This is a genomic window from Enterobacter sp. 118C5 (assembly GCF_034107645.1).
In the GTDB taxonomy this organism is placed as follows: domain Bacteria; phylum Pseudomonadota; class Gammaproteobacteria; order Enterobacterales; family Enterobacteriaceae; genus Enterobacter; species Enterobacter nematophilus.
In genome coordinates, this window is record NZ_JAWNEU010000001.1 from 686,887 (window position 1) to 744,557 (window position 57,671).

Below are 57,671 nucleotides of genomic sequence, written 5' to 3' on the forward strand. Positions count from 1 at the left end.
GCTTGGCGGCGCGGGGCTGTTCGGCGCGTTCCCGCTGGCCTACGCGGTGATCATTGATGCGCTCACTATCCCCCTCACCGCGATGCTGATCGGCCTCATCTTTCGCGGTGTCGCCTTTGAGTTTCGCTTTAAAGCGACGCCTTCGCACCGCAAGTTCTGGGACTACTCCTTCGCCGGCGGCTCTCTGCTCGCCACCTTCAGCCAGGGGATCGTCGTGGGGGCGGTGATCAACGGCTTTGAGGTTGAGGGCAGACGCTTTGTGGGCTCGCCGCTTGACTGGCTGACGCCCTTTAACCTTTTCTGCGGTATCGGGCTGGTGGTCGCCTACACGCTGCTGGGCACCACCTGGCTTATCATGAAAAGTGAAGGCGCGTTGCAGCACCGCATGCGCGAACTGACCCGCCACGTGCTGCTGGCCCTGGTGGTGGTGATCGCGGTCGTCAGCGTCTGGACGCCGCTCGGCTGGCAGTACGTGGCCGACCGCTGGTTTACCCTGCCCAACTTCTTCTGGTTCCTGCCGGTTCCCCTGCTGGTAGGCTTGTTTAGCGTGCTGATCTGGCGGCTGACCCGCAACCCTGCCAGCCACTCGCGCCCCTTCCTGCTGACGCTGGGGCTGATCTTCCTCGGATTTAGCGGCCTGGGTATCAGCCTGTGGCCAAACATCATTCCGCCGCGCATCACCCTGTGGGAAGCCGCGGCGCCCCCCGCCAGCCAGCTGTTTATGCTGGTCGGGACCCTGCTGATTATTCCGGTGATTCTGGTGTACACCGCCTGGAGCTACTACGTCTTCCGGGGAAAAGTTTCGGATACTGAAGGCTATCACTGAGGAACGCTATGACGGACTGGCATACACGGGCCATTATTTACCAGATTGATACCGCGCTTTTTTATGATATGAACAGCGATGGCTGCGGGGACATCGCCGGAATAGCGGCCAAGCTGCGCTATATTCGCCGCATGGGGGCAACGGTTATCTGGATCACCCCGTTTTACCTCACGCCCTTTCTCGATGAGGGCTACGACGTTAGCGACCATCTGCAGGTGGACCCCCGCTTCGGAAAACTGGCCGATATTATCGCCTTTATCGAACAGGCCCGTGAACTGGGCATGCAAGTCATTATTGAGCTGCTTATCCAGCACACCTCGGAAGCCCATCCCTGGTTCCAGCAGGCCCGCCGCAGCCCCGTCTCGCCCTACCGCGACTACTATATCTGGTCGGATAACGACGACGACGACACGCCCCCCATGTTCCCCGGCGTGGAAAAAAGCGTCTGGAGCTGGGACGACGAGGCGGGACAGTATTACCGGCACATGTTCTACCGCCACGAGCCGGACCTGAACCTGACCTCGCCCGCCGTGCTTAAAGAGATTGAGAATATTATCCTCTTCTGGCTCAAGCTGGGGGTATCGGGATTTCGGCTGGATGCCGCATCACACCTCACGAAGCAGGCGGGCAACGGTGACGAGAAAAAGGGCCTGTGGATCCTGGAGCACATGCGCCGTCTTATCGAACAGCGTAATCCGGACGCGGTCCTGCTTGGTGAAGTGGACGTGGACGTTGAGGTTTATAAAGACTATTTCGGCAATAACGACCGCCTGCATCTGGTGCTCAACTTCTGGCTCAACAAGTATTTCTACGTCAGCCTGGCCAGAAAAAGCGCCCGCCCGCTGCGCAACGCGGTGAAGAAGATGATCGTCCCGCCCGATTCATGCTGTTTTGCCAACTGGCTGCGCAACCACGACGAGCTGGATCTCGAAGGGATTAGCAAAAAAGACAAACAGTTTGTCCTCGACACCTTCGCCCCTGACGAGGAGATGAACGTCTACCAGCGCGGGATCCGCCGACGTCTGGCACCGATGCTGAATGGCGACCCAAAGCGGCTGGCGTTCTGCCACGCGGTGCTCTTTTCCCTGCCGGGCGTCCCGGTGATGCGCTACGGCGACGAGATCGGCATGGGTGACGACCTGGAGCTGGAGGAACGCTACGCCGTTCGCACCCCGATGCAGTGGGCGGGCTCACGGGGCGGCGGTTTTTCGGCGGCCGATCCTGAAAAATTTATCGCGCCGATTATCGACCACGGCCCTTACCGCTATCAGAAAATCAACGTCGCCGATTCGCTGCTTCACCGCAACTCGCTCCTGCACCGGATCATTGATATTGCCAATACCCGCTCTGAGTTCCCCGAAATTGCCGTGGCGCCCTTTCGCCTCATCACCCTCGATCATGACGCGGTGCTGGGGATCTATTACGAGACCGACGAGCGCAGCATCCTCACCTTCGTTAACTTCAGCGACCAGCCGGTGCAGTTCACCGCAAAGGGGATCCGCAACGCCACCTGGACCGCCTGCCTCGCGGACAAACGCTACGACGACGCGCTGGTTTGCGGCAAAACCGTCGAACTCAGTATTGGCGGCTACGGCTACCGCTGGTTCTGGACGCACCGCAGCGCGCTGCGCTGATTAGCGTTTCCGGCGGGTTATCAGGCGCGTCAGCATAATCCCCGCCACCGCGAGCGCCCCCAGCGCCACCTTGCCCGGCATACCGGAGGTGACGGACGGGGCGCGGTTCTTCGCTTCGTCGGTAAAACGACCGTGGATTTTGTGCAGGTCGTTAACCGGCTGGTCGAGATAGTCCCGACGATCCGCGGCGTTCAGATCGTCGGTCATCTGGCCTTCCCAGGCTTTTTTCACCATCAGACGGTCAAGGTAGCCCGGAAAGAAGAATTGCCCGACGATGGACTGGATGGTGCTGCTGCCCACCCACAGCTCGCGCACCGGTTTCTGCGCAACCTTAAAGATGGCCCTGGCGGCGACTTCAGGCTCAAAGACCGGCGGCACCGGGCGCATCGCCCATGCGAACTTATTCCTCGCCCATTCGAACTGCGGCGTATTGAGCCCCGGCATCTGAACCATCGACAGCTGGACCCGGCTGTTCTCGTGCATCAGCTCGGTCCGCACCGCATCGGTGAACCCGCGGATCGCCGCTTTCGCCCCGCAGTAGGCCGACTGCAAAGGGATGGAACGGTAGGCCAGCGCGGACCCCACCTGGATAATCACGCCCCTGTCGCGGGGCACCATCAGCTCCAGCGCGGCGCGGGTGCCGTTAACAAACCCAAGATAGGTAACGTCAGTCACGCGGCGAAACTCATCCGGCGTCAGGGTACGAAACGGCGCCAGCACGGCCCCCATCGCATTGTTGACCCAGACATCGATTGCCCCGAGGCGATACTCGATCTCGTTAGCCGCATCCACCACCGCCTGGCTGTCGGCGACGTCCGCCTGCACCGCGTGGGCATTAACGCCAAAGCGGCGCAGCTCTTCCTGGGTTGAGTGCAGGCTGGCTTCATCGCGGGCGATAAGCCCCACATCGTAGCCTGCCTTTGCAAAGTGCAGCGCCGTGGCTTTTCCCACGCCCGCCGTCCCGCCGGTAATCACTATGACCGCCATAGAACCTCCGCGTGAATTTAGCCGTTATTGCCGTCCGATAATTTTGTCACCAGTTCAGCGAGCGAATACTGCACCGCTTTTTCCACCACGTCCTGGCAGTCGCCGGAGAAAAGGACGGTACGGGTTGTCGTCTCACCGCAGATATTCCAGGCAAAACAGACCGTTCCCGCCGCCGTGCCGTCATCGCCCCCTTCCGGGCCCGCGTAGCCGCTGATGGCGATGCTAATATCCGCCTGGGCAATGTCGCGGATGCTGGCGGCCATCTCGGTCACCGTCTGTTCACTGACGGCGGTATAGCGCGCCAGCGTTTCAGGGCGCACGCCGAGGATCCGCGATTTGGCTTCATCGCTGAACACAACCAGCCCGACGTCATAAAAATCGGCCGTGTTTTCCTCTGCACACAGCGCCACCGAGAGCTTTCCTCCCGTGCAGGATTCCGCGGTGGTTAAGCGCAGCCCGGCATCGGTTAATTTACTCGCCAGCTTTTTGGTGAGTTCACTCACGGTATAATGACTGTCGTGTAAAAGATTGCTCATTTTGCCGCCTCTTATTTTTCAACAGGAATGATTGAAATATGTCCATTGCGCTCAAGTATGGCATATTTAATTTCGCTCATTTCTGTAATGCCATTATTTTGACGCGCTGACACCAGAATATCATCACAAGATACGTCGACTTTTTTAAGCTTATCCGCTATGGGTACGCCATTCTCAACCAGAATCACAGGAGTTCCATCCAGGATATTCTCCACCGGGGAAAAATATTTCTTCATCAGGCCAAATATAATGTCAACGACCACCAGCGTGGTAATGGTAATCATTGCGCCGGTAACGGAGAAATCCTGCCCCAAAAGCGCCTGCTGCGTCGCCTCACTAATAATTAAGAGAAGGATGAGATCAAAGCTGGTCATCTGCAGCAGCGCGCGTCGCCCTGCCACTTTAAATACCACCACGAGAAACAGATAAATCGCCAGCGCGCGAAAGACCATATCCATATCAGCCTCCTAGGGGTAAATAAATTGCCAGAGGTTGATCTCCGGCTCGTTGTTAACGCGGATGACGGTGTTCCATTTACCGGCTCTGGAAGGTGTCGTGAAGTATAAAACAGAGAAATTGTCTGATTTTTGCAGGTCGTCATAGACAAAATAGAGGGTTTTTCCGTGGCTAAACATTTTATCTGGCTGCGGCCAGACGCTGCCGGGTTCGTACACGTCGCTGCTATCGGTGGTCAGGCTGAGGGTATATCTGCCCTCCGTTTTCACCGGGAAGGTGACCTGCATTCTTGACTCCGTCTCCCGCCGGCCGAAGCGTTCATAGTTTATGCTCAACGAGTTAGCGGAATTGGTTTTGGCCGTATCGCTCACCGTTCCGCTGGAAAACAGACCGGCAACCGCTGCGATGATAATAGCCAGCAGTACCACAAAACCCACCTGGCGAAATGTATATTCGAACCTCAACAAGCGATAACTCTCATCTATCCCGGGTAACTTTTCATTTTCACGCTTCATGGTCGTCGTCACCGTTTCGCTTATTTCATGATAGTTTTGATTTCCAAAGAGAATGTTTTTAAGACTTATCACATTTGCCACATAAAGGAATAGCAACAATACTTAATATGTCAAGACACTCAAAAATGAAGGATATCAGATGAAATTATCACTTATTTCCGCTTTTTTGATATTTCTGGTTCCAGCTGCATGGGCAGATAATAACGGCGGGTTACAAAAAGGTGAAGCACCGCCGCCACCCCACGCGCTGGATAGCGGATATCGTGGAACCGACGACGCGCGTATTATGACCATCGATCAGGCAAAACAAATGCACGATGGCGCGACAATTTCATTGCGCGGTAATCTTATTGACGGTAGCGGCGATAAGTTTGTATTCCAGGATAAAACCGGAAAAATCGACGTTATTATTCCCCAGGCAGTCTTCGACGGTAGAACGGTAAAACCCGATCAGATGATCAGTATCAACGGTTCGCTTGATAAAAAATCATCGCCTGCCGTCGTTCGTGTTGATCGTTTGCAGAAATAATTCAGCGAAGCGTTAACGCTGCAACTATCCATCAAATCTCACCCCTTGGCTTAAGGAGTCAGCTATGAGTGATACTACACAACGTACGAACGCTTACCCGCAACCCCCTTTCCCGGAACAGCCGCAAACGCCGCCGGGACTGGCGTCTGAAATGCAGCCTGTACCCGACCACGGGGAAACAAGCTATAAAGGGCATGGCCGCCTTGCCGGCAAAAAAGCGCTGATCACCGGTGGTGACTCCGGCATTGGTCGCGCGGTGGCTATCGCCTACGCCCGTGAAGGGGCAGACGTTGCCATCAACTACCTGCCTGAAGAAGAGAAAGATGCCGCCGAGGTCATCGACCTGATCAAAGCGGAAGGTCGTAAGGCCATCGCGCTGCCCGGAGACGTCCGGGATGAAACCTTCTGCCAGAATCTGGTCGAAGAGGCCGTCTCGAAGCTGGGCGGGCTGGATATTCTGATCAACAACGCAGGCCGTCAGCAGTACCGGGAATCCCTTGAAGAGCTGACCACCGAAGATTTTGACGCGACGTTCAAAACCAACGTTTACGCCCCCTTCTGGATCACCAAGGCGGCCCTGCGCCACCTGAAAGCGTCGTCCGTGATCATTAACACCTCCTCCGTTCAGGCGGTGAAGCCGAGCCCCGTGCTGCTGGACTACGCCCAGACGAAGGCCTGTCTGGCGGTGTTTACCAAATCCTTAGCCAAACAGCTGGGCCCGAAAGGCATTCGCGTTAATGCGGTCGCCCCCGGCCCGTACTGGACGGTACTGCAGTCCAGCGGCGGCCAGCCGATGGAAAAAGTGAAGGAGTTCGGCGGCGATACCCCGCTGGGTCGTCCGGGGCAGCCCGTCGAGATTGCCCCGCTGTACGTCACGCTGGCCTCGGATGAATGTTCCTTTACCTCCGGTCAGGTATGGTGTTCTGACGGCGGCGACGGCGTGATTTAAAACCCGTTACGCTTTTTTCCCTTCCACGCAGTGAGCAATAAATGAACAAGGACGTTCATCACCCGCCTCGCCTGAAAAACATGTTGTAACTCAAACAGATCAAATGTTAAAAATATTTTGCTATCAGGTTATCAAAATTAAACAACTTAACTTGTCACCCGCATCGCTCTGTTTTTAACATCGCCTATGGAAAAAAATGGTCTGTTCAGTCAGCGCATACGCTTGCGCCATTTGCATACATTTGTGGCCGTCGCTCAACAGGGAACGCTGGGGCGCGCGGCTGAAACTCTTAACCTGAGCCAGCCTGCGCTCTCGAAAACCCTCAACGAGCTGGAACAGCTGACCGGCGCCCGTCTATTTGACCGCGGTCGGCTGGGGGCACAGCTGACTCTGGTGGGTGAACAGTTCCTGACGCACGCCGTGAAGGTGCTGGATGCGCTCAACACCGCAGGCCAGTCCCTGCACCGAAAAGAAGAGCACACCAGCGAGGTGGTGCGCGTCGGTGCCCTGCCAACCGCGGCGCTGGGGATTCTGCCGCCGGTTATTGGTCAGTTCCACAAGCAGCAGCGCAATACCACTATTCAGGTTGCCACCATGAATAACACCATGCTGCTCGCGGGGCTGAAATCCGGCGAACTGGATCTCGGCATCGGTCGAATGTCTGACCCTGAGCTGATGGGCGGCCTCAATTATGAGCTGCTGTTCCTGGAATCCCTGAAGCTGGTGGTTCGCCCCGATCACCCCCTTCTGCAGGACACGGTGACGTTAAGCCGGGTGATGGAGTGGCCGGTGGTGGTTTGCCCGAAAGGCACCGTCCCGCGCCAGGCCGCCGAAACCTTGCTGCAGATGCAGGGGTGTACGCTACCTTCAGGGTGCATCGAAACGCTTTCGGCTTCACTTTCGCGTCAGCTTACCCTGGATTATGACTACGTCTGGTTCGTCCCATCCGGTGCGGTAAAAGATGATTTACGCCAGGGCACGCTGACCGCCCTGCCGATAACCTCCCCCGGTGCGGGTGAACCCATCGGTATTTTGACCCGCGTGGATACCCCACTTTCCACGGGCGCACAAACGCTGCTGAGCGCGATTCGCAAATCCATGCCTGTCTGACCTCTTATCCCTCACCCTAACCCTCTCCCCTTAGGGGTGAGGGAACTGGCCCGTGCGTTAATCAAATAATGCGGAATGATTCATTAACAATTGCGTAAAACAATTTAACAGTTTTATCATAGCGACGAATTCACCAAATGGTTCACTAATCATTTTATAAACACGAATTCATTCGTATTAATCATTATGTTCCCCGCATTTATTATCCAACTGGTACATATCCGGCACGACGGGGGATTTAAAGGAGACAGAAATGGCATTTGGCAGCGCGCCGCGCGGGGTACCTCGTATTCTGCAGTGGCTCCTTGCCGGACTGATGTTGCTCATCGGTCTGGCGGTCGGCGGGTTGGGCTTTAAGCTCGCCACCGTAGGCGGAAGTTTTTACTTCCTGATAATGGGCGTGGTGATGGTCATTGCCGCGCTCCTGATTTTCCTCAATCGCAGCAGCGGGATCGTGCTTTACGGCATCGCGTTTATTGCCTCGCTGTTCTGGGCGGTAAGCGATGCGGGCTGGGATTTCTGGCCGCTCTTCTCGCGCCTGTTCACCTTTGCCGTACTGGCCTTCCTCTGCGCCATCGTCTGGCCTTTCCTGCGCGCGGCCAACCGCGGCGCAGCGAATAAAGCCCCGGCTTTTGGCGTTGCGGCGGTGCTCGCGGTGGCGATGCTGGTCAGCCTCGGCTGGATGTTTAAGCCGCAAACCCTCGTGGCGGCGAACGAGCCCGTTCCGGTGAAGCCCGTCGCCCCCGGCGAACAGCAGAAAAGCTGGGAGCACTGGGGCAACACCACCCACGGCGACCGCTTCGCCGCGCTGGACCAGATCAACAAGCAAAACGTCAGCGATCTGAAAGTCGCCTGGGTGGCGCACACCGGCGATATTCCGCAGAGCAACGGCTCCGGTGCGGAAGATCAGAACACGCCATTGCAGATTGGCGACACGCTTTATGTCTGCACGCCGTACAGTAAAGTGCTGGCGCTGGACGTGGATTCCGGGAAGGAAAAATGGCGCTACGATTCTAAAGCCACCGCGCCTAACTGGCAGCGCTGTCGCGGTCTGGGCTATTTTGAAGATCGTTCAATCGTGACAACGTCACCAAACGAAGCTCAGCCTGCGGCCTGCCCGCGCCGTCTGTTCCTGCCAACCACCGACGCCCGTCTGATTGCCATCAACGCGGATACCGGCAAGGTGTGCGATGACTTCGGCGACCATGGCACCGTGGATCTGAGCATCGGCATGGGTGAGATCAAGCCGGGCTATTATCAGCAGACCTCCACGCCGCTGGTGGCCGGAAACGTCGTTGTCGTCGGCGGTCGCGTCGCGGATAACTTCTCCACCGGCGAACCGCCGGGCGTGGTGCGCGCATACGACGTTCACACCGGTAAGCTCGCCTGGGCATGGGATCCGGGTAACCCGAACCTGACCGGCCTGCCGCCGGAAGGCCAGACCTACACGCGCGGCACCCCGAACGTCTGGTCTGCGATGTCTTACGACGCTAAGCTGAACCTGATCTACCTGCCAACCGGCAACGCCACCCCGGACTTCTGGGCGGGCGAGCGCACCCCGCTGGACGATAAATACAGCTCCTCCATCGTCGCCGTTGACGCGACCACCGGACAGGTGCGCTGGCATTTCCAGACCACCCACCACGACCTGTGGGACTTCGACCTGCCTTCCCAGCCGCTGCTGTACGACCTGCCGGACGGCAAAGGCGGCACCACGCCCGTGCTGGTGCAGACCAGCAAGCAGGGCATGATCTTTATGCTCAACCGCGAAACCGGTAAGCCGGTGGCGAAGGTGGAGGAACGTCCCGTTCCGGCAGGTAACGTTGAAGGTGAGCGCTACTCTCCGACCCAGCCGTATTCCGTTGGCATGCCGATGATTGGCAACCAGACGCTGACCGAGTCCGACATGTGGGGAGCGACGCCTGTCGACCTGCTGCTGTGCCGCATTCAGTTTAAAGAGATGCGTCATCAGGGCGTCTTCACCCCGCCGGGTCTCGACCGTTCCCTGCAGTTCCCCGGCTCGCTCGGCGGGATGAACTGGGGCAGCGTTTCCGTTGACCCGAACAACAGCCTGATGTTCGTCAACGACATGCGCCTGGGGCTGGCAAACTACATGGTGCCGCGCGCGAACGTGGCGAAAAACGCCAGCGGCATTGAGATGGGGATTGTCCCGATGGACGGCACGCCGTTCGGCGCGATGCGCGAACGCTTCCTGTCGCCGCTGGGTATTCCGTGCCAGAAGCCGCCGTTCGGCACCATGTCGGCCGTTGACCTGAAAACCGGCAAGCTGGTGTGGCAGGTACCGGTTGGTACCGTGGAAGATACCGGCCCGCTGGGCATTCGCATGCACATGCCGATCCCAATCGGGATGCCGACGCTGGGCGCGTCGCTTTCAACCCAGTCCGGCCTGCTGTTCTTCGCCGGTACGCAGGATTTCTACCTGCGCGCGTTTGATACCGCCACCGGGAAAGAGATCTGGAAGGACCGCCTGCCGGTCGGCAGCCAGTCCGGCCCGATGACCTACGTCTCGCCGAAAACCGGCAAGCAGTACATCGTCATCAACGCCGGGGGCGCTCGCCAGTCGCCGGATCGCGGCGATTACGTTATCGCGTACGCGTTACCCGATAAGCCGTAACAAATGAAAAAGGGACCGAAAGGTCCCTTTTTTTTGCCCGGTGCGACTCAGAACGTCTCCCAGTTATCCCCGGAAACCGTCGCCGCCGGGCGCAACGGCGCGCTCGTCGCCACTGGCGCTGACGCCACCGCGCGGCCCGGCTTTGCATTGCTCAGACGAAACGCCCCGACCGCCTCGGTCAGGCGAGCGCCCTGCTCTTCCAGCGACGCCGCCGCCGCGGAGGCCTCTTCCACCAGCGAGGCGTTCTGCTGGGTCACTTTATCCATCTCCGAAATAGCCTGGCTGACCTGCACGATACCGCGGCTCTGCTCGTCAGACGCGGCAGCAATCTCCAGCATGATGTCGGTTACGCGCTTAACCGCCTCGACGATCTCATTCATGGTATTGCCCGCGGCAACGACCTCACCGGAACCCTGGTCAATCAGCGAGACCGATTCGTTGATCAGGCTTTCGATCTCTTTTGCGGCATTCGCGCTGCGGCTGGCAAGAGTTCGGACTTCGCTGGCCACCACGGCGAACCCGCGTCCCTGCTCGCCCGCGCGCGCCGCTTCTACCGCCGCGTTAAGCGCCAGGATATTGGTCTGGAAGGCGATGCTGTTGATCACCGCAGTGATCTCAGAGATTTTCTTCGAACTGCTTGAGATATTGCCCATGGTTTTCACCACGCCGGAGACCATCTGGCCGCCGCGGCTGGCTTTCCCGGAGGCATCTTCCGCCAGCTTGCTGGCATGATGGGCGTTATCGGCGTTCTGCTTCACCGTCGCGGTCAGCTGCTCCATGCTCGCGGCAGTCTGCTCAATGGCCGCGGCCTGCTGCTCGGTGCGCGAAGAGAGATCGGTGTTACCGGCAGAGATCTCGCTGGTTCCACGGTAGATCTCCTCCGCCCCCTGACGGACGGTGCCGACCGTTGTTTCAAGGGAGTGCTGCATGGTTTGCAGATCGCGCGTCAGGCGGCCAATTTCGCTGCGGCTCGTCGCGTCGTCAGGCATCGTTAAATCGCCCTTCGCGATATTCTCGATGCGGGTGGCGGCACGCTGGAGCGGATTAATGACCGTGCGGCGCAGCACGACGAAGGTCATCGCGGTCAGCACCAGCGCCAGCGCAAACGCGCCAACCATAAACATCAGGCCCAGCTGCGTGCGGCTGTGCGCCTGCGCCGTCAGCGCATTGGCGCGGTCGGTGCGGATCTTAATCGCCTTCAGCAGAACGGCGTTGTAAGCGTCGTCCAGCGGGCGGGCGGTTTCATTTTCGTGGTTGATGATCGCCTCGAACATGCCGTTTTTGGCAAATTTGACCATCGGCTGGAGGCCCGCGATATAGGCGTCGTAGCGTGCCTTCAGGTCCGCATCCAGCGCTTCGTCCGCCGGGCTACGCACGGAACGATTCATATAGGCGGTAAAGCTATCCTGGGACTGCTTGATGCGCGTTTCCGCCTCGCGGATGTTCTGCTTCATGGCCTCCATCTCCGCGATACGGCTTGCCGCGCCGGCGTGGATCATATTGATACGCGCGGTTCGCAGATGGTTTGAGCTGTTCGACAGCCCCATACGCACCTGAATTTCTGATGTGACATCCTGCTGATCGTTATCGGCCTGCAGCAGGAAATACCCCGCCAGACCCGAGCTCAAGGCAAACAGCAGAATAATGCCACCGAGAATGGAGGAAAACAGCGGAACCAGCCTGATGTGATGCAGGAAGCTCAGCTTGCGCTGCGCCTGCATCGAAGAAGTGTTGTCCATGACCGTCGACTCTCTTATAGGTAAGATGCGTAAAAACACGCCAGTTAGATAGTCATCGGCACGGTTGAGATTTAAATTACGGCTAAAAACGCCGCACTGGTCACACTTTAGAGAAGATTATTAAAGAAATGCCAGCGGCTAAAAACCGCTGGCAGAAGAGTTACTTGTCGCCGAAATGAATGACGGTGCGGATGGATTTTCCTTCGTGCATCAGATCGAACGCCTCGTTGATCTGCTCCAGCGGCAAACGGTGGGTAATGAACGGGTCGAGCTGAATTTTACCGACCATCGCGTCTTCAACCATGCCGGGAAGCTGGGTACGCCCCTTCACGCCGCCAAACGCGGAGCCGCGCCAGACGCGTCCGGTCACCAGCTGGAATGGACGGGTTTTGATCTCCTGGCCTGCCCCGGCCACGCCGATGATGATGCTCTCACCCCAGCCCTTGTGGCAGCATTCCAGCGCGGAACGCATCACGTTCACGTTGCCGATACACTCGAAGCTGAAGTCCACGCCGCCGTCGGTCATCTCAACGATGACGTCCTGAATCGGTTTCTCGTGATCTTTCGGGTTCACGAAATCGGTCGCGCCCATTTCGCCCGCCAGCTTGAATTTTTCCGGGTTGGTATCGACCGCGATGATACGACCGGCCTTCGCCTGGGCCGCGCCCTGAATCACCGCCAGACCAATGCCGCCGAGACCGAACACGGCCACGGTGTCGCCCTCTTTGACTTTTGCCGTATTATGCACCGCGCCAATGCCGGTGGTTACGCCGCAGCCCAGCAGGCAGACTTTATCCAGCGGCGCCTGAGGGTTGACCTTCGCCAGGGAGATCTCCGCGCAAACGGTGTATTCGCTGAAGGTGCTGGTCCCCATGTAGTGATAGATTGGCTCACCGTTGTAGGAGAAACGGGTGGTGCCGTCCGGCATCAGCCCTTTTCCCTGGGTGGCGCGAACGGCCTGGCAGAGGTTAGTTTTGCCGGATTTACAGAACTTACACTCGCCGCATTCCGCGGTGTACAGCGGGATAACGTGATCGCCTGGCTTCAGGCTGGTCACGCCCTCGCCCACTTCCACCACAATCCCGCCGCCTTCATGACCCAGCACCGCCGGGAAGACGCCTTCCGGATCGTCACCGGAGAGGGTAAACGCATCGGTATGGCACACGCCGGTATGGGTGATTTTGATCAGCACTTCGCCTTTTTTCGGCGGTGCTACGTCGATGTCGACGATTTTCAGCGGCTGGCCGGGGCCAAATGCGACAGCAGCGCGAGATTTCATAGTGACGTCCCTTATTGTGAGGTGTGTGGGTTTATTTTAGATAAGAGCGCAGCAAATGGCCGACTTCCGCCATGCGTACGGCTCGCTGATCCGGCGTTGTGTCTCCCGTCACCAGCTCGTCTTTGAGATGAATTTCAACCATTTCGCCCATCAGGCCATTGGCAGCGCCGCGCACGGCGGCAATTTGCTGCAGGATGGCCAGACAGGGGTCGCCCGACTCCAGCGCGCGTTCAAGGGCATCAACCTGGCCCCGAATGCGACGAACGCGCGTCAGAATACGTTTTTTATCTTCGGGTGAGTGCGGCATATGCCCTCCTGATACTATAGGGGGGTATGGTACCCTTTTTAGTAATCTTCTGTAAACATTATGTTTTTCATGGTTATCAGCCTTTTAGGAGATATGACGAAAAGACACTATCGGACATATTGAGCCTTTTTTACTGCCCCCAAATTGCCCCTAAGACCTTTTTTGCCCCCAAATTTGCCCCCAAAATTCATGCTTTTGCGTAGCTCCTTCCAGTTTCATAACGTCCCACTTTCCGACAACCGCTCGATATAGTCCTCGCTAATCATCGCCGGGATAACAACATGATCGAAGCTCAGGCCCATTCCGCCAGCCAGCATAAAGCCGGAAAATTCTGGTCCCGGGTAACCACCACGACCACCGGTAATCTGGCCGCCACCAGCGCGGGAAACGGTCTGCCCAACCGAGCGTCCGGCGGCGTTGATAATTTCCCACTCGTCAGCCTGCTTTACGCCAAACTGACATGACCACAATACCTGAGCCTCAGGGCTGGCGATAATGTCTCGCGTCCTATGGCTGTTTCGCTTCACCAGAGAATCAGAGAAGGAAATATTCAGGTTACGGAAGCGCCGGAGTTTACCTTCCTGCACCAGCGCATTGATATATGCCGGCATTCAGGGTTCGGATCAGCTGTATCGACAAAACCAAGGCCACCGTATTCTGGTCGCTGGCGGTCGTCCTTTGCAGCGGCGGCAGATGCGCGGTCAAACTCTGCAATGTCACGCCACTGGTAAAGATGGTTTTCGAAGATAAAAAAACCCGCCGAAGCGGGTTTGCGCAATTTTAACCTTTCTTTCTCGCTGAGCCCACGAGGAATATCAGCACGGCATTCATCAGCACTGACACGGCCATAATGCTGAACAACACCATGTCACTCCAGTCCGTTTCCGTTATGAACCCCACTTTGTCGCTGTAGACCTCAAAAAGGTATTCAAAAGGGAATACGATATAAATCACGGAGAAGATGACCAGAAACGAAATGAACTGAATCAGCCACATCCCTGCCTGTTTTGCTGGAGCCATGTTAATACACCTGTACAGTGCCGTAAGCGGACAACGAAGCCGTCACGAGGGTTTGAGGTGTTCTCAACAGCGCCTCCCGGAGAATGTGAAAGTGTGCCGGAGAAGGCAGCGTTATGCAGCCGTTGCTTATACCTTCATAACCTGCGGGATGCAGCCTGAAATTACCCCTTGCGACTTCTTCAAAGAAAGTTACGTCATCAATACTGGGATCGTCCCGGTACAATGCAAACCAAATAGAATGATCGGAACCCGTGTACTTGGTAGCGAAAAAATCTTTTACTCGTGTGCCGATGCTTCTTGGCCTCTCCACAATGTAATATTTACCTGGCGGAAGCGGCCCTATGTTCTTCACAGCAACTGAATCCGGGTTATTGCGGTGATGTCCTTCGTTACCGGAATAGGCTGGGAAAAAACCTACCCCCGGGCAGCTCAGGTTTGACAGCGCGTTACCGTTCAGCCTGAATGTGCAGTGTATCATCGTTCATTCCACGCATCAGTGAACATGATATTGCCATCGCAGTACTTCCATGTGATTTTTTCATAGCGCAGGGAAATCGCTTCGAGGTGGTTGTGCTTTTCGGTGCTGGCATTTTTGCAGTTATGCATCAGCGGACATACAGAGACGACTTTAACGCCCTCAAGAAGCATGTTGAAGTATTCGACTTCTTGCCCTGCGTCGTTGATTTTGTACCATTTAAATTCAGCGCTTTTCAGTGTCTGGCCTTTGGCCACAGCCTTGTAGAGGTATGGACTGGAGGAGTCAAACTCTTTCTCGAAGGTCAACGCGCTATGCATGCGGGTGCCGATTATCTTGCCAGTCATATTATCTGTAGGCAAATGCAGACCATGAGCGAAGCTGTGGAATACTGCCATCTCGGCCCTGTACATCTACAGAGCCAATAATGTCCGCGCCGCCATCGTCTTTCAACCATAAGTATGCTGGTATAGCCATGATTTATCTCCTTATAAAAACGCGGAGTATAACCATGCTCTTTATATGGTTTAATTCAATTCGTGCTTACCGCCATAAGAAGTAATTCACAAAAAACCCGCCGAAGCGGGTTCACAGTTTGGTCCGTTGCCTGATTAAAGATTACTCCGGCAGCGCTATCCCTGAAATCTCTGTACAAATATCAATGAAGCGATCCTGCAATGCCGCATCGAGAGCCTGTTGATTAGCGGCCATGCGCTTCATGTGGTAGAAATATTTCCCCGTCACATCAGCCGCAGAGTCATGGCTGGCGGCAAGCCATGACTGAGTGCGATGCGCCTGGTCCATATCGTCCGGGGCATGCGGCCCACCCATTTTTGTCGGCACCCAGCCAGGCTCCAGGCTATTGCTCCGTACGTTACGCCAGCGACGCGCCAGAGCAAAAGCCAGCATAGCGTCATGTAATTTGCTCTCTGCATAGGCGTCAGCGCCGTTCCAGCGGCGTTTGCGCCAGAGAATATCGTCCAGGTTTGCCCTGACATGATGATGCATACCTGAACTCAGGTAGACGAGGCGCTGCGGGCGTTCAATCAGCGCGGTGAGGATGTAAGCCGAGAGCGTGTTGATCGCGAAAACATGCGGCAGCCCGTCGCGGGTCACGCGATGCGCTTCGTTGTAGCCAACGGCTGCATTGTGGATGACGGCATCGAAATGCCCCAGGTCGTTGACGCGTAATGCCGTTTCCCTGGCACCGGCGATGGTCTCCAGGTCACCCACAACGACGGCTTCAGCCTGAGGTAAGGCGCGTTGAGCGTCTTCCGCACGGCTGACATTACGCGCGTGGAGCACAACCTGATGTCCTTGTTGAACCAGCAGTTCGGCTGCCATCAGGCCGAGGCCCGTGGACGAACCGGAGATGAAAATGCGTGACATATAATTTCTCCACATTATTAAACCAACAGCCGCGGCTGACGGCTTTGAGGTATGTTCAGAATTGCTGTCTGCGCGACGCGCTCGCAAGCAGCGCACCCAGCAGCGCACAGATCGCCCCAGACAGATATACGGCTGCATAGCTAAACTGACCGGCGATCAGGCCAGCTACAGGCCCGGCGATGCCATAAGCGACATCCAGAAAGGCAACGAAGGCGCCCATCGCACTGCCGCGGTTGGCTTGTGGAACACGTTTTAAGGCTTCGACGCCCAGCGCGGGGAAAACCAGCGCACAGCCCAGGCCGGTAACCAGAGCGCCGGCAAGCGCCATCCATTCGTTCGATCCCAGCCACAGCATTGCCTGGCCGAGAGCCTCAACCGCCAGGGACCAAACCGCAACGCGATAGCCGCCCATTTGGTCCGGTAGATGTCCGAAAGCGACGCGAACAAAAATAAAACCCAGACCAAAAGCAGTCATCACCAGGCCGGCGTTCTGCCAGTGATGCGCTGCAAAGTACAGCGAGGCAAAAGCGGTCAGCCCGGAAAGTCCGACACCCTGCAGCATCAATCCCAGCCCTTCGCGCCAGATGCGCCCTACTACGCGATGGAACGGCAGCCGCGGACCTCCCGGCGATCTATAGGATGCAGTACCTAATGCAATCAGAGCGGCCAGTAGCGGTGAAGCAATACAGGCAATCATCGCCGTCGCGAGGCTGTAATGCTGATATAACGTCATTCCAGCCGGAGCACCAATCGACAGTGCCGCAAACATGGCGATGCCGGTCCACGACATTGACATACCGGCGCGCTGAGGGCCGACGGAGGCAATTGCCCATGACACGCATCCCGTTACGAACTGGCTTTCGCCAAACCCGGCCATCAGACGCCCTGCGATAACAATGCAAAGTGTGGCGGTGGGCGACAGGTCCGTTGCCGAAGCCACCAGATATAGCCCTCCGGCCAGCGCCGAAAGGATCGCGCCCTGTAGAGCGGAACGTTTGCCGCCCTGCTGGTCGGTAACCCGCCCGGCGTAGCCGCGGGTAAGCACCGTAGCCAGGAACTGGATGCCGATGACCAGTCCCACCACGACGTTGCTAAAGCCGAGATGCCCGTGGATGAACAAGGGAATCACCGGCAACGGCAGTCCGACGGCCAGATAGCCAAAAAATAGCGCGGCAATAACGCCCGTTGCCGGGCGGGGAAGAAGTGCGGACGGAGCGTTATCCTCCGCTAGCCGCTTTATTACGTGGGCTTCCATCAAATTCTCCTTGATGATACAGGCGTAAGAGAGTTGAACGGCCCGGCGTATCGGGCCGCTCTGTTATCAAGATGCTGTAAAGAGATCGGTGTGATAGCCGCTGGCTTTGAGCAGGTAATCGCGAGAGTGGATAATATCCGCGCTCAGCGCCGCCAGATCGATGCCCGTTAACTTGCCTGCACGCTTGCGCAGTTGGCCTGCCACCATCACGGTATCCACATCAGACCGTTCGATCGCCTGCACGACAGTGCCGATGGCGTTGGTCACCGGGAAAACGGCGACGCCGTTAGTACGAATCATGATAATGTCGGCCTGCTTTCCTGGCGTAAGGGTCCCAATCTGGTCCTCAAGCCCGGCCGCACGCGCGCCATTCACGGTTGCCGCCTTAAGTACCGCCTCTGCCGTAATGGGAGATGGCACGTTCTCCTCGCCACGGAAGCGACGGTAGCGCATAGCCGAACGCTGCTGACCGAACAGCGCGTGCATTTCTCCGAACATATCGCTGCCAAACGCCGTGTCCAGGTCGATGCCCAGCGCCGGAGTTAAGCCGTTATCAACGGCCTGCTGGTAAGCAAAGGTTTCATCGTCGAAGCCAAATAACGCATCCGAACGCGGATTGACCGTGACGTTGACCCCGGCATCCGCCAGAAGCTTCCACGTATTCTGAGGCACCCTTGAGCAGTGATTGAAAATGTTATCCGTGCCCAGCACGCCCGGTCTGGCAAACTCATGGCCGAGATTAGCCAGATCGCCGATGAATTCAGTCAGAATGCGCATGTCGAGCTCGCGGGCGACCTCCCACCAGTCAAGATTGAGCTGACCAAACAGGCCCACCTGAACAAGGCTGTCAGTGGAATTCCAGCGTTGTGACAGCCGTGCCAGATCGTTCGGCAAATGCGCGGATGGAGCACCCTTGTCCATTGCCGCACCAACCATGTGCAATGCACGAATGCCGCTTTCGCTCAGGGCATCAAGTGCGGCATCGGTATGCTCCGGGCTGCGCGAGTTGTGGCAGGCATCAATAATGGTCGTGATGCCTGCGTCCAGCGAGGCAAGTGCCGTGAGCTTTGTGCTCAGGTACATGTCCAGTGGACGATAATGTTTGCCCAGCTTCTCTGCGACGACATCAATGTAAGCAAAAAGGTCATCGACGTCCGGCATCATGCGGCGCATAACCCCGAGCCACATGTGGTGATGGGCATCAATCAGGCCGGGCATAACAATATGATCGGTGGCGTCAATCACATGGGCGTCATCCGCGTGCAGATCCGGACCTACAGCCGCTATCCGGTCGTCCTGCACAAGCACATCGCCCACGGAGAGATTAGGTACGTCAGCATCCAGGGTCAGGATAATGCCGCCTTTAAAAAGCGTGCGCGTCGTTGTCATTTCGTGTTCCTCAGGGTTAAGTGGTGCCGTTCGTTGCGCGGTTCGCCAGGGCGACGATCGTCAAAATTGCTCTTCGCAGCGAACGGGCTGACACAATAGGTTGCGCGCCATCTTTGATAAAGGTAGGTTTATTCAAATTATATTTGCATAAAGTCAAAGGTGAGCGAAGATGAGTTTTGACGGACGGTTACTGTCAGGATTAAGCGTACTGGCTGCGGTAGTAGAGTCGGGTAGCTTCAGCCGCGCTGGCGAAGTGCTGGGGCTGTCAGCGTCTGGCGTCAGCAGATCGATAGACAGGCTTGAAGAGAGGCTCGGCGTGCGCTTACTGAATCGGACGACGCGTACCATGAACCTGACGAATGAAGGACGGGCTTTGTATGAGCGCGCCGCTCCACATCTGGAAGGTATCGAAGTTGCAGCAAGCTACGTTGCCGGTGCCGCCGTGGCGGTTCGGGGTGCATTAAGGGTCAGCGTTAATCCAATATTTGCCCGACATATTTTGGCGCCTAACCTGCCGCTGTTACGCGAACGTCATCCGGAACTGGAGCTGACGGTGGTCCAGCAACCGGACGTCGGGGATTTAGTGACGGAGGGAATTGATGTTGCGGTGCGTTTCGGGCCGCAGCTCCCCTCAACGATTACGTCAAAATTGTTGTTAAAGACGCGCGTGCTGACGGTCGCATCACCGGCCTATCTGGAACGGTACGGGCGACCGGAGCATCCTGAAGCGTTGAACAGACACGAGTGCATCCAGTTCATCGATCCTCGCCGCGGTAGGCCGTTTGAATGGGAATTCCGCCGTGGTCGGGAAGTACTGACGGTTGAAACCCGTGGCCACCTCACCACAACCGACGTCGATCTGATGGTTCAGTCCTGCGTAAGTGGCGTTGGCATTGCCCAGGTGCTTTCGCTCAGCGTTGCGCAGCAGATCGCTGACGGAATGCTGGTCGAACTGTTCCCGGATTGGCCGGACGAAACCTATCCACTCTATATCACCCGCCCTTCACGTCGGCTTCCTCCCGCCGCAGTCGAAGCCTTTATGGAATTTTGCGCCAGCATTTGCAGCTCCTCCTGAAGCCAGCGGGTCGCCCCCCGCTGGCCGCTGCGCTTATGAGAGTAAATTTTCACCTCAAACCTGGGAATAGAGAACGGTAAGGCAAAAATCCTGAGTTCCGCTGCCGCAACCAGCTTCTCGGCGGCGTAACGAGGAATGGCCATCAGCAGGTCGCTTTCCGCTACGATAAACGGTGCGCTCAGCATCGACGGCGTTTTGATTGCAATGTGCCGCGTATAGCCCAGCTGCTCAAGCCGCACGTCCAGAACGCCCTGCTTCTCATTCCACGGCGTCACCACCAGGTGTCGGGCAGCGAGGTAATCCTCCAGCGTCAGCCGGGTCCGGCGCGCGTTGCTGATGACCACATACTCATCTTCAAACCAGCCGATCTCCTCCAGCTCCGGATGGCGACTCTCCTCCGGGGTGCTGAAACCGAGCGCAAGATCCACCTCACCGGCCAGGAGTTCCGTCAGCGCCGGGCTGTGCGGCAGATAGCGCAATTCAAAACGCAAGCCCGGGGCAGCAGCCTGCAGCTTGTGCATCAGGGTGGGAAAAATGCACAGCGCGGTAAAATCCGTAATCCCAATTTGTAAGCTTTCGGTACTGCTGGCGGCGTCAAACTCCGGCTGCGGGGTCAGCTCCTGATTAAGGAATGACAATGCGGAAGCAATAGAAGGCGCAAGCTGAGCGGCATACACGCTGGGGGACATACGATGCCCTTCCCGGAAAAAGAGCGGATCGTTAAGGGTCGTGCGCAGACGCGACAGCGCATGGCTCAGCGCCGAGGTGCTCATCGCCAGCTCGTCGGCTGCGAGGCGAACGGAACGGTGGCGGTAAATGGCGTCAAAAACGGGCAGCAGGTTTAAATCAAGACGTCTCAGAGCCGGATGCATAATATTCATCATTTGTTGATTTCATTGCACTTAATTCTTCGGACAATACTCCGTATGCTTAACGCCATCAATCGCGAACCGTGCAAAAAACAGGAAAAACAATGAGCATAACCCTTCGTCAGGCCCGTCCCGAAGATGCCGCGGCCATTTACGCCATGATCTATGAGCTGGCGGTGTATGAGAAAGCGCCCGAAGAGGTCGTAACCACGCCAGACGAGATCCGGGAAACCCTCTTTGGTGCGGGCAGTAAAACCGAGGCCTTGATCGCTGAGTTTGACGGCAGGATCGCCGGCTATGCCGTGTTCTTCACCAGCTATTCGACCTGGCTTGGGCGCAACGGGATTTATATGGAAGACCTGTATATTTCTCCGGACTATCGCGGTAAGGGCGCGGGCAGAGCGCTGCTGAAGCATATCGCTCAACTCGCGGTAAAACGGCAGTGTGGCCGCCTTGAATGGAGCGTGCTGGACTGGAACCAGCCCGCCATCGATTTTTATCTGAGCATTGGTGCGCTGCCGCAGTCCGAATGGGTGCGCTACCGTCTTGACGGCGAAGCGCTGCTTAAATTTGCCGAATAATGACCATCTGAGCCGTATGTTCCCCTCACCCTAACCCACCCCCAAAGGGGCGAGGGGATTGCTCGCTGCTTGCGTTTATTTATGGGGATCCCTCAGCCCATCGGTACTGTCAGAAGAGATTAATATCTTGTGCTACAATTCCATAAATTTCATTAACATATTGTAGAACAACATGAGTACAACTCCCTTCATCCGCCCGCAACTCAGCCTGCCAAACGGCGCCGATAAGCTTCTGCTGCACTCCTGCTGCGCCCCCTGCTCCGGTGAAGTAATGGAAGCTATTCAGGCCTCGGGCATTGATTACACCATTTTCTTCTATAACCCCAACATCCATCCGCAAAAGGAATACCTCATCCGCAAGGAAGAAAACATTCGTTTTGCAGAAAAAAACGGCGTACCGTTTGTTGATGCCGATTACGACACCGATAACTGGTTCGAACGCGCAAAAGGCATGGAGTGGGAGCCCGAGCGCGGCGTCCGCTGCACTATGTGCTTCGATATGCGCTTCGAGCGCACGGCGCTGTACGCGGCGGAAAATGGTTTTAGCGTTATTAGCAGCTCGCTGGGGATCTCGCGCTGGAAGAATATGCAGCAGATCAATGACTGCGGCCAGCGTGCGGCAGCGCGCTATCCGGGGATGGTCTACTGGGACTATAACTGGCGCAAACAGGGCGGCTCATCGCGCATGATTGAGATCAGCAAGCGGGAACAGTTTTACCAGCAGGAATATTGCGGCTGCGTGTACTCCCTGCGGGACAGCAACCTGCACCGCAAGTCTCAGGGCCGCCCGCTTATCTGCATTGGCAAACTGTATTATGGCCAGGATGAGAGCGAAAAATAACGCCCTCTTCTGGTGTAGATATATCCGAAAATAGGCCAATTCCTTCCGAAATTTAGCGTTACGCCTCTCATCTTTTCAAAGAGAGGCTATCCTTTAACTATCAACAAAAGGAGGCAAAAATGTCTGATTTCGGTACTGATAAAAACACCCAGTTTGCTGAAGACAAAGCAAAAAATAAATTTGATGAACTTTCAGGTTCAGCCCAGCAGCAGTTCGGTGAATTTGTTGATTCACCGAAGCATCAGGTAAAAGGCGCTGCAAAAAAATATGCCGCACAGGCCAGCGATGCCGTCTCTGACGTGACAGAAGCGGTCAGAAATAACCCACTTACCGGTCTTATCGCCGCGGGCGCCGTCGGTATTGTGCTTGGTCTGTTACTGGGACGTAAATAAGCAAGGCCCTTCGGGGCTTTATTTTTTAGCTGAACAATCTCACCATGCGGTCTAATTCCTCCTCTTTCACGGCGCGCGAAAGATAATATCCCTGAAAGTTTTTCACCCCCAGCTCGACTAATTTTTCAAATTTCTCTTCACTGTCAACGCCCTCTGCAATGCAAGCCGTTCCGGTCATGTCGCTGTAAATCTGTATCGCTTTAATCAGATTATAATCGTTGTCGTTCGCCACAAAATGATCGACGATGTCCCGATCCAGTTTCAGCCCATCAAAATGCACCTGCCTGACGGGGAACATGGCGTGATGGCTTGAGAAGCAGTCGTCAAGAAACAGTCTGCACCCCGTATTGCGCAGGTGCCGCATGGTTTCAGGGATGCTTTTATCTTTCGTCACATCAATATCTTCCGCGAATTCAAAGACCAGCTTTTCCGCCCACTGGGGATTGAGCAGCATGCCGATCGCTTTCCTTGCCATCTCTGGCAGCGCGTTCCCGGACGCCAGACGAGGCGGAATATTCACGGAAAAATAGAATTTACCGTTATATTTATTAATCCCGGACACGGCGGCGTGGATCACCATAGCCGTAATTTTCAGCCATACTTCATAATTAGCGATATCATTCAGGAAACGGGCTGGCTTGACTATTTTACCGTTCTTATTCCAGCGGATGAGTATCTCAAACCCCACTCCTTTCTTGTCACGATCCGTAATGATCTGATAGGCGGGGAATATCTCCCTTTTCACCAGCGCATTAAAAACCTCCGCCTCTTTATCGGTGAAGTCCACTTTCTGATTTTGGCTTTTAATCCGCCTTTCCACTTTTACATTGTGTGGTTCATTCAACCATCGCTTGATATAATGTAATTTCTGCAAACCTTCTTTACGATGGGTGTAAACCGTTTTATTAGAGAGCCTCAGCTTGTCGCACAGGTCTTTTATAGACATGCCGCGATAGAAATTTAATAAAACATCCACCTCTCTTCTTGTTAACCATTTAAGATTTTCTCGCGAAGTGCAATCGAGATAGTAATCGCGTAATAAGCGCGAGCGATCTTTAAAGCCATTATTGTGGGTATGGAAACAGGTTATTACATCAGAAACGCTGGCTATGCGAATCAATGATAACTGATGGCTATTATTTAGAAGGCTTCCCAGGGTTCGATATAGCCAGCTGTCGGGTATATCACCGTACAGGGTAACACGACGAATAACAGGAAGTGCATTGAGCACGGATGCCAGTCGCGTCAGGCTCTCCAGCAGATCTATCGTACCTTTTCCCAGGAACACTACGATGTGAGCATTTTGATGAATAAGGATATTTTCCTTGTCAGGATCGGATAACTCATCTCCATCGAAGTGAATATGCGCAGTCTCTATTCCGTACTTTTTGAGCAGCAGGTGATATCCCTGAAACGTAAAGCCGCAGGCTGAAATGACAAACCTTTGCTCGTTGCGCGCAACATTCCTGAGAGAAATTTTATCGGTCATAACCTGCTCCTGGGCACGAAAGCGCCATTATTATTATGAATATTTAAACCAACAGCGGTGTGTATAATAATTTTACAATACACCATCAGGTTAAGATACTGTTATCAACGCCATACCCCGTAACATCTTTGCGTTAATCACGCTTTTTAAGCGCATCAATATAACTATATATTTCTTTTAAAATACCGACCTCAAGCCACTTTTTCTCAGGTATAATGAAAATTCCGAAAAAGAAGGCTGGATACTTCATCTATCGGCTCATCAAATACGAGAAAAATGCTATGGATAATCACATCTCATCCAGGGCCTTGCTACATCGAAGGGATGTTATAAAAAGCAACCCGCGTTTTAGTGAGGCAATATTAGAACACTACACAATCAATGACGCCATCTACAAAAAACAACCCTTGTTCTACAAGACAATGCTTCAGGAATCACGGTTTAACATTATCCTCTCCATGTGTTGTTTTATATTTGGCAATCAGGCCGAATCCGTCTCAGAGATAAAAGAGTTATGTTCCCGCTATAAAATAGCCAGCCCCAACAGCGTTATTGCGATCATTACAATACTCAGAACCACGGGGCGCATCAGGACCTGGCGCTGTACGGAAGACCGGCGAAAAACGAGAATTGCCCCAACCGAAAAAGGATTGAATGAACTCAAACGCTATATGTCCGGTGCATTTTTGCCCGTCAGCATTCTTTACCCGACGTTTAATATTGATGTAAACCTGCTGGATAATGACACGTTGAGAAATAATTTCTTCCGCCGCGCGGCAGAATATCTTTTTCGGGGATTAACGTTCAGAAAAGTTTTACCGGAAGTGGGATTATTTATTGATAAGGATGGAGGCCGCATGATTATGCTATATCTTTACCAGCAGGCCATAAAAAACAAATCAGCCCACGGCGCGGTTATTCACTACTCCGCCAGCACGCTCGCGAAAGAATTCTTTGTCTCCCGGATCCACGTCAACCGGATTATCAAATCGGCGCATGAGGCAGGTTATCTTAAAGATCGCGGTGACGGTCGCCTGTCGGTGTATCCGGCGTTTTTCGAACTGGTCGAAAACTATGCCGGATTGTATTTTGCCTATGTTACTCATTACATTAACGTGGTGCCGAAGGAGCGACGCCACCCAAACAGCGTAACGTCAACGGTATAATACAAATGGCGTTCGGTATCCCGAACGCCAATCTTTATCTTTCGCGCAGCGCCTCTTTTGCCTTGTTCAGCGGTTTCAACAGATAATCCAGGATGGTTTTGCTGCCGGTTTTAATATCTACCGTCGCAATCATGCCCGGAAAGACCGGAAAGTCTTTGCCCTGCTTATTGGTCAGGTGGTTACTGTCGGTACGGATATAGACGCGGTAGTAGTAGACATCTCTTTTCACCTCGTCCTGCAGGGTGTCCGGTGAAATCATGGTCACCTCGCCCTCCAGTCCTCCATAGATGGAGTAGTCATAGGCCGTAATTTTCACCAGCGCTTTCTGGCCGGGGTGGATAAACGCGACATCGCGCGGCGAGATTTTCGCCTCAACCACCATCTGGTCGTCCAGCGGGACCAGGCTCATCAGCTTGCCGTTCGGGGGAATAACGCCGCCCACGGTCGTCACGTCAATATCCTTGACGATCCCACGCACCGGCGCGTTGAAGGTCAGCCGGGTCAGGGAGTCCTCACGCCCTTTCATCACCGAACGCTGGGCTTCAATCTCCGCGTTGGCTTTCGCCAGCTCTTCGCGGGCGCGCACGTAATACTGGTTTTTCATCTCGGTGATTTTATTCTCAAGCTCATTTTTTTGACGCTCAAGACGTAACACCTCAACCTTGCTGGCCGCTCCCTGGGTCACCAGCGGACGGGTCAAAGACAGCTCGCGCTGCACCAGTTCGGCACCCTGACGTAAGCCGGCCAGCCCTTTTTCGAGACTCTCGCGACGGGACTGATAGAGCGCCGTTTCCTGTTTGACCAGCTCAACGTCATCGTCCAGCTCCTCGGGAAACGCGAGCTCCGTGTCGTTGACTTCGGCCTTCAGACGCGCAGCCGTTGCCAGCGCCGCGTTCAGACGAGACTCGCTCTCCAGCACGCTGGACTCGGTTTTCGTCCGGTCAAGCTGCGCCAGCTGCTGGCCGCGCTCAACGATATCGCCCTCGCGCACCATCAGGCTGTGAATAATCCCCCCTTCCAGGGACTGAATCACCTGCTCATGGGAAGACGGTATCACCTTGCCGCTGCCGGTGGTGACTTCATCCAGCTGGAACAGGCTCGCCCAGGCGATAAACGCCGCCAGCAGGGCGAACAGCGACCATGCCACCAGCGAGGAGCGCGGCAGGCGTGGCTCTTTCAGACGGCTGTTATAACGGGAGAAATCATTCATGCCGCGCCCTCCTCTGCAACCGCCGCCGGCTTCATGGTCACGGTGCGCTGTGCCGCCTTTTGCGGCGCCAGCCCGTGCTGATGCAGGATCGCGTCGCGCGGGCCGTCCATCACCACCTTGCCGTTTTCCAGCACAATGATGCGGTCGACCAAATCCAGAATCGGCAGGCGATGGGTTGCCACCACCAGCGTCCGGCGCTTGCCCAGCCATTTGTGAAGATGCTGAATAAACTGCTTCTCGCTCATCTCGTCCAGCCAGGCGGTAGGCTCATCCAGCAGCAGGATATTCGGGGCAGTGATCAGCGCGCGCGCCAGCAGCAGCGCCTGACGCTGTCCGCCGGAGAGGCCCGTTCCGCCCTCGTTGATGATGGTGTTCATTCCCATTTTCTGCTTGTGCACGAACTCCAGCGCGCCGCTGTTGACCAGCGCCTGATGAATTTCATCGTCGGTGGCGAGCGGGTTCCCCATCAGGATATTGTCCCGCACGGAGCCAAAGAACAGCCGCGCCTGCTGGCTGAGCAGCTGCATGTCGCGACGCAGATCGGCCGGGTCCAGATGATTGAGGGCAATATCGTCCAGCAGAATGCTCCCCTGCTGCGGCTCCTGCATGCCCGCCAGAAGCTGCAGCAGCGTGCTTTTACCGGAGCCGTTACGCCCCAGCACCGCCACGCGCTCCCCGGCGCGGATCTTAAGCCTGCTGATGTTGAGCACGGTGAGTTTCTCTTCCTCGTCGTAATAGAACCCGACGTCTTCAAGCGCGTAGTCGCCGCGCAGGTGCGCTTTATGCACTTTCTTGCCGTGCTGCGGATCGTCAATCGGGCGCTGCATCAGGTCGTCCAGCCCCTTGCGGGCCACCTTTGCCGACTGCCAGCGCGAGAGCACGCCAGAGATCTGCGACAGCGGCGCGATAGTGCGCGACGCCAGAATCGACGTTCCCACCAGCGCGCCGGTCGTCATGTCGCCGCTGATGACCAGGTAACAGCCCACCAGCAGCACCACCGCATAGACGATGGACTGCACCTCCTGCGTCCAGGTCAACAGAAGCCCCGTCAGCCAGCGCTGCTTCATGCCGACGCTGGCGGCCACGTCGTTGGTGTTATTCCACTGGTTCTGGAAGCGCTGTTCGGCGCGCATCAGCTTGATGTCTTCAATGCCCTGCACCGCCTCCACCAGCGTCGCGTTACGAATGGCGGATTCGCGCATCCCTTCGCTGGAGAGTTTCCCCAGCGGGCGCTGCACCAGCAGGCCCGGAATGAGCAGCAGCGGCACGGCGAGCAGGACCACCAGCACCAGCGGGCCGCCAATCATCCACAGAATAAAGACGAACAGCAGGAAGAACGGCAGATCGGAGATCGCCGCAATGGTGGTCGAGGTGATGAGTTCGCGCACCGATTCCAGCTCGCGGATCTGGGCGATAAACGAGCCGGTTGATTTGGAGCGCGCCCCGTTTTTAATCCGCAGCGCGTGGGCAAAGACGCGTTCAGAGATGCGCAGGTCGGCGCGTTTCCCCACCACGTCCGAAATATGCACGCGCAGCATGCGCATGATGAATTCAAACACGATGGCGAGCATGACGCCGCCAAACAGCACCCACAGCGTGGCCTCCGACTGCGACGGCACCACCCTGTCGTACACCTGCATGGAGAAGACCATTCCGGAGAGCGCCAGCACGTTAGCGACCAGCGCCACCAGCATAATATCGCTGTAGCGGCGCCAGTCCTTCAGCGCCAGCTGCCAGAACCAGTTTTTCTCATAGGGTTTGATGTAGTCGTCCACGCGGGCATCCGGCGTAGACTCTAGCGGGCGCAGCACCAGCAGCGTTTTCAACCGTGAGCCGAGCGCGTCCCGCGTCAGCGTCGTCTCCAGCCCGCCGTCGCCGCTGAACTGCAGGCTGACGTTGCCTTCGTTGTCCATGCGGTTAATGACCGCGATTTGTCCGCCGGTGAATTCCGCCAGCAGCGGCAGGCGCCACGGGTCGAGAGACGTTGCATCAGCCGCCACGCGCATCCCCAGCCCAAGCTGGCGCGCCATCTCCTCCAGCACCAGCTGGCGCGGAGACTGGCTTTCATGGTTAATCGTGACCCGAACGTGCTCCACCGAAAAGTCCAGCCGGTAGTGCTTCGCGATGATGAGCATGCCCTGCAGCCAGGGTTCGTACTGTGGATGTGTCTTCATAATCTCCGGGTTAACGCCATTCGTGTAAAGAAACGCCAAAAGGCCGCGAGGATTGCTCCCCGCGGCGTTGGTTTACGCAATTAACAGTTGATGATTCGCCAGCAGCGTCGCCAGGTCCGTCTGCACGCCGTTGAGCGTCACCAGGGTGGTTGGCGAGAACTGACCAGCGGTACCGTCCAGATCCACCTGGATTTCGGTATTGCTGCCGTTCTGCACCACGCGGACGTAATCGGTGATATTGCCCGCGCTGCTGTCCAGCGTGGCCACGCCGTTCACATAGCTCGCCGAGCCCGTGCCGGTATAGCCGCTGCCGGAGAGCAGATCGCGCAGGTCAATACGATCCGTGTCCGCCGTGCCTTCCCAGGTGCCGACGGTGAAGCCGTTCACCACGTCGTGACCGTTACCGCCCGTCGCGTCCGAGGCGTTGATCAGCTTGTAGAGCAACGTATCGTGGCCGCCGCTGCCGATGTTGAAGGTGTCGTTCCCGCCGCGGCCTTCGAACTGGTTATCACCGCTGTTGCCGGTGATGACGTCGTCGAAGTCCGAGCCGTTGATGCCTTCAATGTTCACCAGCGTTACGGTATCGAATCCGGTACTCTGGGCCGTTGAGCGTCCCAGATCCACGGTGACGCCGGAAGTGGCGTTACGATAATCCACAACATCCATACCGCCTGTACTGCTCCAGGTGTCGTGTTCAGAGGTCGTCGTCCAGCCACCAGAACCGTTGTAGGTATACGTTCCGGCCTCAGCGATAAAGGTATCGTTGTAGCCGGTACCTATCAGGGTACCCTGGTGACCGCCCGTGGCCGCTTCAGCGGTCAGGGCATAACTTTCTTTACCGTCCCCTGCCGTCAGCCCATCCCAAGTTTCATTGCTCGATACACCGTTAACGGCGCGAACCAGCACCGCGCGGTACGTTTCACTGGGATCCAGACCGTAAAAACTGATGAGCGATGAAGAATCGTTAATGCCGATCCCGGACTGGGCATTGATGATTTCGCTGGCGACCAGTTGACCTGCCGAGTCGTAAAGCTGGACCGTGTTGCCAAAGAAGGCGTTAATCCCTTCGCTGTCGACAATCTTCAAATGCAATGCCGTTCCAGGCGCGACCGTATTGGTATTCCGCTCCAGCAGCACCGTACCGTTTTGACGGAAAATCAGCAGATCCTGTGCACCATCCCAGTCGTAATCCAGCAGGGCCGCGCCGGATACCTGGCTTGACGTAGCGGTACTGAATTTTGAGGCGGTAAAGCTTGCGGTACCCTCCAGTCCATCATTGGTGTAAAGATAAGACTGCCCGCTATTCGCCAGCTTGATGATGTCCATCTTGCCGTCGAGGTTCCAGTCCACCGCCACGCTGACGTTACCCACAAACTTATCCGTGGTCGCCGTTCCAACCGCAGTGCCGGCAAGAAGGTTACCGCTACCGTCGTTCAGCATTAACACCCCGCCCTGGCTGGTTCCGCTGGAGGTGCGCGACATGCTCATATACAGGTCCATATAACCATCACCGTTAAAGTCGGCCCAGGTCATACTTACTGCGCTGGACGCTGCGGCTGCGCCATAGCCGCTGTACATGGTGTTGGTAAAATTTTGCCCCCAGGTAAATATGCCATTGCCCTGGTTAAACATGGTCGACAGGGCGTAGTTGTTGCCCCCATTGGTCGTATGCTGGGCAATATCTACTTTTCCGTCGTTGTTTAAATCCACGCCGGACGTTTCAATCAGGCTGTTGTAGTTACCTACCGTTGAGCCCGATACAAAATTGGAGTACGTCCCGGACTTCGAACTGCCCGTCAGCGCGCCGTTGTTATTGAGCATAAATGTGCTGGAATCCGGCCCACCCGCATCGCCAATCACAAAGTCGGTGTAGCCATCGCCCTGAATGTCAATGGCGACCACCGCGCCATACCACACCGCAGCCCCCATATTGGTCAGCGTACTGGAGGTGTAGGTCCCATCTCCGTTGTTAATCAGCTGCGCCATGTACGAGTAGCTTGTTCCTTCCGCCAGCACGTCAGCCAGCCCGTCGCGGTTGATATCCGCGTAGGTACCGGTTGTGTAATTTCCCGTCATCGAGAAATTACCTGAAACGGTGTAAGAATTACGGCTACCGGCGTTTGCCGATGCGAATTGCTGGTTAGCCATAATCGTCCACAGCCCGTCCGCATCCAGCATATAGCTGGAAGAATAGGAGTAGTTCGCGGCGGTAAATGACCAGGTCGGTGTCAACGACTCTTCACTGCCCACGATCAGGCTACCGGTAGTCAACCCGGCGGTATTGCCGTTGCCCGCGCTGCTTTTCACCTGTGCCGTGACATCGTAATTCTTCACGCTCAGCGCATCGCCGTCCGGAAGCTGCAAATACCATGTGTTATTATCCGGATCGACCACGACCGCACCGCCGGGCTCTGAGGTATAGGTCTTATCGTTCACGGTGATAACCACGTACTCGCCGTTGGTCAGTCCCGCCGATACCTGACCACTCAGGATCGGGGTGATGTCCGTCGTAGTCTCAGGGTTAATGCTCACCGTGGTGGTCGGGATGCTCGTATCCACTTTCAGCACGAAATCATCTGAATCGGTGAAGTTGCCTGCCAGATCGGTCACACGCAGCGTATAGGTGTGATTACCGTCGTTCAGACCGCTGTCCTGGAAATACCAGCTGGCAGCGCCGTTCATCGTCACCTGTCCCAGCAGTACACCGTCACGATACAGCTGCACAATCTCGCCACTTTCCGGCGCACGGTTAAGCGTCCCGCTAATCAGCGGCGCGTTATCGTCCGTTGCCACCGCGCTGCCGAAGGTGCCCTGACGCTCCCCTTCACCGTCGGTATAGCTCACTACCGTGCCTACGGTGGTTGGCGGCGTGGTGTCCACCGTCACCACCTGGGAGGCGGTGGAGCCAACGTTGCCCGCCTGGTCGATAATCCGCACCTGGTAGGTGTAGTCTCCGTCAGGCAGATCGCGGGTATCGGTGTAGCTCCAGCGCAGGTTGGTGACCGTGGTATCGAGCCAGGTATTCCCACCGTCGAGGCTGATCTGTACGCGCTCGTCGCTTGCCAGCGCGCTACCCAGCGAACCGTTGATGGTCAGCGTGGTGTCCATGGTGATGAAATCACTGCCGGACTGGCCGGTATCTTCGCTGATGCTGTCGATAGTGACGCCGTACTGCGGCGCCTGGGTATCCACCGTCACCGCCTGCGACGTAGTTGCCCCGACGTTGCCCGCCTGGTCAATAACACGGACCTGGTAGCTGTAGCTGCCGTCGGTCAGGGTACGCGTATCGCCGTAGCTCCACTGCGTACCGCTCACGGTGGCGTATACCCAGGTGCTGCCGCCGTCCATGCTTACCTGAACGAACTCACCCGCGCCGAGTTCTGCACCGAGCGTTCCGTGCAGCGTGTACGAGGTCGAACTGGTCAGGAAGTCGTTATTGTCGAAGCCGGTATCCACGGTGATGTTATCCACGGTCACCGTAATTGCCGCATCCGGGGCGACCGTATCGACGGTCACCTGCTGATGGGCGCTGGCCCCCACGTTGCCCGCGGCATCCACCACGCGCACGTAGTAGTCATAGGTCTGGTTACCCAGCGTACGACCGTCCACGTAGTACCAGCTGCTGCCGGTGACGATCGCGTTCTGCCAGGTGACGCCGCCGTCAAGGCTGATCTGGACATACTCGCCGTCCGCCAGCGTCGCGCCGAGCGAGCCGTGCAGCGTCAGGGACGTATCGTTAGTGATAAAGTCGCTGCTGCTCAGGCCGGTATCGTCGCTGATGCTGTCGATGGTGATGCTTTTGCTGGCGTCCGGCGCAACCGTATCAATCGTCACTATCTGGCTGGCGGTGGCGCTGATATTGCCCGCGTCGTCAATCACGCGCAGCTGGTAGTTGTAGTCTCCGTCGGGCAGCGTACGACCGTCCACGTAGGTCCAGCTCAGGCCGCTGACGCTGACGTCGGTCCAGGTGACCCCGCCGTCGAGGCTGATCTGCGCGTGGTCGCCGCTGCCCAGCGCCGCGCCGAGCGTCCCTTTCAGGCTGATCTGGTTGTCGCTGGTGATAAAGTCGCTCCCGGACAGGCCGGTATCCTGGGTGACGGAATCCACGGTAATGGTCGTCGCCGCAGGCTTCGTCAGGTCAATCACCACGTCCTGGCTGTCCGTAGCCCCCACGTTTCCGGCGTTATCGATTACACGCACCTGGTACTGATACGTACCGTCCGTCAGGGTACGGCCGTCGGTGTAGCGCCAGGTGGTCCCGGTCACGGTCAGGTCAATCCAGGTGGTGCCGCCGTCGAGGCTGATCTGCGCCTTCTCGTTATTGCCGAGCTGCGCGGTCAGGGAGCCGTTAACCACTACCTGAGCGTCGTTGGTGATGAAATCACTCGCGCTCAGGCCGGTATCGTTTTGCAGCGAATCAATGCTGATGCCCATCGACGGCGCGGTGAGATCCACGGTGACGGTGTGGTTATCGCTGCTGCTGTTGCCGATGGCGTTGCTGACCTGCGCGTTAATCACGTACGAACCGCCGTCTGCCAGCGCGGTGACGTCTGCGCTGCCCACCGTGTAGCTCCAGGTGCCGTCATTCTGCACGGTCGCCGCGTAGGTTTTGCCGTTCAGCGTAATCGTCACCGTCTGGCCCGCAGGCGCGTCGGTGGTGCCGCTGACGACCAGCGGCGTGCCGTGCTCGGCGGCGTTGACGATATCGTCCTGCGCAAAGGTGTTTATCGCGATGGTTGGGACATCGCCGTTCAGCGTCACGTCGTGCGTCGCGCTGCCCGGGTTGCCCGCCTTATCGCTCACCGACGCGGTGATGGTGTAATCCCCGTCGCTCAGGCCGAGGAAATCACGGCCCGGCACGAAGACCGACCACGATCCGTCCGCCCCGACGGTCGCCTGATAGCTGTGCCCGTTGAAGGAGACGGTCACCGTCTGGCCCTGTTCCGCGGTGGTGGTACCGCGGATGGTCTGGCCCGCCAGCTGCTCCGCGTTGTTAACGATATCGTTGTCGGCCACGGTGCTGATGGTGACGGTTGGCGCGACGGTATCCACCGTTAAGGTATGCGTGGTCTGGCCGCCGTTACCGGCTTTGTCGTTGACCGACGCGGTGACCGTCAGCGCCCCCTGGCTCAGGATAGCCAAATCTGCCGCCGGCACGTCGAGCGTCCAGGTGCCGTCGCTGCCGACAAGCGCAGTGTAGGTTTTGCCGCCCAGCGTCACGGTGACGGTCTGGCCCGCCTCCGCGCTGGAAGAACCGTGTACCGTCAGCGGCTGCTGCGCTTCCAGCGCGTTCAGCATGTCGTCACCCGACAGCGTCGCAATGCTCACGACCGGTGCGGTGGTATCCACGCTGATGCCGTGCGTCGCCGAGGCGCTGTTGCCCGCGCTGTCCTGCGCCGACACGGAGACCTGATAGCTCGCGCCATCCGCCAGGGCACCCACGTCGGCGGCCGGAACGGTGGTCGTCCAGCTGCCGTCGTTCTGGATGGTGGCCGTATAGGTCTTGCCGTTCAGCGTCACGGTGACCTGCGTCCCGCTGGCAAACTGGGCGCTGGAGCCGTTAATCACCAGCGAACTGCCCGCTTCTGCCGCGTTGATGACGTCGTCACCGTTAACGGTGTTCACCGTCAGCGCCACGGAGGCGGTGTTCACCACCACATCGTGGGTCTGGGTGCTGCTGTTGCCCGCGCTGTCGGTAATGGTCGCGCTAATGGTCACGGAGCCGTCGGTCAGGGCAGAAATCACGCTGGCCGGAACGCCCACGCTCCAGTTGCCGCTGGCGTCAACGGTGGTGGTGTACTGGTTCGAACCGATGGTGATGACCAGCTTATCGCCGACGCTCGCGCCGGTTGCCGTGCCGCTCACGATCTGCGCCTGCCCGTGCTCCACGCTGTTGATGACGTCATCGCCCGCCACGGCGTTAAAGCTGACGGACGGCGGCGTGGTATCAAGCGTAATCGCTTTGCCCGCGCTGCCCGGGTTACCCGCGGCGTCGCTCACGCTGGCCTGCACGGTGTAGCCGTTATCCGCCAGTGCGGACAGATCGGTGCCCGGCACGTTGACGCTCCAGATACCGCCCTGCTGCACCTGCGCGGTATAGCTCTTGCCGCCCAGCGTCACGGTGACCGTCTGCCCGGCTTCCGCCGTGGTGGTGCCGGAGATGGCCACGCCCGCAGCCGCTTCGCTGGCGTTAATCACGTTATCGCCTGCCACCGTATCAATAGTCACGGACGGCGCGGTCGCATCCACGCTGTACTCGCGGCCTGCCGACGCGCTGTTGCCGTGCGCGTTGGTAACGCTCACCTGCACGCTGGCGTCACCGTCCTTCAGGCCCGCGAGATCCGCGGAAGGCACGGTGGTCGTCCAGTTACCGTCGGCATCCACTTTCGCGGAATAGGTTTTGCCGCCGAAGGCGATCGTGACGGTCTGGTTTTCCTCCACGTTCGAGGTGCTGCCCGAGAGCACCAGATCCGCGCCTTTCTCCGCCGCGTTAATCACGTCGTCGGTGGCAATCGCATTAATGCTCACGGCGACCGCTGAGAGATCGACGGTCACGTCGTGGCTGATTGAGACCGGGTTGCCCGCCGCGCTCTGGCCAGCAGCGGTCACGGTCACCGTGCCCGCAGCCAGAGCCCCCACGTCCGCGGCCGGGATCGCCGCGCTCCAGGTGCCGTCCGCCAGCACGGAGGCCGCATAGGTTTTGCCGTTCACGGTGACGGTGAGCGTGGTGCCCGCCGCCAGCCCGTCGCTGGAGCCGGTGACGATCAGGTTTTGAGTATGTTCGATGCTGTTAATCACATCGTCGCCCGCCACGGTATCAATGCGCAGACCCGGCAGGCTGGCGTCTATAACGATTTCGCGCTCGCCCGCGCCGGTGTTGCCGTGGCCGTTGGTGACGGTCGCCGACACGGTCAAATCGCCGTTGCCCAGCGCGGTCAGGACGGACTCCGGCACGCTCACGGACCAGGTCAGATCGTTCTGTACCGTCGCGGTGTAGCTGTTGCCGCCAATGGAGACGGTGACGGTATTTCCCGCTTCCGCGTTCGCCACCTTACCGCTGATGGTCTGTCCCGCGGCCACTTCCGCCGCGTTAATCACGTTATCGCCCGCCACGGTGTTGATGGTGACGGTCGGCAGCGCGGTGTCGACCAGCAGGTTCGCGGCGCTGCTCACGGTGTTGCCCACGCCGTTAGCGGCGATGGCGCTCAGGGTGTAGTTCGCTTCGCCCAAACCGGCCAGATCCGCTGCCGGAACCGTCAGGCTCCAGCTGCCGTCCGCCGCCGTCGTGGCCGCGTAGTTTTTACCGTTGAGGGTCACGGTCACCACGGTGCCTTCCGCCAGGTTAGCGCTGGTGCCGCTGACGCTCAGATCCTGACCTTTCTCCACCGCGTTGAGCACGTTATCGCCGCTGATGGCGTTAAAGCCCACGGACGGCAGCCCGGTATCGACGGTGACGTTATGGCTGCCGGTGCCGGTATTGCCTGCGGCATCGGTGACTGACGCCGTGACGGTCACGGTGCCGTCCTGCAGGGCGGAAATCACGCTCGCCGGTACGCCCACGCTCCAGTTGCCCGCCGCGTCCAGCACGGTGGTGTACGTCTGGCCGCCAATCGTGACGGTGACGGTATCGCCCGCCGCCGCGCCGGTGGCGGTGCCGCTGACGATCTGCGCCTGCGCGTGCTCAGCGATGTTAATCACGTCGTCGCCCGCCACGGTGTTGATGGTCACCGCAGGCACGGTCACGTCCACCGTCAGGTTGCGATCGACCGACGCCGGGTTACCCGCTTTATCGCTGACGCTTGCCGTCACGGTGACGCTGCCGTCGCCGAGCGCCGCCAGGTCCGCTGCCGGGACGTTCAGCGTCCAGCTGCCGTCCGCGCCTGCGGTGGTGGTGTAGTCTTTACCGTTCAGCGACACGGTCACCGTCTGGCCCGCTTCGGCGGTGCTGGTGCCGGACACGGTCAGATCGCTCTTCGCTTCGGCGGCATTCAGAATGTCGTCCGTCGCCAGGGTGTTGATGGTCACGGACGGCGCGGTGGCATCCACGCTGTACTCGCGGCCCGCCGAGGCGCTGTTGCCGTTGACGTTGGTGACGCTCACCTGCACGCTGGCGTCGCCGTCCTTCAGGCTGCCCAAATCGGCAGACGGTACGGTGTATGTCCAGCTGCCGCCATCGCCCACGGTGGTGGTGTAGATTTTACCGTTCAGGCTGATGGTCACGGTCTGCCCGGCCTCCACGTTGGTGGTCGCCCCGGACAGCACCAGATCCGCCCCCTTCTCCGCCGCGTTAATCACGTCGTCGGTGGCAATCGCGTTGATGCTGATGGCAACGGTCGCCAGATCCACCGTCACGTCGTGGCTGATGGTAATCGGGTTGCCCGCTGAACTGTCGCCAGTGACGCTGATTTTCACGGTGCCTTCCGGCCACGCGCTCACGTCAGTGGACGGGATCGCCGCGCTCCAGGTGCCGTCCGCCAGTACCGTCGCCGCATAGTCTTTGCCGTTGACGTTGACGGTCAGCGCCGTGCCTGCCGCCAGCCCGTCGCTGGAGCCGGTGACGATCAGGTTCTGCGCGTGCTCGATGCTGTTAATTACGTTGTCGCCCGCCACGGTATCGACGCGCAGGCCCGGCAGGCTGGCGTCGATGGCGATCTCGCGCTCGCCGGAACCGGTGTTGCCGTGGCCGTTGGTGACGGTTGCCGTCACGCTCAGGCTGCCGTTGCCCAGCGCCGTCAACACGTCAGACGGCACGTTCACGGACCAGGTCAGATCGTTCTGCACCGTTGCGGTGTAGCTGTTGCCGCCAATGGTCACGGTTACCGTGTTGCCCGCTTCGGCATTCGCCACGGTACCGCTCACGGTCTGGCCCGCGGCCACTTCCGCCGCGTTAATCACGTTATCGCCCGCCACGATGTTGATGGTGACGGCCGGCAGCGCGGTGTCCACCAGCAGGTTCGCGGTGTTGCTGACGCTGTTGCCCACGCCGTTAGTGGCGGTCGCATTCAGGGTGTAGTTAGCCTGGCCGAGACCGGCCAGATCGGACGCCGGAACCGTCAGGCTCCAGCTGCCGTCTGCCGCGGTCGTCGCCGTGTAGTTTTTACCGTTCAGGGTTACGGTCACCACGGTGCCTTCCGCGAGGTTGGCGCTGGTGCCGCTGACGCTCAGATCCTGGCCTTTCTCCATCGCGTTCAGGACGTTGTCATCGCTGATGGCGTTGAAGCTGACCGATGGCAGACCGGTATCGACGGTCACGTTATGCGTGCCGGTGCCGGTATTGCCTGCGGCATCGGTGACTGACGCCGTGACGGTCACGGAGCCGTCGCTGAGGCCGGAAATCACATTCGCCGGTACGCCCACGCTCCAGTTGCCCGCCGCGTCCAGCACGGTGGTATAAGTCTGGCCGCCAATCGTGACGGTGACCTTATCACCCGCTGCCGCGCCGGTGGCGGTGCCGCTGATGATTTGCGCCTGGCCGTGTTCTGCGATGTTAATCACGTCGTCGCCCGCCACGGTGTTGATGGTCACCGCAGGAACGGTCACGTCCACCGTCAGGTTGCGATCCGCGGACGCCGGGTTACCCGCTTTATCGCTTACCGATGCGGTGACGGTCATGCTGCCGTCGGTTAATCCTGCCAGGTCCGCCGCCGGGACGTTCAGCGTCCAGCTGCCGTCCACGCTGACGGTGGTGGCGTAGTCTTTGCCGTTCAGCGACACGGTTACCGTCTGGCCCGCTTCGGCGGTGCTGGTGCCGGATACGGTCAGATCGGCTTTCGCCTCCGTAGCGTTCAGAATGTCGTCCGTCGCCAGGGTGTTGATGGTCACGGACGGAGCGGTGGCATCCACGCCGTACTCGCGGCCCGCCGACGCGCTGTTGCCGTTGACGTTGGTGACGCTCACCTGCACGCTGGCGTCGCCGTCTTTCAAAGGCGCCAGATCGGCCGCTGGCACCGTGGCGGTCCATTTACCGTCGGCGTCCACCGTGGCGGTGTAAGATTTGCCGCCAAAGGTGACGGTGACGGTCTGGTTTTCTTCCACGTTGCTTGTGGTGCCGGAAAGCACCAGATCCGCGCCCTTCTCCGCCGCGTTAATCACGTCATCGGTGGCGATGGCGTCAATGCTGATGGCAACGCTTGCCAGATCCACCGTCACATCGTGGCTGATGGAGACCGGGTTACCGGCGCTGCTCTGGCCCGTAACGGTCACGGTGACCGTGCCCGCGTTCAGCGCGCTAACGTCTGCCGCCGGAATGGCCGCGCTCCATGTGCCGTCCGCCAGAACGGTGGCCGGATAGGTTTTGCTGTTTACGGTCACGGTCAGCGTCGTGCCCGCTGCCAGGCCGTCGCTGGAGCCGGTGATAATCAGGTTTTGAGTACGTTCGATGCTGTTGATCACGTCGTCGCCCGCCACGGTGTTCACGCGCAGGCCCGGCAGGTTAGCGTCTATAACGATTTCGCGCTCGCCCGCCCCGGTATTGCCCACGCCGTTGGTGACGCTGGCTGACACGGTCAGATCGCCGTTGCCCAGCGCCGTCAGCGCAGATTCCGGCACGGTAACGGACCAGGTCAGATCGCTCTGCACCGTTGCGGTGTAGCTGTTGCCGCCAATCGTCACGGTCACGGTGTTGCCCGCCTCGGCATTCACCACCTTACCGCTGATGGTCTGGCCGGCAGCCACTTCCGCCGCGTTAATAACGTCGTCACCCGCGACGGCGTTGATAATCACCCCCGGCAAAACGGACTCGACGTTTACGGTGTGCGACGCGCTGGTGCTGTTGCCCACGCCGTCCGTTGCTGACGCGGTGACGGTGTAAAGCGCCTCGCCCAGTTGACCGACTTCGCTCGCCGGAACGGTGGTGGTCCATTTTCCGTTATCGTCCACCTGCGCGCTGTACGCCCTGCCGTTCAGCATCACGGTCACCACCGCGCCCGTCGTCAGGCCGGATGCCGTACCGGAGATCGTCAGATCCTGCGTTTTCTCGGTATTATTGATCGCGTCGTCACCGGAAACGGTGTCGATGGTCAGCACAGGCGCGGTCAGGTTCACCTCCACGCCGTGCGTGGCGCTGTTGCTGTTGCCCGCCTTATCGGTCAGCGCGGCGGTGATGGTGTAATCCCCGGCGATCAGCGCGGTAACGTCTGCCGCAGGCACGCCCACGCTCCAGTTGCCGGAGGCGTCCAGGGTTGCGGTGTAGGAGTTGTTATTGAGGGTAACGGTAACCACATCGCCCGCCGCCGCGCCGGTCGCGGAACCGGTGACAATCAGGGCCTGCGCGTGCTCGGCGCTGTTGATCACGTCGTCATCGGAAACGGTGTTAATGGTCAGCTGTGGAACGGTGGTATCGACCAGCACGTCGCGATCCGCAGCGGCCGGGTTGCCCGCCTTATCGGAGACCGCCGCGCCGATGGTGTAGCTGCCGTCGGTAATCACGCCGACATCCGCAGAAGGTACGGTCACGCTCCAGCTGCCGCCAGCCTGCACGGTGGTGGTGTACTCTTTGCCGTTCAGGGTTACGGTCACGGTCTGGCCCGCTTCGGCGTTGGAAATGCCGTTGACGATCAGATCCTGCTGCGCGTCGGCCGCATTGATGATGTTGTTGTCGCTGACGATTTCGATGGAGACCGTCGGCGCGGTGGCGTCCACGCTGTACTCACGCCCCGCCGAGGCGCTGTTGCCGTTCACGTTGGTGACGCTCACCTGCACGCTGGCGTCGCCGTCCTTCAGGCTGCCCAAATCGGCAGACGGCACGGTCGCCGTCCAGCTGCCGCTGGCATCCACTGTCGCGGTGTACGACTTGCCGCCGAAGGTAATGTATACGGTCTGGTTTTCTTCCACGTTGGTGGTGGAGCCGGACAGCACCAGATCTGCGCCTTTCTCTGCCGCGTTAATCATGTCGTCGGTAGCAATAGCGTCAATGCTGATCGCGACCGCCGCCAGATCCACCTTCACGTCGTGGCTGATGGAGACCGGGTTGCCCGCCGCGCTATTTCCCTCGACCTTCACGGTCACCGAGCCTGCGCCGAGCGCGCTGACGTCTGCCGCCGGGATGGCCGCCGTCCAGGTACCGTCTGCCAGCACCGTGGCCCCGTAGGTTTTGCTGTTTACAGTCACGGTCAGCGTCGTGCCCGCTGCCAGGCCGTCGCTGGAGCCGGTGACGATCAGGTTCTGCGCATGCTCAATGCTGTTAATCACGTCGTCGCCCGCCACGGTATCGACGCGCAGGCCCGGCAGATTGGCGTCTATAACGATTTCTCGCTCGCCGAAGCCGGTGTTGCCGTGGCCGTTAGTGACGCTGGCCGACACCGTCAGATCGCCGTTACCGATGGCGGTTAATACCGCGGAAGGCACGTTGACCGACCAGCTCAGATCGTCCTGAACCGTCGCGGTGTAAGTATTGCCGCCGATTGAAAGGGTGACAGTGTCACCGCTCGCCGCGCCGCTCACTTTCCCGCTCAGGGTCTGCCCGGAAGCCACTTCCGCCGCGTTAATGACATCGTCCGTGGCGACAGGGTTGATGGTGACCTGCGGCAGCGCGCTGTCGACCAGCACGCTGTGGCTGGCGCTCGCGCTGTTGCCCGCGGCGTCGGTCACGCCTGCCGTCACGGCGTAGCTCGCTTCGCCCAGGGCCGAGACGTTTGCCGCCGGAACGGTGACGCTCCAGCTGCCGCTGGCGTCGGCGGTGGCGGTATAGCTGATTCCGTTCAGGGTCACCGTAATGGCTGTACCTTCCGGCTGGTTGCTGGTGCCCGAAATCTGCAGATCCTGACCTTTCTCGACCGCGTTAATCACGTCGTCAACCGCCAGGGTATTGATGGCAATCACCGGCGCGGTCAGGGAGACGTCGAACTCATGCGTGGCGGTGGTGTTATTACCCGCTTTATCGGTGAGGGTTGCGGAAATCGTCTGGTCGCCGTTAGCCAGCGCGCCCACGTCTGCCGCCGGAACGCCCACGCTCCAGCTTCCGGACGCGTCCAGCATCGCGGTGTAGTCTTTTCCGTTCAGGGTGACGGTAATCACGTCACCCGCCTGCGCGCCCGTAACCTTGCCGGAGACGATCAGCGCCTGGCCGTGCTCGGCAATATTTACGATGTCGTCGACCGCGACGATGTTAAAGCTAATCTGCGGCACGGTGGTATCCACCAGCACGGAGGCATCCGCGCTGGTCGGGTTGCCGGCTTTGTCGGATACGGAAGCCGTGACCGTGGCGTTACCGTCGGCGATGCCCGCCAGATCGGCTGCCGGCACGTCCAGCGTCCAGCTGCCGTCGGCCTGCACCTGCGCGGCGTACTGCTTGCCGTTGAAGGTCACGGTCACCGTCTGGCCCGCTTCGGCAGTAGACGTTCCGCTCAGGGGCAAATCCTGCGCCGCCTCTGCCGCGTTCAGCATGTTATCGCCGCTGATGGCGTTGATGGTCACCGTTGGCGCGGCGGTATCGACGCTGAATTCCTGCGCAGACGACGCCGCGTTGCCGTTCACGTTGCTCACGCTTACCTGCACGCTGGCGTCGCCGTCTTTAAGGCCGCTCAAATCGGCAGCCGGTACGGTGTACGTCCAGTCGCCGTTGGCGCCCACCGTCGTGGTGTAGGTTTTACCCGCAAAGGTAATGGTGACGGTCTGGCCCGCTTCTACGTTTGATGAGGTGCCGGACAGCACCAGATCCTGGCCTTTTTCCGCCGCGTTGAGCACGTTGTCCGCGGTCACGCTGTTGATGCTGACGGCGACCGGCGCGAGATCGACGTCCACGACGGTGCCTATAGTCACCGGGTTGCCGGAAGGATCCTGCGCGCTTGCCTTGATATCCAGCGAACCGTCCGCCCACTGGGACACGTCCGCTGCCGGTACCGCCGCCTGCCAGGTGCCGTCCGCCAGCACGGTTGCGGAATAGACCTTGCCGTTAATGGTCACCGTGACGGTGCTGCCCGCCGCCAGATCGGTGCTTGAGCCCGAGACAATCAGGTTCTGAGCGTGCTCAATGACGTTAATAACGTCATCACCCGCCACGGTATCAATACGCAGGCCCGGCAGCTGGGCGTCGATGGTGAAGTCCAGCGAAGACGAGCCGGTATTGCCGTGCGCGTTGGTGACGCTGGCTGAAACGGTCAAATCCCCGTTGCCGAGCGCGGTGAGCTGGCTCTGGGTTAACGGCAGGCTCCAGGAGAGATCGTCCTGCACGGTAGCGGTAAAGGTCTCTCCGCCCAGAATAATGGTGACAGTGTCACCTGCCGCCGCGTTAGCGACCTTGCCGGTCAGGGTCTGGCCTGCCGCTACTTCTGCCGCGTTAACGGTATTATCGCCCGCCAGCGCGTCGATCGTGACAACCGGCAGCGAGCTGTCCACCAGCACGTCGTGGCTCGCAGAGGCGCTGTTGCCTACGCTGTCGGTCACGTTCGCCGTCACGGTGTAATTCGCTTCGCCCAGCGCGCCGACCGCAGCCGCCGGTACGGTAACGCTCCAGCTGCCGCTATCATCGGTTGTCGTCGTGTAGTTAATGCCGTTCAGGGTCACGGTGATGGTGGTGCCGGCAGGCTGGTTGCTGGTGCCGGCGATCTGCAGATCTTCGCCTTTCTCGACGGCGTTAATCACGTCATCCGCTGCCAGCGTGTTAATGCCGATGGCTGGCGTCACGGTATTCACCACCACGTCCAGTGAATGGCTGCCGGTGTTGCCGGACCTGTCGGTCACGGAGACGTCGATTGTCCAGGTGCCGTCAGTTAGCCCCTGCACGACCGACGCGGGCAGGCCGAGGCTCCAGTTGCCTGATGCATCCACCACGGTGGTGTAATCCACGCTGTTGATAGTGATGGTGACAAGATCGCCCGCTGCCGCTCCGGTCACGGAGCCGCTCAGGATCTGAGCCTGTGAATGGGCGAGCTGGTTCACGGTGTTGGTGGCGGTGACAAAGTCGTTAATGGTCACCTGCGGCACGGTCGCGTCCACCAGCCCAACGCGGTCCGCGCTGCTGGCGTTGCCCGCCACGTCGCTGACGGTTGCCGTCACGGTGACAATGCCGTCTGCCAGCGCCCCCACGTCGGCCGCAGGCACGCTCAGCTGCCAGGTACCGTCCGCCTGAACCGTGGTTTGATAGGTTTTGCCGTTAAGGGTCACGGTGACCGTCTGGCCGGGTTCCGCCGTGCTGCTGCCGCTTAACGCTAAATCCTGCTGCGCTTCCGCCGCGTTAATGATGTTGTCGTCGGTCAGGTTATCGAGCGTAATCGCCGGAGGCTGCGTATCCACCGTGACCACGCGCGACGCGTCGGCACTGTTGCCGCTGACGTTGGTGACGCTGACGCTCACCTGCGCGCGCCCGTCAATCAGGGTTTCCATGGCGCTGGCAGGCACGGTCAGGCTCCAGGAGCCATCCTGCTGCACCTGCGCGGTAAAGGTCTGGTCGGCAAATTTCACCACCACGGTTTGCCCCGCCTCAACGCCCTGCGTCTGGCCGGAAAGGGTTAAATCGCTCCCTTTTTCTGCCGCGTTCAGCAGGTCATCGCCGGAGACGGTATCAATGGTGACCGCCACGGCGTTGAGATCGAGTTCAATCGGGTGTTCCGCTTCAACGGTGTTGCCCCAGGCATCTTTCGCGCTGACGCTTACCGTCATACCTCCCGCCGTCCAGGCCTGCAGATCCGCAGCAGGAACGCCAATGCTCCAGCCGCCGCTGGCGGTAACCACGGCGTTATATTCGACGTTATTGATGGTGACGACAATCGGCGTACCCGCGGCCAGATGGGTGCTGGCACCGGTGACGGTCAGATCCTGCAGCTGCTCGATGGCGTTGATCACGTCATCGCCGGAAATGGTGTTTACGCGCAGACCCGGCAGTTCCGCGTTGATATTGATATCGCGCTCGCCGGTGCCGGTATTACCGTGCCCGTTGGTCACGGAGGCGGTAAAGGTCAAATCCCCGTCGCCGAACGCCTGAAGATCCGCTGATGGGATCGTGACGTTCCAGGTCAGATCGCTGCCCACCGTGGCGCTGTAGCTCTTACCGCCGACGGTAACGGACACCGTATCGCCCGCCGCCGCGCCGGTAACGCGGCCGCTGAGGGTTTGGTCCACGCCCGCTTCGGCGTTGTTGACCAGGTTATCCCCGGCAAATGTATTGATGATCACCTGCGGCAGCACGGTATCGACCAGCAGCGTTGCCCCGGCAGAGCCGCTGTTGCCCACGCTGTCGGTGCCGTTGACGCTGACGGTGTAAAGGGTGTTCGCCAGATTCAGGACGTCGGGTACGGGCACCTGTACCGCCCAGATACCGTTTTCGACGGTAGCCTGATAGTTGACGTTGTTCAGCGTCACGGTAACGGCGCTGCCGTCCGGCAGGTTGCTGGTTCCGGTCAGGCTCAGCGGCTGCATCGCCTCCCGGGCATTCAGCACGTTGTCCTGGCTGATGGCGTCAATCGTGAATTCCGGCGGGTTGCCGCTCAGCGCAATGCCGTGCGTGGCGCTACCGGTGTTCCCCGCTGCGTCGGTGACGGAGACGGCAATGGTGTGGTTGCCCTCACCCAGCGTGCCGACGACTGAAGCAGGAACGCCCACGCTCCAGCTGCCGTCTGCCTGTACGACGCCCGTGAAGGTCTGGCCGCCAACGGTCACGGTGACGACATCGCCTGCCGCCGCGCCGCTCGCCTGCCCGGAAATAATCTGCGCCTGGCCCTGCTCGCTGGTGTTCAGGATATCGTCACCCGCGACGGTGTTGATGGTGACGACCGGCGCCTGGGTATCCACCGTGAAATCTGCGGTCACGGACGCGCCGTTGCCCGCTTTGTCGCTGACGTTCACCGTCAGGGTGTGGTTACCTTCACTGAGGGTCTGCACCTCGCTGGCCTCCAGCGTGACGGACCAGGTGCCGTCGCCGCCCACCGTGGCGTTATAATTTTTACCGTTCAGCGTCACCGTCACAATCTGCCCGGCTTCCGCGTTGGTTTTACCACTCAGCGTCAGCGGCTGGTTGTGCTCAGCGGCATTAATGATGTTGTCCTGCGCGAGCGTATCGACGGAGAGCGTTGGCGCAGCGGTATCCACGCCGATTGTCTGGCTTCCGCTCACGGTGTTACCCGCCGCGTCTTTGCCGCTGACGCTGACGGTCCAGGTGCCGTCGCTGAGCGCCTGCGCGTCTGCCGCAGGCACGTTAACGCTCCACGCGCCGTCTGCCCCCACCTGGGCGGTGTAGGTTTTACCGTTCAGCGTTACGGAAACGTCGGTTCCCTGCGCCAGATGCTGGCTGCTGCCGGACAGCGTAAAGCCCGCGGACTGCTCGCTGGCGTTAATCACGTTGTCACCCGCCGTTGTCGCCAGCGTAAGCGTGGCCTCGGCCGTGGAAACGGTCACGGTGATGTTGCCCGCGGACGTGGTTTTACTGCCGTCGATCTGCACGACTGACCAGGTGTGCTCCCCGTCGGCCTGGGTCGGGAGTTTTACCGTCCAGGTACCGTCTTTACCGACCATCGCGCTGGCGATGGTGCTGCCGCTGCCGTCTTTAATCTGGATGGTCGCGCCCGGCTGACCGGTACCGCTAAAGGTCGGCGCGTTATCGTCCGTGAGGGCGTTTGCGCTCAGTACTCCCTGCTTGTCGCCCACCTTGTCCGACAGCAGGAAGGTCGGCGTGGCGCTTTCCACTTCTTTGGTGTTATCAATAACTTTCGTTTTGGTTTCGCCGTCACCGCCGTGGGCCAGCAGTGCGCCGATAGCGCCGCCGCCTAACGCCGCCCCAGCAATCCAGCCCCACGGCGCATCGCTCAGGACGCTTCCCTGCTCCAGGAAGGGTTCAATACTGCTAATGGGTGTGGCCTGCGCGGTTAATTCAGTCACGGCAACGCCTGACGCTTCCCCGGCATCGGCGAAAGAGAGATGAGTCAGTTCCTGCCCGTCGTTGAACACCAGCTCTGACTGATGTTGGGTTTCAGGATCTTCAACAAAATAGTTATTGCAGCGAATAACGCTGCCGTCCTTCATATAAATGAGAAGGTCTTTACCCTGGCGGACATAACGCACCACGTCCTGAGCAGAGCCCTGAATTTCAATCACGCTCGGCGATGAAATAGAGACCGACAGATTTCCTACGCCGGTTAATTTCGTTTTCTCCGCCGTTTTGCGAATGATGACATCAACAACCTTTACGTTACTCATTTTCCTCTCCTTGCAGGTGTACGGATCCCTGTGGATATATCCACCAGACGGATGTAGCTATCCCTGGGAAAAAACACCCATTATTTTCAGACTTATTTCGCGCAGCTATGCGTGGCTTTTGTTAACTTAAATCGGGTAATTTTGCGGCAGCGTTTTTCTCTATTCCAACAAGCGGCATTAAATTATCAACCGCGGAAGCATAATTAATTGCCGAACTCCAGCCATCATACTCGGCGATTATTTTCGCCGACGTGGCCTGCCAGACATCCTGCTCAACGCTGAGCAAATCATTGATGCTCCGCTTGCTCAGGGTGTATTCATTTTTATAAACCTCGCGGGCCCGCAGCGCGTTTTCCAGCTGCCGCTTCCCGGCCTCCATTCTTCCCCGTGCGCCGGTCCAGTCAGCCTGCGCGACGGAGGCCTTTTGCAGCACGTCGAAACGTGCCTGATCGACCTGAGAGGACGCCATCGCCCGTGCGCCCTCAGCCTGACGCACGCGTGCGGATACCGCGCCGCCCTGATAAAGCGGTGCGTCAACATTGAGCTGGATCTGGTCGTCCCAGTACGAGCGGTTGTCCGACTCGTAACGCGTGCGTCCTCCCTTCAGGCTCAGGGTTGGCCAGTGCTGGGACTTCGCCGTTTCAACGCCATACTGGGCCGAACGTTCCATATTCTGCGCGGCCATTACCGCCGGTATTAACGAATAATCAATGCGGTCGAGCGAATCCGGCTCAACGGCAAGGTTTGCGGGTACCGGCGAATAATTATCCGCCTGCATTCCGGTTAATACCGCGAGCCTTGCGCGGGCGCTGTTCAACGCGGCGTTATATTGCGCCACCGTCGCCTGCATGCCGGCAATGCGCGTGCGGGTCTGGAGCTCATCGGAGGTGGAACTCACGCCCGCATCGGCGCGCAGTTTTGCCAGCTGCTCCACGTTTTTCAGTGCCTGAACGTTCTCTTTTGCCGCCTGTAACAGGTCGGAATAACGTTTGACCTCCACGTAGCCGAGCGCCGTTTTTTCCGCCACGTCAGAAAGCGTGCTCATCAGCTGGTAGCGGTAGCTATCGCGCCGGGCGGAAGACTGGCTGATGCTGTTGTTGGTCTTGCCAAAATCGTATATCAGCTGGGTCAGGCTCAGCCCCCAGGCCGCAGAATTCTTCAGCGAACCGCTGGAATCGGTGGTCTGGCTATGCCCCGTACTTCCGTTTAAGGCTATTTGCGGCATCCAGCCGCTGCGCGCCTCGTCTATTTGCGCCTGACCAATACCTAACTGCGCGGCCTGCTGGCTAATTGACGGATCGCGATCGATAGCGAAAAGAATACTTTCTTTTAAGGTCATCGTTGCCATCGGGGCAATACCCACCGGGCCACTATTGGCGTAAGCCGTATTTATGGCTAATGAAATTAATGCCAGCGTTGCTATAAATTGGCGTAAAACAGGCTTGCGTAATATCGTCATTTTATCTCCCTGACTCTGAGTGACACTCAAGCAATTACCCAAAAAGAGGTACAGATAATTAGACAAATATCTTATTTAGCTTCCTCGCTGAATTTCAGGTAAAACTCCCCATACCCATTTCCGATGGAGATGAGATCCGCCTTTGTCTTATTAAATTTAAGAATTTACTTATTTCTTAAGTTGATTCGCAGCATAACAAAATGTGGTATAGGCCACTACACCCACAATGTTAATGAGGTGTTACATATAAGAAAAAACATGGGGTTTCTGGACAAAACTCTGAAAGTAGTCTTTCAGATGAAACATCAAAACCCCCTGTAATTTAAGGAAAATTCTTAATCATCTCTGCGCACATTTTTGCGTTAATTTCTGAGCGGGTCAGACACAAAGATTTTCAAAGAAGTGTCAATTTAAGTAATAGCCGCCATGTTGTTGAAACATAATCCCAATAAAAAATATTAATTCGAAATAATATGCTTTATTTTAATTGCATATCAGAATGTAAAACCAATCAATGGTAATGCAATGGTTACATAATCCAAATCGTTGATTAAAACATAACAGTAACACTGTGGTTAACATTCAGAACGGCTTAATGATATCTGCTTAATATAATTTCAATAATCAAACATCTTCCTGGTTTACGATGCCCCTTCCCTCTGCGCCAAAATGCTGTATTATGCGAATTATTGCGACATTTTGCAGGATTACTGCCATGCACAAAACCGCACGTCAACGCTATGTCCTTGATATTCTCAGTGAACAAGGTCAGGCCAGCATCACCGAACTGGCAGAAAAGCTGCAGGTTTCAGCGGATACTATTCGTCGGGATCTAACCGATCTGGAACATCAGGGCCTTGCCCAGAAGAATCACGGCGGAGCTATTGCGCTAAATCTTTCGGCCATGAATCGTCAGGGCCGCAATACCCTGCTGCCGGAAACCAAGCAGCGCCTGGGGAAACAGGTTGCGCAGGCGGTTCCGCCGGGTTCCACCCTGTTTCTGGATGCCGGCAGTACGGTGATGGCCGTCGCCACTTTTCTACAGGGGCCTCACACCGTGATCACCACCTCGCTGGATATCGCCCAGCATTTTAGCGACCGGGAAGACATTGAGCTTATTCTGCTCGGCGGAAAATGGGACCCGAAGCAGCGCCTGTTTGCCGGCAGCGCCACTTTGTCCCTGCTGTCTCGCTATCGGGCAGATATCGCCATTCTCGGGGCGTGCGCCCTTCATGCCGAACTCGGTTTGAGTGCCGGTAAAGAAGCGGATGCCGAGGTGAAACGCGCGATGCTCGCCGCAAGCCATGCGCACTGGATTGTTGCCGATCACCTGAAGGTTAACCGCTGCGAGCCGTATCTGGTCTCCGGGCTAACCGATATTCATCAACTTTTTTTAGATCGTCCCTGGCCTGAGCTTGGGGACCCTGGCGCATTACGGGTCACGGTGTGCGCGCAATAACGTGGAGAAGGTCATGAGTAAAGTTCAAACAATCAACATTGCGCTGATCGGGTATGGTTTTGTCGGTAAAACCTTCCATGCCCCGCTGATCCAGTCCGTGGACGGGCTTAAGCTGGCGGTGGTCTCTTCCCGTGATGAAGAGAAGGTGAAGCGCGATCTTCCGGATGTGCTGGTAGTAGCCACGCCCGAGGAAGCCATTCAACATCCTGATGTCGACCTGGTGGTAATAGCCTCCCCTAACGCCACCCACGCGCCGCTGGCGACGCTGGCCCTGAACTCGGGGAAACACGTGGTCGTGGATAAGCCTTTCACCCTGGACATGCAGGAAGCCCGCGACCTGATTTCCCTTGCGGAAGAAAAGCAGCTTCTGCTCTCCGTTTTCCACAACCGCCGCTGGGACAGCGATTTCCTCGGCATTAAGCAAATTATTGAGCAAGGCACGGTCGGCAAGGTTAAGCATCTGGAGTCGCATATTGACCGCTTCCGCCCGGAAGTGCGCGTGCGCTGGCGCGAGCAGAACGTGCCCGGCAGCGGCCTGTGGTTTGACCTGGGCCCTCACCTGATCGACCAGACGCTTCAGCTGTTTGGCCTGCCAGAGTCAGTTCAGGGAAATATCGCGACGCTGCGCGACGGCGCAGAGGTTAACGACTGGGCGCACGTGCTCCTCAATTACCCGGATCATAAGGTGGTTCTGCACGCCAGCATGCTGGTAGCTGGCGGTACGGCGCGCTTTACCGTCCACGGTGACAAAGGCAGCGTGGTGAAAGCCAGAATCGACCAGCAGGAAGCGCAGCTGCTTGCTGGCGTGCTTCCCGGCAGCGACGCCTGGGGCGAAGACGACGACAGCATGGTGTTCTTTGGGGCTGACGGCGAACCGCAGACGATTGCCACCCCGAAGGGCGATCAGCGGCAGTACTACATTAACGTGCGGGATGCAGTGCTCGGGAAGATCGCCAATCCCGTCCATCCTGTCGAGGCGTTAGCGGTAATGGCCGTGCTGGAAGCGGCGGTGAAATCGTCAGAGACGGGGTCAACGCAGACGCTGGCGTTAACTGATGAAGAGCGTGCGCTGATGCGTTAAAAAATGCCGGGTGGCGCAGCGCCACCCGGCAAGAGTTAAAGACTACTGTCGCTTTTTCGGCATCATGCGCAAAAGGGTATTATCTTTCCAGAAATAGTGGTGCATCAGCGCCGCAAAGGCGTGCAGACCAATCACGAAATAGCCCAGGTTTGCCAGCGTAACGTGCCACTCCTTCAGCACATCCACCAGGTCAAAATTCCCCTCCGCCGCGTGAGGCATCGCCAGACCAAAGGCGAACCAGTCGTTTCCGCGGTTATACATCATCACGATGCCAATCAGCGGCAGCGCAATAAACAGCAGATAGACGATCAGATGCCCCAGGTGGGACATCCCGGTGATCATCGCTTTGGGCTTCGGCTGAATGGGCGGTGCGGGAAACTTGAGGCGGATCAGCAATCGCGCCACCATCAGCACCAGAACCGAGATCCCGCAGGAGACGTGGATCATATTAATAAGCGGGCGGTCGGTACGCGGGAAAAAGCCTCTGAATTCCATCGCGCAGTAGGCGACGACGATTAACAAAAACACCAGCCAGTGAATCGTGATTTGCAGGCTTGTATATTTAGTGCGCATGGGATTTCCTGAAAAAAACAGTCACCGCGCCAACATAATCTCCTTTCCTTAAAAATTCATTAACTTTTCTGTATGGTTTTTCAAATACTTCCCCTCGCATGAAGCATCTTCAATTGCCGCCCTGTCCGTGATGGTCTAAGCCTGGATGAGTTCAAACTGTCGTATCGACACGTTCACAGGAGAACACCATGAGTAAAATTGGCATTAACGGATTTGGACGCATTGGACGCCTTGTGCTGCGCCGCCTTCTTGAAACCCAGGACAGCAATACCGTCGTCGCCATCAACGACCTCACCTCCCCGAAAGTCCTGGCCTACCTGCTCAGGCATGATTCCAACTACGGTGGCTTCCCCTGGAGCGTGGATTTCACCGAGGATGCGCTAATTGTCGACGGCAAAACCATTGCGGTGTACGCCGAAAAAGAGGCAAAGCACATTCCGTGGAAAGCCGCGGGCGTGGATATCGTCGTGGAGTGCACCGGCTTTTATACCTCTGAAGAGAAATCGCGGGCGCACCTGGACGCCGGTGCGAAGAAAGTGCTGATCTCGGCGCCCGCGGGTGAGATGAAGACCATCGTCTACAGCGTGAATGACGATACCATTGACGCCAGCGATACCATTATTTCCGTTGCGTCATGCACCACCAACTGCCTCGCCCCGCTGGCAAAAGCCCTGAACGACGCGTTTGAAATTAAAGTGGGCACCATGACCACCATTCATGCCTACACCGGCACCCAGGCGCTGGTGGATGGCCCGCGCGGGAAAGATCTGCGCGCCTCGCGGGCGGCGGCTGAAAATATTATTCCGCATACCACCGGTGCGGCGAAAGCCATCGGCCTGGTGATCCCCGCGCTCAGCGGCAAACTGAAGGGCCACGCCCAGCGCGTGCCGGTGAAAACCGGATCGGTAACCGAGCTGGTCGCGATTCTGGGTAAAAAGGTGACGGTCGAGGAGATCAACGCCGCGCTGAAAAAGGCGACCCAGGGAAATAAATCGTTCGGGTATACCGATGACGAGATTGTCTCTTCAGATGTGATTGGCTCGCACTATGGCTCGGTATTCGACGCCACGCAGACGGAGGTCTCTGAAGCGGGAGATCTACAGCTGGTGAAAGCCGTAGCGTGGTATGACAACGAGTATGGTTTTGTGACCCAGCTGGTGCGCACGCTGGATAAGTTTGCTGCGCTGTGACTTCCAACCCCTCACCCTAACCCTCTCCCCAAAGGGGCGAGGGGATTGTTCCGTGCCTAAATTATTTTACGTGCGCTCTTCAGGACACGGTCCTGCTGTAGCTGTTTCCACGCGGCAGTCACCGCCTCCGGAAAGGCAACGTGGGCGATATAATCACGTCCAGCCGGGCCATAGCCGTTAACGTCATCATACAGCCGCGGCAGCTCACCCAGAACCAGCGAAAGGTAGCGATCAACGGGCCACAGCCCAGCGCTGTCCCCGCTAAACTCCACGCCATCTTTTCCGTTTTGCAGCATCGGCGTAAACCCGGGATGGCTTATCCACTGCGGCGAAGCGGGCTCATCGCGGCACACGCGGGCAAAGGTCGCCATCGTGCGGCGCTGCATCGTTGGGTCCTGCACCACCAGCACGCGCCCGCTTGTCCGCTGGCGCTCTTTCAGCATGCTCCAGCTAAAACGCGCGTTTTCACCGCAGTTGGTGGAGCGATCTTCAACCCACACGCGCGCCCCGGGGATCTGCCAGAACTCCCGCGCAACGTCGGCAAGAATGCTTGCTTCTGCCCGCCCCGCGACCGGTAGAGCGTGGTAACGCGGGTGATTGCGGATCGCTTCATATAAAAACGGGGTCGAATGGCCGATGCCGCCGCTGATTAAAAGCGGCACGTCATTCTGAGAGGCAATACGGCAGGCCGCGTCAATGGTTGGGATCGCCGCGTTGCCAGCCAGGATCACCGCATCAATCGCCGGAGCCTGACGGGTTGCGCTCAGGTCGTCCTGCGCCAGCCATGCGCCGACAGTATTGATGGCCGCCAGCGTGGCATCCGCCAGAAGGGGAAAATGGGGCTGAACCATGGTCAACTCCTCACGTTGTTGAATCGCCGAATTTATCGTTTTTCTGAAATAACCAGAAACATCCAAAAATCATCAGGTTGCACCTGCCTATTATGCTTTTGATTTCCAGCCATACAAAACATTGTATTGTACAGGCGTCATGAAAAAGCACCCAACGCTGCTAATTTAACCGTGATCTGACCAGTTTCAGCCCGCCCGCGCTTGCCAAATACAACATCGAACCCTAAGTTGCTTAACAATTTCACAACCTTTTTCATCTTCACGGGTTGCACCTGAAGCGCGCCAGGTGACACCTCATACATCATCAACGTGGCGGGGTTTCAGGTCATGACAGAACATGAAAGTACGACGACGGTATTACGAAAAAATAAGAAGGTATTAATCGCCAGCCTTACCGGGAGCGCCATTGAATGGTTTGACTATTTCCTCTACGGTACGGCGGCCGCGCTGGTCTTTAATAAGATCTTTTTCCCGATGGTCGATCCGGTGATCGGACTCATTCTCTCGTATCTCTCTTTCTCATTAACCTTTTTTATACGTCCCATTGGCGGGGTACTTTTCGCGCACATCGGCGACCGCATTGGTCGTAAAAAAACCCTTGTACTGACCCTCTCTTTGATGGGAGGTGCAACCGTTATGATTGGCCTGCTGCCCACGTATGAGATGATTGGCCTGTGGGCGCCCGCTCTGCTGATCCTGATGCGTATCATTCAGGGGATGGGCATAGGCGGTGAATGGGGCGGCGCGCTGCTGCTGGCCTACGAATACGCGCCCCAACAACGCAAAGGGTTCTTCGGCAGCATTCCACAGGCGGGCGTGACCATCGGCATGCTGATGGCGACCTTTATCGTTTCGCTGATGACGATGTTCAGCGAGGAGGATTTTCTCTCCTGGGGCTGGCGTATCCCGTTCCTGCTGAGCTCGGTTCTGGTGTTGCTCGGCCTGTGGATCCGAAAAGATATCGATGAAACGCCTGATTTTCAGAAGGTCAAAGCGTCCGGCCAGGTGGCTAAGGCTCCCCTGCGCGATACGCTGAAGCATCACTGGCGTGAAGTGCTGATCGCCGCCGGCCTCAAGGTTGTGGAAACCGCGCCGTTCTATATTTTCTCTACGTTTGTGGTGAGCTATGCCACCAGCACGCTGACCTATCAAAAATCGCAGGCGCTGGAGGCCGTGACGCTGGGAGCCCTGGTGGCCACGATAATGATTCCGTTAATGGGGCTGCTCTCGGATAAAATTGGCCGTCAGCGCATGTATGCCACGAGCGTCTTTATCCTGGGCTTGTTTATCGTGCCGTGGTTTATGTTGCTCAATACCGGTACCACCTGGGGCATTGTGCTCGCGACGGTCATCGCCTTTGGCGTACTGTGGGCGCCGGTCACCGCGGTACTCGGTACGCTGTGCTCTGAAATCTTTAGCGCAAACGTGCGTTACACCGGCATTACGCTCGGCTATCAGCTGGGTGCCGCGCTGGCCGGCGGTACCGCCCCGCTGATTGCCACCGGCCTGCTGGCAAAATATGACGGCGACTGGGTTCCGGTGGCCTGGTATCTTGCCGTCACGGTAGCCATCTCCTTAGTCGCGATTTTCTGCGCCAGCCGCGTTAAGCGTGCAACTCTCGTCCAGGCGCAGCCCGAACGTCTCTGACCTTTCCCGGCCCGTCCCGCGGGCCGCTCTTTTTCCTTAAATTTCTCTCGTACATTTGATTAACATGCGCAAATCATATTCACTTGAATTATCATTTGCGGCAGACGTAGAATCGCCAGCCCGCTAATTATTCAATCATTTCTAAGGTAATGACGTTATGCGCCTGCCCGAACGCGACCCCTATGCTCCTCGCGAGTGGCAGCCACATGAGAAACCCGCCCTGCTGGGTTCGCCTTCCACCCCCGAGCACAGTACGCCAAAACGCGTCGCCTACGGCGTCGTTGGGCTGCTGGTGTGCCTGACGGGGGCACTGGGCAATGCGGTGGTCACCGCCAACCTGCAAAACCTGCAGGGGACCTTCGGGGCCTGGTCGACCGAAATCGCCTGGCTGCCCGCGGTCTATGTGATGACCAACATCTCCATCAACCTGCTGCTGGTCAAATTCCGTCAACAGTACGGCCTGCGCGCCTTCACGGAAGGTTTTCTGGTGCTGTACGTGCTGGTCACCTTTTTCCACCTGTTCGTTAACGACCTCAGCTCCGCGCTGATGGTGCGCGCCGCGCACGGGATGGTGGCCGCCGCGCTCAGCTCGCTGGGGATTTATTACCAGATCCAGGCCTGGCCAGCGAAGCACCGCCTGAAGGCGCTCACCATCGGGATTACCGGATCGTCGCTCGCTATTCCGCTGGCGCGCCTGTTTTCTACTGAGCTTCTCCAGCTTGACGAGTGGCGCGGGCTCTATTTCTTTGAACTGGGGCTGGCGCTGATCTCCCTGGCCTGCGTAATCGCCTTAAAGCTGCCGCCGGGCGACCGACGCAAGGTCTTTGAGAAGAAAGACTTTATCACCTTCTTTTTACTGGCCCCCGGGATGGCCCTGCTCTGCGCCGTGCTCTCGCTGGGCCGTCTTGAATGGTGGTTCGAGGCGCCGTGGATCGGCTGGTCGCTGGCGCTATCGCTGGTGCTGATTGTGGCTGCCATCGTGTTTGAACATAACCGCGACAACCCGCTGCTGAACACCCGCTGGCTGTCGAGCGGCAGCATCGTCCGCCTGGGGCTGATTATGCTGCTGATCCGCATCGTGCTGGCGGAGCAAAACACCGGCGTCATCGGCTGGCTACAGTACGTGGGGTTACAGAATGAGCAGATGACCCACCTGGCGTGGTCCATTTTCGCCGGGATCGTCTGCGGGATCGTCACCAGCTGTCTCACCATCAAGCCCACAAAGCTGGCGTGGCCGATCGTCACCTCTCTGGCGCTGATGATTGTGGCCTCGCTGCTGGACAGCCAGTCCAATAACCTGACCCGCCCGGATCAGCTGATGGTCAGCCAGTTCCTGCTGGGCTTCGGCAGCGCCTTCTTCCTGGCGCCCGCCATGCTGGCCGCTATTGGCGGGGTGATCGCCGACCCGCGAAACCTGGTCAGCTTCTCGGTCATGTTCGGCATGAGTCAGAACCTCGGCGGCCTGCTGGGGTCGGCGATTCTTGGCACCTTCCAGACCTGGCGCGAGAAGTACCACTCCAGCCTGCTGGCGGATCAGCTCACCACGCTCAACCCGCTGGTCAACGAGCGAATTCAGCTTTATACCCAGATGTATAAAAGCCTGATTGGCGACAGTTCGCTGCTGGGAACGCAGGCCATTACCCAGCTACAGACGGTGACCACCCTTGAGGCAAACATTCTGGCCTATAACGATACTTATCTTCTGACGGCGAGCATCGCCGCCGCCACGCTGGTCTGGATTTTATGGCGCTTGCTGCGCCTGCGCGTCACTGCCCGTATGGCGCTGAAGAACGCCACCGGCAACAGGTAATTGAAATATTTCTGGAGAGTTTATGAGTCAGCAGGATGCCGCCAAAGAGCAGGCCAACACCCGCAAAAATGTGCGCATTGTTTCCGTTTTCACCGCCGCCGCCATCGGTATTGTCGGCGTGCTGGTCATTCTTTACGCCTGGCAGCTGCCGCCGTTTACCCGCCACGCGCAGTTTACCGACAACGCCTACGTGCGCGGCCAGACGACGTTCATCAGCCCCCAGGTTAACGGCTATATCACCGAGGTGAAGGTTCAGGACTTTGTGCAGGTCAAAAAAGGCGACCTGCTGTTGCAGATCGACGACCGCATCTATCGTCAGCGCGTCCATCAGGCCGAGGCGCAGCTGGCGATGAAAATTGCCGCGCTGAATAACAACCTGCAGCAGCGTAAAAGCGCCGAAGCGACCATTGCCAAAAATGAAGCCGCGCTGAAAAATGCCCGCGCCCAGAGCCTGAAAACCCAGGCGGATTTAAAGCGCGTGAAGGATCTGACGGCGGACGGTTCGCTTTCCATTCGCGAGCGCGATGCCGCGCTGGCCAGCGCGGCCCAGGGCAGCGCGGATATCGACCAGGCGAAAGCCACGCTTGAGATGTCGCGTCAGGATCTGCAGACGGTGATTGTGAATCGCGGCGCGCTGGAGGCGGATGT

At 58.1% G+C, this 57,671-nt stretch carries 38 protein-coding genes and 2 pseudogenes (2 of these 40 only partly in view); 17 read left to right on the forward strand and 23 right to left on the reverse strand.

From position 1 onward, the window contains the following. On the forward strand, positions 1 to 826 hold the 3' portion of the coding sequence (gene cydB, locus UTO39_RS03250; RefSeq protein ID WP_166711100.1) for a cytochrome d ubiquinol oxidase subunit II. 185 nt of this gene lie to the left of the window's left edge; only the last 826 of its 1,011 coding nucleotides appear in the window; its start codon lies beyond the left edge, outside the window; it ends in the stop codon at positions 824 to 826. Between the two features lie 8 nt (positions 827 to 834). Further along, the gene (locus UTO39_RS03255; RefSeq protein WP_320726453.1) at positions 835 to 2,460 is read left to right on the forward strand and encodes an alpha-amylase family protein; all 1,626 of its coding nucleotides are present in this window, start codon (positions 835 to 837) and stop codon (positions 2,458 to 2,460) included. Here the strand turns inward: UTO39_RS03255 and UTO39_RS03260 are convergent, their stop codons facing one another. The 4 genes from UTO39_RS03260 to UTO39_RS03275 are packed head-to-tail and all read right to left on the reverse strand — an operon-like array spanning position 2,461 to position 4,954. Further along, the gene (locus UTO39_RS03260; protein ID WP_253541947.1) at positions 2,461 to 3,447 is read right to left on the reverse strand and encodes an SDR family oxidoreductase; all 987 of its coding nucleotides are present in this window, start codon (positions 3,445 to 3,447) and stop codon (positions 2,461 to 2,463) included. It lies immediately after the preceding gene. Between the two features lie 17 nt (positions 3,448 to 3,464). Further along, a complete protein-coding gene (locus tag UTO39_RS03265) occupies positions 3,465 to 3,983 on the reverse strand; it encodes a 2-oxo-tetronate isomerase (protein WP_061098258.1) in 519 nt (172 codons plus the stop codon). An 11-nt stretch (positions 3,984 to 3,994) separates the two neighbouring features. Next, positions 3,995 to 4,441: a DUF421 domain-containing protein gene (locus UTO39_RS03270; RefSeq protein ID WP_061098259.1), complete on the reverse strand. Its 447-nt coding sequence runs from the start codon at positions 4,439 to 4,441 to the stop codon at positions 3,995 to 3,997. A 9-nt stretch (positions 4,442 to 4,450) separates the two neighbouring features. Further along, positions 4,451 to 4,954, reverse strand: a complete 504-nt coding sequence (locus UTO39_RS03275) for a hypothetical protein (RefSeq protein ID WP_320726454.1) — start codon at positions 4,952 to 4,954, stop codon at positions 4,451 to 4,453. Positions 4,955 to 5,093: 139 nt separating this feature from the next. Here UTO39_RS03275 and UTO39_RS03280 point away from each other — a divergent pair, with 139 nt between their 5' ends. The 4 genes from UTO39_RS03280 to UTO39_RS03295 all read left to right on the forward strand — a co-directional run bounded on the left by UTO39_RS03280 (position 5,094) and on the right by UTO39_RS03295 (position 10,177). Further along, positions 5,094 to 5,483 (forward strand): YdeI family stress tolerance OB fold protein, encoded by a 390-nt coding sequence (locus UTO39_RS03280; RefSeq protein ID WP_061098261.1) that lies wholly within the window; start codon positions 5,094 to 5,096, stop codon positions 5,481 to 5,483. A 64-nt stretch (positions 5,484 to 5,547) separates the two neighbouring features. After that, on the forward strand, positions 5,548 to 6,432 hold the full coding sequence (locus UTO39_RS03285) for an SDR family oxidoreductase (protein ID WP_061098262.1): 885 nt from the start codon (positions 5,548 to 5,550) through the stop codon (positions 6,430 to 6,432). Positions 6,433 to 6,618: 186 nt separating this feature from the next. Then, on the forward strand, positions 6,619 to 7,542 hold the full coding sequence (locus UTO39_RS03290) for a LysR substrate-binding domain-containing protein (RefSeq protein ID WP_061098263.1): 924 nt from the start codon (positions 6,619 to 6,621) through the stop codon (positions 7,540 to 7,542). 253 nt (positions 7,543 to 7,795) lie between these two features. Continuing rightward, the gene (locus UTO39_RS03295) at positions 7,796 to 10,177 is read left to right on the forward strand and encodes a glucose/quinate/shikimate family membrane-bound PQQ-dependent dehydrogenase (protein WP_320726455.1); all 2,382 of its coding nucleotides are present in this window, start codon (positions 7,796 to 7,798) and stop codon (positions 10,175 to 10,177) included. Positions 10,178 to 10,224: 47 nt separating this feature from the next. Here UTO39_RS03295 and UTO39_RS03300 read toward each other — a convergent pair whose 3' ends face one another. The 10 genes and pseudogenes from UTO39_RS03300 to UTO39_RS03345 all read right to left on the reverse strand — a co-directional run bounded on the left by UTO39_RS03300 (position 10,225) and on the right by UTO39_RS03345 (position 19,030). Further along, positions 10,225 to 11,916 (reverse strand): methyl-accepting chemotaxis protein, encoded by a 1,692-nt coding sequence (locus UTO39_RS03300; protein ID WP_320726456.1) that lies wholly within the window; start codon positions 11,914 to 11,916, stop codon positions 10,225 to 10,227. A gap of 160 nt (positions 11,917 to 12,076) precedes the next feature. Then, positions 12,077 to 13,195, reverse strand: a complete 1,119-nt coding sequence (locus tag UTO39_RS03305) for an S-(hydroxymethyl)glutathione dehydrogenase/class III alcohol dehydrogenase (protein WP_320726457.1) — start codon at positions 13,193 to 13,195, stop codon at positions 12,077 to 12,079. Between the two features lie 31 nt (positions 13,196 to 13,226). Further along, positions 13,227 to 13,502, reverse strand: coding sequence for a metal/formaldehyde-sensitive transcriptional repressor (locus UTO39_RS03310; RefSeq protein WP_028013093.1), 276 nt, complete (start codon positions 13,500 to 13,502; stop codon positions 13,227 to 13,229). Between the two features lie 230 nt (positions 13,503 to 13,732). Further along, positions 13,733 to 14,110, reverse strand: a pseudogene (locus UTO39_RS03315) (hypothetical protein); the annotation flags it as partial. Positions 14,111 to 14,282: 172 nt separating this feature from the next. Then, positions 14,283 to 14,522: a hypothetical protein gene (locus tag UTO39_RS03320; protein WP_320726458.1), complete on the reverse strand. Its 240-nt coding sequence runs from the start codon at positions 14,520 to 14,522 to the stop codon at positions 14,283 to 14,285. A 1-nt stretch (position 14,523) separates the two neighbouring features. Further along, the gene (locus UTO39_RS03325; RefSeq protein ID WP_151413799.1) at positions 14,524 to 15,000 is read right to left on the reverse strand and encodes a DUF2778 domain-containing protein; all 477 of its coding nucleotides are present in this window, start codon (positions 14,998 to 15,000) and stop codon (positions 14,524 to 14,526) included. Then, positions 14,997 to 15,474: pseudogene (locus UTO39_RS03330) on the reverse strand (Hcp family type VI secretion system effector). The gene UTO39_RS03325 and the pseudogene UTO39_RS03330 overlap by 4 nt, the downstream one beginning before the upstream one ends. Positions 15,475 to 15,615: 141 nt before the next feature. After that, positions 15,616 to 16,386 carry an SDR family oxidoreductase gene (locus UTO39_RS03335; protein WP_320726459.1) on the reverse strand — a complete coding sequence of 257 codons (771 nt, stop codon included), beginning with the start codon at positions 16,384 to 16,386 and terminating at the stop codon, positions 15,616 to 15,618. Between the two features lie 55 nt (positions 16,387 to 16,441). Continuing rightward, a complete protein-coding gene (locus UTO39_RS03340) occupies positions 16,442 to 17,641 on the reverse strand; it encodes an arabinose transporter (RefSeq protein ID WP_320726460.1) in 1,200 nt (399 codons plus the stop codon). A gap of 66 nt (positions 17,642 to 17,707) precedes the next feature. Beyond that, a complete protein-coding gene (locus tag UTO39_RS03345; RefSeq protein WP_320726461.1) occupies positions 17,708 to 19,030 on the reverse strand; it encodes an amidohydrolase family protein in 1,323 nt (440 codons plus the stop codon). 169 nt (positions 19,031 to 19,199) lie between these two features. On the opposite strand from UTO39_RS03345, the gene UTO39_RS03350 reads away from it, so the two are divergent. Continuing rightward, positions 19,200 to 20,105, forward strand: coding sequence for a LysR family transcriptional regulator (locus tag UTO39_RS03350; RefSeq protein ID WP_320726462.1), 906 nt, complete (start codon positions 19,200 to 19,202; stop codon positions 20,103 to 20,105). Here UTO39_RS03350 and UTO39_RS03355 read toward each other — a convergent pair. Continuing rightward, the gene (locus UTO39_RS03355) at positions 20,018 to 20,989 is read right to left on the reverse strand and encodes a LysR family transcriptional regulator (protein ID WP_253541936.1); all 972 of its coding nucleotides are present in this window, start codon (positions 20,987 to 20,989) and stop codon (positions 20,018 to 20,020) included. The genes UTO39_RS03350 and UTO39_RS03355 overlap by 88 nt on opposite strands. An 89-nt stretch (positions 20,990 to 21,078) precedes the next feature. Here UTO39_RS03355 and UTO39_RS03360 point away from each other — a divergent pair, with 89 nt between their 5' ends. From UTO39_RS03360 to UTO39_RS03370, 3 genes are all read left to right on the forward strand, one after another. Next, positions 21,079 to 21,555, forward strand: coding sequence for a GNAT family N-acetyltransferase (locus tag UTO39_RS03360; protein WP_045260478.1), 477 nt, complete (start codon positions 21,079 to 21,081; stop codon positions 21,553 to 21,555). 172 nt (positions 21,556 to 21,727) lie between these two features. Next, a complete protein-coding gene (locus tag UTO39_RS03365; protein ID WP_320726463.1) occupies positions 21,728 to 22,396 on the forward strand; it encodes an epoxyqueuosine reductase QueH in 669 nt (222 codons plus the stop codon). Between the two features lie 119 nt (positions 22,397 to 22,515). Then, complete coding sequence (locus UTO39_RS03370; RefSeq protein WP_028013089.1) at positions 22,516 to 22,788, forward strand: YqjD family protein; 273 nt, start codon at positions 22,516 to 22,518, stop codon at positions 22,786 to 22,788. Between the two features lie 25 nt (positions 22,789 to 22,813). Here UTO39_RS03370 and UTO39_RS03375 read toward each other — a convergent pair whose 3' ends face one another. After that, positions 22,814 to 24,277: an EAL domain-containing protein gene (locus tag UTO39_RS03375; RefSeq protein WP_320726464.1), complete on the reverse strand. Its 1,464-nt coding sequence runs from the start codon at positions 24,275 to 24,277 to the stop codon at positions 22,814 to 22,816. Between the two features lie 281 nt (positions 24,278 to 24,558). Between UTO39_RS03375 and UTO39_RS03380 the strand changes: the two genes are divergently transcribed. Then, on the forward strand, positions 24,559 to 25,443 hold the full coding sequence (locus tag UTO39_RS03380) for a MarR family transcriptional regulator (RefSeq protein WP_151413878.1): 885 nt from the start codon (positions 24,559 to 24,561) through the stop codon (positions 25,441 to 25,443). Positions 25,444 to 25,477: 34 nt separating this feature from the next. Here UTO39_RS03380 and UTO39_RS03385 read toward each other — a convergent pair whose 3' ends face one another. The 4 genes from UTO39_RS03385 to UTO39_RS03400 all read right to left on the reverse strand — a co-directional run bounded on the left by UTO39_RS03385 (position 25,478) and on the right by UTO39_RS03400 (position 48,412). Next, positions 25,478 to 26,653, reverse strand: coding sequence for an HlyD family type I secretion periplasmic adaptor subunit (locus tag UTO39_RS03385; protein WP_151413807.1), 1,176 nt, complete (start codon positions 26,651 to 26,653; stop codon positions 25,478 to 25,480). After that, entirely contained in the window at positions 26,650 to 28,827 is a 2,178-nt protein-coding gene (locus UTO39_RS03390) for a type I secretion system permease/ATPase (protein WP_320726465.1), read from the reverse strand. Before UTO39_RS03390 ends, UTO39_RS03385 begins: the two co-directional genes overlap by 4 nt. A 72-nt stretch (positions 28,828 to 28,899) precedes the next feature. Continuing rightward, the gene (locus tag UTO39_RS03395) at positions 28,900 to 46,953 is read right to left on the reverse strand and encodes an Ig-like domain-containing protein (protein WP_320726466.1); all 18,054 of its coding nucleotides are present in this window, start codon (positions 46,951 to 46,953) and stop codon (positions 28,900 to 28,902) included. A 121-nt stretch (positions 46,954 to 47,074) separates the two neighbouring features. Then, positions 47,075 to 48,412, reverse strand: coding sequence for a TolC family outer membrane protein (locus tag UTO39_RS03400; RefSeq protein ID WP_320726467.1), 1,338 nt, complete (start codon positions 48,410 to 48,412; stop codon positions 47,075 to 47,077). Positions 48,413 to 49,127: 715 nt separating this feature from the next. Between UTO39_RS03400 and UTO39_RS03405 the strand changes: the two genes are divergently transcribed. Together UTO39_RS03405 and UTO39_RS03410 are read left to right on the forward strand one after the other, a co-directional pair. Continuing rightward, positions 49,128 to 49,871 (forward strand): DeoR/GlpR family DNA-binding transcription regulator, encoded by a 744-nt coding sequence (locus tag UTO39_RS03405; RefSeq protein WP_061098277.1) that lies wholly within the window; start codon positions 49,128 to 49,130, stop codon positions 49,869 to 49,871. A gap of 13 nt (positions 49,872 to 49,884) precedes the next feature. Continuing rightward, positions 49,885 to 50,952: an oxidoreductase gene (locus UTO39_RS03410; RefSeq protein WP_320726468.1), complete on the forward strand. Its 1,068-nt coding sequence runs from the start codon at positions 49,885 to 49,887 to the stop codon at positions 50,950 to 50,952. Positions 50,953 to 50,994: 42 nt separating this feature from the next. On the opposite strand, the gene cybB is transcribed toward UTO39_RS03410, so the two are convergent. Beyond that, entirely contained in the window at positions 50,995 to 51,525 is a 531-nt protein-coding gene (gene cybB / locus UTO39_RS03415) for a cytochrome b561 (protein ID WP_151413810.1), read from the reverse strand. A 188-nt stretch (positions 51,526 to 51,713) separates the two neighbouring features. Here cybB and gap point away from each other — a divergent pair, with 188 nt between their 5' ends. After that, positions 51,714 to 52,715, forward strand: coding sequence for a type I glyceraldehyde-3-phosphate dehydrogenase (gene gap, locus UTO39_RS03420; protein ID WP_028013079.1), 1,002 nt, complete (start codon positions 51,714 to 51,716; stop codon positions 52,713 to 52,715). Positions 52,716 to 52,771: 56 nt separating this feature from the next. Here the strand turns inward: gap and UTO39_RS03425 are convergent, their stop codons facing one another. Together UTO39_RS03425 and UTO39_RS03430 are read right to left on the reverse strand one after the other, a co-directional pair. Further along, complete coding sequence (locus UTO39_RS03425; RefSeq protein WP_320726469.1) at positions 52,772 to 53,566, reverse strand: YdcF family protein; 795 nt, start codon at positions 53,564 to 53,566, stop codon at positions 52,772 to 52,774. A gap of 137 nt (positions 53,567 to 53,703) precedes the next feature. Continuing rightward, complete coding sequence (locus UTO39_RS03430; RefSeq protein WP_320726470.1) at positions 53,704 to 53,829, reverse strand: hypothetical protein; 126 nt, start codon at positions 53,827 to 53,829, stop codon at positions 53,704 to 53,706. A gap of 64 nt (positions 53,830 to 53,893) precedes the next feature. On the opposite strand from UTO39_RS03430, the gene UTO39_RS03435 reads away from it, so the two are divergent. From UTO39_RS03435 to UTO39_RS03445, 3 genes are all read left to right on the forward strand, one after another. Beyond that, positions 53,894 to 55,213 carry an MFS transporter gene (locus UTO39_RS03435; RefSeq protein ID WP_320726471.1) on the forward strand — a complete coding sequence of 440 codons (1,320 nt, stop codon included), beginning with the start codon at positions 53,894 to 53,896 and terminating at the stop codon, positions 55,211 to 55,213. Positions 55,214 to 55,370: 157 nt separating this feature from the next. Further along, positions 55,371 to 57,023 carry an MFS transporter gene (locus UTO39_RS03440; protein ID WP_320726472.1) on the forward strand — a complete coding sequence of 551 codons (1,653 nt, stop codon included), beginning with the start codon at positions 55,371 to 55,373 and terminating at the stop codon, positions 57,021 to 57,023. A 22-nt stretch (positions 57,024 to 57,045) separates the two neighbouring features. Continuing rightward, positions 57,046 to 57,671: the 5' portion of an HlyD family secretion protein gene (locus UTO39_RS03445; RefSeq protein ID WP_320726473.1), read on the forward strand. Its footprint extends 457 nt past the window's final position; the window shows 626 of its 1,083 coding nt (coding positions 1-626); the start codon lies at positions 57,046 to 57,048; the stop codon falls past the right edge of the window.

What these genes read in the sequence shown, in the direction of transcription:
- UTO39_RS03255 (WP_320726453.1), top strand. Translation starts at nt 835, where the DNA reads ATGACGGACTGGCATACACGGGCCATTATTTACCAGATTGATACCGCG.
- UTO39_RS03260 (WP_253541947.1), bottom strand. Translation starts at nt 3,447, where the DNA reads ATGGCGGTCATAGTGATTACCGGCGGGACGGCGGGCGTGGGAAAAGCC.
- UTO39_RS03265 (WP_061098258.1), bottom strand. Translation starts at nt 3,983, where the DNA reads ATGAGCAATCTTTTACACGACAGTCATTATACCGTGAGTGAACTCACC.
- UTO39_RS03270 (WP_061098259.1), bottom strand. Translation starts at nt 4,441, where the DNA reads ATGGATATGGTCTTTCGCGCGCTGGCGATTTATCTGTTTCTCGTGGTG.
- UTO39_RS03275 (WP_320726454.1), bottom strand. Translation starts at nt 4,954, where the DNA reads ATGAAGCGTGAAAATGAAAAGTTACCCGGGATAGATGAGAGTTATCGC.
- UTO39_RS03280 (WP_061098261.1), top strand. Translation starts at nt 5,094, where the DNA reads ATGAAATTATCACTTATTTCCGCTTTTTTGATATTTCTGGTTCCAGCT.
- UTO39_RS03285 (WP_061098262.1), top strand. Translation starts at nt 5,548, where the DNA reads ATGAGTGATACTACACAACGTACGAACGCTTACCCGCAACCCCCTTTC.
- UTO39_RS03290 (WP_061098263.1), top strand. Translation starts at nt 6,619, where the DNA reads ATGGAAAAAAATGGTCTGTTCAGTCAGCGCATACGCTTGCGCCATTTG.
- UTO39_RS03295 (WP_320726455.1), top strand. Translation starts at nt 7,796, where the DNA reads ATGGCATTTGGCAGCGCGCCGCGCGGGGTACCTCGTATTCTGCAGTGG.
- UTO39_RS03300 (WP_320726456.1), bottom strand. Translation starts at nt 11,916, where the DNA reads ATGGACAACACTTCTTCGATGCAGGCGCAGCGCAAGCTGAGCTTCCTG.
- UTO39_RS03305 (WP_320726457.1), bottom strand. Translation starts at nt 13,195, where the DNA reads ATGAAATCTCGCGCTGCTGTCGCATTTGGCCCCGGCCAGCCGCTGAAA.
- UTO39_RS03310 (WP_028013093.1), bottom strand. Translation starts at nt 13,502, where the DNA reads ATGCCGCACTCACCCGAAGATAAAAAACGTATTCTGACGCGCGTTCGT.
- UTO39_RS03320 (WP_320726458.1), bottom strand. Translation starts at nt 14,522, where the DNA reads ATGGCTCCAGCAAAACAGGCAGGGATGTGGCTGATTCAGTTCATTTCG.
- UTO39_RS03325 (WP_151413799.1), bottom strand. Translation starts at nt 15,000, where the DNA reads ATGATACACTGCACATTCAGGCTGAACGGTAACGCGCTGTCAAACCTG.
- UTO39_RS03335 (WP_320726459.1), bottom strand. Translation starts at nt 16,386, where the DNA reads ATGTCACGCATTTTCATCTCCGGTTCGTCCACGGGCCTCGGCCTGATG.
- UTO39_RS03340 (WP_320726460.1), bottom strand. Translation starts at nt 17,641, where the DNA reads ATGGAAGCCCACGTAATAAAGCGGCTAGCGGAGGATAACGCTCCGTCC.
- UTO39_RS03345 (WP_320726461.1), bottom strand. Translation starts at nt 19,030, where the DNA reads ATGACAACGACGCGCACGCTTTTTAAAGGCGGCATTATCCTGACCCTG.
- UTO39_RS03350 (WP_320726462.1), top strand. Translation starts at nt 19,200, where the DNA reads ATGAGTTTTGACGGACGGTTACTGTCAGGATTAAGCGTACTGGCTGCG.
- UTO39_RS03355 (WP_253541936.1), bottom strand. Translation starts at nt 20,989, where the DNA reads ATGATGAATATTATGCATCCGGCTCTGAGACGTCTTGATTTAAACCTG.
- UTO39_RS03360 (WP_045260478.1), top strand. Translation starts at nt 21,079, where the DNA reads ATGAGCATAACCCTTCGTCAGGCCCGTCCCGAAGATGCCGCGGCCATT.
- UTO39_RS03365 (WP_320726463.1), top strand. Translation starts at nt 21,728, where the DNA reads ATGAGTACAACTCCCTTCATCCGCCCGCAACTCAGCCTGCCAAACGGC.
- UTO39_RS03370 (WP_028013089.1), top strand. Translation starts at nt 22,516, where the DNA reads ATGTCTGATTTCGGTACTGATAAAAACACCCAGTTTGCTGAAGACAAA.
- UTO39_RS03375 (WP_320726464.1), bottom strand. Translation starts at nt 24,277, where the DNA reads ATGACCGATAAAATTTCTCTCAGGAATGTTGCGCGCAACGAGCAAAGG.
- UTO39_RS03380 (WP_151413878.1), top strand. Translation starts at nt 24,559, where the DNA reads ATGGATAATCACATCTCATCCAGGGCCTTGCTACATCGAAGGGATGTT.
- UTO39_RS03385 (WP_151413807.1), bottom strand. Translation starts at nt 26,653, where the DNA reads ATGAATGATTTCTCCCGTTATAACAGCCGTCTGAAAGAGCCACGCCTG.
- UTO39_RS03390 (WP_320726465.1), bottom strand. Translation starts at nt 28,827, where the DNA reads ATGAAGACACATCCACAGTACGAACCCTGGCTGCAGGGCATGCTCATC.
- UTO39_RS03395 (WP_320726466.1), bottom strand. Translation starts at nt 46,953, where the DNA reads ATGAGTAACGTAAAGGTTGTTGATGTCATCATTCGCAAAACGGCGGAG.
- UTO39_RS03400 (WP_320726467.1), bottom strand. Translation starts at nt 48,412, where the DNA reads ATGACGATATTACGCAAGCCTGTTTTACGCCAATTTATAGCAACGCTG.
- UTO39_RS03405 (WP_061098277.1), top strand. Translation starts at nt 49,128, where the DNA reads ATGCACAAAACCGCACGTCAACGCTATGTCCTTGATATTCTCAGTGAA.
- UTO39_RS03410 (WP_320726468.1), top strand. Translation starts at nt 49,885, where the DNA reads ATGAGTAAAGTTCAAACAATCAACATTGCGCTGATCGGGTATGGTTTT.
- cybB (WP_151413810.1), bottom strand. Translation starts at nt 51,525, where the DNA reads ATGCGCACTAAATATACAAGCCTGCAAATCACGATTCACTGGCTGGTG.
- gap (WP_028013079.1), top strand. Translation starts at nt 51,714, where the DNA reads ATGAGTAAAATTGGCATTAACGGATTTGGACGCATTGGACGCCTTGTG.
- UTO39_RS03425 (WP_320726469.1), bottom strand. Translation starts at nt 53,566, where the DNA reads ATGGTTCAGCCCCATTTTCCCCTTCTGGCGGATGCCACGCTGGCGGCC.
- UTO39_RS03435 (WP_320726471.1), top strand. Translation starts at nt 53,894, where the DNA reads ATGACAGAACATGAAAGTACGACGACGGTATTACGAAAAAATAAGAAG.
- UTO39_RS03440 (WP_320726472.1), top strand. Translation starts at nt 55,371, where the DNA reads ATGCGCCTGCCCGAACGCGACCCCTATGCTCCTCGCGAGTGGCAGCCA.